The sequence below is a fragment of the Mangrovibacterium marinum genome (assembly GCF_003046625.1).
GTDB classification, from domain to species: Bacteria; Bacteroidota; Bacteroidia; order Bacteroidales; family Prolixibacteraceae; genus Mangrovibacterium; species Mangrovibacterium marinum.
This window is the reverse complement of record NZ_QAAD01000028.1, coordinates 1-45,892: the sequence shown is the minus strand read 5'-3', so window position 1 is coordinate 45,892 and position 45,892 is coordinate 1. Positions and strand designations below refer to the sequence as shown.

Sequence of the window (45,892 nt, the reverse complement as noted above, 5' to 3'; positions counted from 1 at the left end):
TGCAGCACGGTTACTCCGGGAAACACCCACATGGTGGTGCTGACCATGTAGTAGGTATCATCAACCCGAATGACATCGGGATCGGGAAAATCGGCCGGAATTACCGGATTGGTGTAGGTACCGTCGCCATTGTCGCTATGCAGTTTTTGAGCGACTAATAACTGAGAGCCGATGAGAAATAGGAATAAGAATAGTCCGAATCGTAAGCTTAGGAATTTCATTTTATTTGGTTTAATGTAGGATTTTGAGAGTTGAGCCAAATGTTCCTTAAAATTACCTTCTGCCTCTCATTTCGAATTTCAAATGCAGCCAAAGAATTTCTGATCTTAGATAATTTCGGCGGGATTGACTTGTTGTCGAGTCCGTAAACAAACACAGATACAGAAAAGGGCTTAGCTCTCAGTGAAATTCCTGCAAACCGGAGTAAGGTCTGCAGGAATTTAAGGTGATTCTAATTAACAGATAACAATCACCTGTCTTTAATCGATGTTTGTATTTGCAGTTGTCTCTTCATTTGGATAAACCAAATAAGCTTTACTCGGATCTGATACGATATAATCAATCGGATCTGGATTTAGCGTGGAGAACTTGTTGTTTTTCCGCCATCTTGCCAGTTCCAGTTCTCTCAGCTTTTCATCCGAAAACTCGACATAGGATTCGTGCATTATAGCCCGCATTACCTGATCGTAACTATTGCAAGGATAGTTTGCAGTAGGGTAAGCTGGCATATCGACACTCGCTCTGGCTCGGATTTCATTCAAATATTCGATTGCTTTGGCCTGGGTGCCGATTTCGTTTTCGCATTCTGCGAGTTTAATCAAAACCTCGGCATAACGCATATTCCTGTAATTGATATTAGACGTGTAATAGCCACCCGGGTCTAACTTGTACATCGGTGAGTATTTTTTCCAACTTGCCTTAACTGTAGCACCGTTAAATTGAGAAGAGTTTCCGTTTTGCATCTCATCAGTAAGTACAATTGGACTTTCAGCGGGTCCGAAAGTATCACCCGAAAAATAAACCGTTGCATGCAAACGCGGATCTTCCTTTGCATCCCCCTTATAGGGTCGTTCAAAATCGTTCAACAACTTGTCCGCCGGAATGCAGTTCCGCCACGCTACCGGACTATAATCCTGGAACATAACATTTGATCGGGCATTGGATGAATTTCCATCCTCACTCCAGGTAAAGCCAGTTCCGGCAAAGCCGATTTCGAAAATAGATTCGTCATTATATTCTGTTTCTTCCATGAAGTTATCAGAATAGTTAGCTACCAGGCTATATGGACCATTCTGATAAATATCCTCCAACACATCGCGAGCATCAGAATATTTCCCCTGGTGCATATAGACACGAGCCAGCAATAACTTCGCAGCTCCTTTGCTCGCACGTCCAGCATCACTTCCGGTATAATTCCAAGCCAAATCACTTTGAATCGTTGTCAAATCTGTCTCCAACAACTGATATACCACTGACTCTTCAGAAAGAGGTTGTGCATCGCCCGGAGACTGAGCAATTTCAGTGTAAACCGGAATCTTCCCCCAATTCACCACCAAATAGTAGTAGGCCCAGGACCGAAGAAATTTCGCTTCCGCAATCCGTTGCTTTTGTACCGCGGCATCTATTTCTTCAATTTGAGGTCCAAACTGAATGACTGCATTTGCCCGGTGGATGATTCGGTAGAGTCCTCTCCAAACCACACTAATCGTGTAGTTTCCATTGTCATAAGTTCCCTCCAGCAACTGACGGTTATGCGTCTCCAATTGACCTCCGCCCGGAACATGCTCATCGGCTCGTCCGTCGCAGAAATACTGCATCATCCTTCCCCAAAGCGCTGCTCCATAAAACTCAGAATAGATTCCGTTCGTTGCAGCCGTGAGTTGGTCGGCATCTTTGTAATACTGATCCACTGTAAATTGATTTGGATTTGTCTGATCCAAAATGCTTTCATCGCAGGACACGGCTAAAAATAAGGTCAGCAAGAAAGCTGTTTTATATGCTATTTTAATTTTCATACTTTTTGAATTTAAGGGTTTAACCGACATTAAAATGACACGTTAATTCCAAATATGAATGTTCTTGGCTGCGGATAAAATCCAAAATCTACACCTTGAAGCAAGGTTGCATTCGTTCCAGAATAAGTTGACGATGCTCCAATCTCAGGGTCGTAACCATTGTATTTTGTAAAAGTGAGTAGATTCTGAGCTGTGAAGTAGAGACGAAGTGACGAAACTGCTCCTTTCGATATCGAGGACATCATGTTCGGAGAGAATGTGTAACCAAGCGTCAGATTCTTCACTCGCAAATAAGATCCGTCTTCCACGAAACGATCCGAAGTTCGAGCATTGTGGTTAGGGTCACCATTAACGGCTCTCGGTATATCCGTATTGGTATTTTCAGGAGTCCAAGCATTTAGCACCGCTTTATCCATGTTGAATAGGCGCATCATGCCTTGCGTCAATACTTTTGTTCCGTTGTAAATTTCATTGCCTTGTACTCCCTGCAACGCAACTGAAATATCAAATCCTTTGTAAGAAGCTAAAATATTGACACCGTATGAAAAATCAGGCAAGTAACTCCCGATATACGTTCGGTCATCATCTGTAATTTTACCATCAGGTTTCCCGGTGAGCTCTCCGTTGGCATCGCGTCCGTTAATATCTTTAAACTTGATATCCCCCGGAGCTGTGCTCTCAGACTGATAAAATCCGCCGGAATCTGCATTTAACGCGTCGATTTCAGGTTGAGATTGGAAAATATCATCAACCACCCAACCGTAAAAACCTTGTATCGGGTAACCTTCTTGCGTCCTGGTAATCGTATAACCACCATAGTCTGAAGTTACACCTCCCATATCGATATTAGGTTGTCCAGTACTCAGTTTCAAAACTTTATTATCAACAAAGCTGATATTTCCGTCTACTGATAAATTGAGTTCTCCGAAGCTTTTATGATATCCTGCATTGAATTCATATCCCCAGTTTTTCATAGAACCAATGTTTGTCGCAGGATTAACGGCATACCCCATTGAAGTCGGCAACGGGTTATTTACGATCAGGTTGTCTGTTTTACGCTCAAAATACTCAGCAGAAAAAGATACCGATCCCTCGAGCAGTTCCAGATCAAAACCAAAGTTTGTCATTTTGGTGATCTCCCATTCCAAGTCCTTGTTGGGCAATTTATCGAAATAGGCACCAGGATTATTCTCGTAGTTGTTGTTGAATACTGCGGTTGTATTGGAAGAAATGGAAGACTGCCATGGATAGGCTCCCACTGCGTTAAAACCTAAGGTTCCGTAACTCGCTTTTAGTTTAAGGTTAGAAATGACATTTACGTTGTCCATAAAACCTTCTTCACTTATAACCCAACCAACAGAGACTCCCGGAAAATAACCCCATTTCTTGCCAGGAGCAAATACTGACGACCCGTCACGACGGATTGAAAAATTAAATAAATACTTGTTGGCAAACGAATAGTTCAATCGGCCGGCGTAAGAAATCAATGCTGTTTCCTCTTTGTAACCATCTACTGTTTGGGCAGTAGAACCGGTTAACTCAGTAAGATCGTTCGTCGCCTGTTTGCCGTAGCCGTTAAGAACAGTTCTCTTGGTTTTCTGCTGTTCAGAAACAAGAACTGCATTGATCAAATGATTACCAAAAGCGTGATTGAAGGTTAGCTGATTCGTAAAAATCGGCGAGAAGTAGGTGAAGCGGTTATCTGTTAACTCATTATCAACCCGCTGATTATATCCCTCGTTGTAAATTGGTAATTTGATGACATTTCGGTCTGAAGTATATTCCATACCAACACTGGAACGAAATTTCAACCAGTCTGTCAGTCTTACCTCTGCAAACACGTTACCCAGCAAATTCACAACATCTGTTTTATCCGATTCAAAAGTCGCAATTCGCAAAGGATTAGCTGCATCACTTCCGTCAACAGTTTCAGGTCCGCCAAAGCCGCCTGTTTTCGTTGGATCATATGCGGGGATATAAGGCACCTGATTGACCATATGCTTTACTATTGTACGCCCACCATCGGTTCTTTGATTGCTTCTTTCACTGTAAGTTGCCTTCACATTCTCTCCCACAGTTATGCGGTCACTAACCTTGCTTTCTGTATTAACTCTGAAGCTGTGTCGGTTATAGTCAGTACCAAGCATAATCCCTTTCTGCGAAAATCTTCCGTATGACGTATACAAACGAATTTTATCATTACCACCTGATATATTGACATTTAGTTGAGAGATCGGAGCTGTGCGAAACATTTCATCCTGCCAGTCGGTTTCTGTTTGGGCAAATGTTTGTGTAGTCCCTTCATATATCGGTTCATTCATCTGGGAGAAACGAGGAGGAGCTGCATCGCCGGCATTAGTTAAGAGTTCTGTTCCAAATTGAAGATATTCATCCCGATTTAAAAGGTCCAGCATATTCCAGGCTTTCTGAATCCCAGTAGAAGCATCCACTGAAACAGTCATTTTATTGTTACGAGCTCCTTGTTTGGTCGTGATAATAATGACTCCATTCGCAGCTCTTGAGCCGTAAATTGCAGCAGACGCCGCATCCTTCAGAACTGTGACAGACTCCATATCTTTAATATCAAAGTTGTTCAAATTACCTACGGGTAAGCCATCAACAACATATAGCGGATCGGCATTAAAGTTAACAGAGCCAATTCCCCTTATACGAACTGTCGGAGAAACTCCAGGACCTCCGTTATTCACAACAGACACACCAGCAACCTCTCCCTGCAAAGCTGATTCAATGGTACTTACCTGCTTTTTTTCGAGTATTTCGTTAGACACTTTTGCAATAGAGCCGGTTAGATTCTGCCGACTTTGTGTTCCGTATCCAATTGCAACAACTTCATCCAAGCCAATTGCTTCTTCTGCCATTACAACGTTGATAACAGTGCGTCCCTGAACACTTACATCCTGAGGTTTCATTCCAACAAAGGAAAAATGAAGTATACCATTACCGTCTACTTGCGGAATATTATAATTTCCTTCCGCATCTGTAATTGTACCATTAGTACTACCTTTTACTACAACAGTTACCCCTGGCAGCGGTACACCGTCATCCCCTGTAACTTTCCCGGACACGCCAATTGTTTGAGAAACGTTTTGCGGGATCGAAGTGGAAGACAGAGCAATAGTCCGATCATTGATTTTATAAATCACGTCGGTCTGACTAAACAGCTGATCCAACACAGCAACAATCGACTGATCTTCAGCAGAGATATTTGTCTTTCGTTCTACATCAACCACCGAGGCATCGTAAATAAAATAATATTGCGACTGCTCTTCAATTTGTTGAAGTACCGTTTTGGTCGTGACATTTCGCAAGTTTAAACTAAACCGCACAGCTTGAGAATGGGCTTTTTCCGCAAAAGCGGAAACCATCCCCACAATTAACAAGAAACACATGATTCTCATAATTCTGAATAGTTTTGATTTCCAAAGCGAACACGCTAAAGAAATCATTCGACAATTCGTTTTTTTCATAAATTTGTCATGATTTGGATTTATAATTCAAGTTTAGTTACCGGCTGTTTTGGACGACTACCGGCAGCGACACAATGGAAAGGAGATGTTGACGCATCTCCTTTTTTATTTTCTGTTTGTTAGGTCATAAGCTGTTATTTTATTTTGAGTTTGATTTACGACTATTTCGACTGAAGAATAATTGTAGAAGTGTTTGAAACAGAGTCTTTCTGTATTGAATAATTAATTTGGCAAGAAAACCGGATGTACTCCATAATTTCCTTTAAGCCTTCAGTCCTGAAATTACCGGTTAGTACAGATCGGTAAACCCCCGGATCTTTAACAACAAAGGCTACGTCGAACCTACGTTCCAATCTTTTAATAACATTGGACATTGGAGCATCCTTAAAGAGAAGTTCTCCTTCCTTCCACGACATATATGTATTAGGCTGAACGTCTTCAATTGCAAGTCTATGGTTCAAGATATCGTATTTGGCCATTTGACCGGGCTTAAGCATGTCAAGTACGCTCCGGTCTTCGCTTCTCAACAGCTCAACCTTCCCCGACTCAAGAACGACCTGAATGTCATCTTCTTCCGGATATGCGCAGACATCAAATTTGGTTCCCAATACCTTTACATCTATCTGTCCGGTTGATACTACAAGAGGCAAGTCTTCATTGCGTTTCACGGCAAGGTAGGCTTGACCATAGATTGTCAAACGCCTGTTATCGAGAGCAAAATGATTGTCGTATTTCAACGTTGTACCCGAGTTCAACCACACAACGGTACTATCCGGGAGTATAACTTTCGAGATTTCTCCTTTCGGAGCAATAACTGAATTCACGACTAACGTTTCATCCCAGGACTTACTATATCGTCCCCAATAGAACATGACAACAGATAACCCGATGAGTAAAGCAATTGAAGCTGCATACTTTAAACGGACTAAACTTATCAGTCGGGGTGCTCTGTTTCTTGACAACTGAACTCTTACCTGTTTATAGGAGGTTTCAACCTTAGCGTCCGACATCTGCCGCTCAGAGGCAATTAACGCCCAAGTCGTTTTTAATCGGGAATATAATTTCTTTTTATCCGGCTCTCTTTCAATTTCCGCGATCAGCTTCTCTTTTTCGGGCGAATCCAGATTCGTGGTAATTAAATCAATCAGGTCCTCAAGCTTATTCATGCATTTCGTTTAACATTAGAATGCACGAAAGCCGCTCCTCCCCCCCCCTCTCTCTCTATTTTTTTTACAACGTAAATAAATAACCGATCAGCGGCAAATAATCTTTCAATGCCTTTCGAAAAACCTTAAGCCCTTTTGTGACATGCTTTTCGACTACTTTTACCGATATATTCAGCTCATCGGCAATTTCCTTGTTCTTTTTAGCATTAATCCGAAGCAGAAATACATTTTTGCATTGTGCCGGCAGCTGGTCTAAGGTTTCTTCAATAATTCGTTCAATCTCCCGAAAAGCATAGACAGAGGTGTCAACTGTAGATAAAATACTGGCATTCAATTCCAGTTCCATGCTATCTGCCGAACCTTCTACAAATAATTTTTTCCTGTACTTTTCGCTACGTAAACGATACAAACAATTATTTCGGGCAACTGTAAACAAGTAGGCTGAGAAATTGGTGTCATCATCCAAGTCATAACGTTTATTCCATAAGGTTAAAAATGTATCCTGAATCACATTTTCAACAAGATCATCGTACGGAATAAATTCGAAAATAAAATAATAAAGACGTGAATAATACCTTTTGAAAATGATTTTAAAAGTATTTTCATCATCGTTCTTAAGACCATTCAAAAGATCAGATTCACGCTCTAACATTTCATTTTGTTTTTCAAACATAGTAAATCGATACAGAATGTGTAAGAGACTTTAAAATTCCCCCTCTGCTAATTACAGCGATTGTCCTTTGGGGAGTTCCATCTAATAAAAGAACTTGTCATAGCATAAAGTTCGAATCCGATACCAAATCCCCTCACCTACTAATTAAAGTCAATTAACAACGACTGTTCCGCCATTACAAGGAATTATCAATTCCAATTCCATATTTTTATTCAATTTGGCGATAGAAACATCACCTTGCAAGTTCATATCATCTGTATATACAGTCAACGCCTCTTCAGCTTCCAGCATCGGAAGCTTTACCTTTAATCTCAGTGTTTCTGGTTGAGCATTAATACCAGCAATATACCATTTGTTACCGTGCCGACGCGCCAGCACCACATATTTACCGGGATAACCGTCAACATACTTCACTTCATCCCAGGTCGTAGGAACTTGTTTCATAAAATCGATCGACCAGGCCGGAGCATCGGTCAAATTGTTTGGCGCTAATGCAAAATGTTGCACTGCACTCTGAAATAACACAGCCGTTGCCAGAGCATACACATCTGATGTCACCCGGTGGCTTCCTTTATTGGGGGTATTGTCAGCATTATAAAACTCATTCAGGGCGCTTCCGCCAAAATCCATACTACCGACGGTATTCCGAATAAAAGGGTGAATACAAGCGTTAAAGGCTTCATGGTCGCAGCTTCCCTGACCAAAGTGAAGGTTCTCACTAGCCAATACCGCCTCGCTTGACGCATAATTCGGGTACATCCGTTCCCATCCGCGGGGCAAAGTGCAACCGTGGAAAATAACCATGATCCCAAAATCATTGGCATCGGTCAAAATATCTTCATACAGTTTCATAGTTTCCTGTTTATCCCCTCCAAAGAAATCGACCTTAATCCCCTTAATGCCTATACTTTTCATCCATGCCATTTCCTGCCGACGAATATTAGTTCGATTCATCATTCCCCTTGGCCCCTGCGGAGCATCATTCCAGTATCCATTAGAGTTGTACCAGAGATACAAACCAACACCTTTGTTTGCTCCATATTGGGCCAGTTCCTTAATTTTATCACGACCAATTTGGGTATCCCAAAGTGCATCCACCAGTACGGTCTGCCAGCCCATGGCCGCGCTAAAATCTATATATTCTTTCTGAACCGGAAAAGTCGTGTTATTGTCCATTTTGATAATCCAACTCCACGCACCTTTTGTGTATTGATATTGTTGAGATGCCATATATTTCAGATGCACAACATCGAAAGGGATCGTTGTTTCAACAATCGGAGCCAAGGTTTCGCCAAGGGTAATTGTCCGCCAAGGCGTTTCACCCGGAAGCTTAATACCTGGCTCCGCTGTTCCGTTGCCGTTGTTCTCGCCTTGTTGCGGAAAGCCAATGCTATACAATCCGCCTTCATGTCCAATCAAACGACTGGCGCAATAGCGACTGTCAACACCTGTTTCTGAAATCAATACCCAACCGTTTTCATTCACTTTAAACAAACAGGGAAAGGTGTAGCCATTTCCCCAGCCGTTTTTACCCATTGCATCATCAACAGTATAGGATGTTTCGTAACTGGGTGATGTTCGTGCGTACCCCCCCATTGGTGCGGCTTGCGGACAAAGAAAAGTTGTGGTTCCTTCGGGAAATGCAAAACCTGTTGCCTCTTCATATACAACGCAAGCAAGTCTGTCTTTCTGCGGATAAATCCGGTATTTAAATGCAATGTCATTGTTGCTGACCCGGAATGTAACATCAAAAGCGATGTTACCGTCTTTGTGAAATGAGAAAACAGCCTCATTAGTTCTGAAATTAACAGTGCTTGTTTTGATATTGTGTAGTTCATAGGCTCCGCTAATTTCACTACGCTTGACATCATCAAGCAAAGTCATTTGGGTTGAAAAATCGCCTACGTTGGTTTTCATTCCGAGCGGAGACGATTCTAAAAAACTTTGTCCGTTTAGTAAAACGCTGTAAGCAGGCGTACCATCGTCACAGAAGACATGCACAACCAAATTACCATCAGGGCTCTTAACTGACTGTTTTTCGGCTTTGACACCAATCGTCAGAAAAACTGTAAAAAAGAGTATTAAGCGAAGATTTTTCGTTTTCATTTTGATCGTATTTTATCATGAATTATTCAGCCCAATCGGCACCTTCCGGAGTTCTGCGCCAGCTGAAATAACTATCCAGAACTTGTAATGACTCCGAACTTGGAACCGGCCCCACATGTGGCGTCGGCCCGAGGTACATAACCTGCGGGTCTTCGGCACTGAAAGACGGCCACTCGGGGACTCCTTCACCGTTAGGATCTCCGTATTTGGCAAAGTTTGTCCAGTAGGTACCCATAGCTTCCGAGATTTCCAGATCAGACTCAGAAGTTTGCGGGTTCGAAGCATCGAGATACTGGAAAACGTAAGCCACATCCTGTCCATGAGGAGAACCATAACCGTACATCGGTGAATCTTGCGGGTAATCAGGATGCTGATCGAAATAGTAATAAAAAACCTTCGACCTTCCGGTTTCTGATTGAAGACGCGCCCAGCTCCATGTCTGCCAACCGAAAGCAGCATCCCGCATCAGATCGTACGCAGTTTTCGGCACTGAGCTTTCTCCTGCCGGATAAGCTTCATCGATTTTTGTACGAACAGGTTTGGAAACGATTTTTGCACCATCCCCCAAGTCAAGGCCATCAACAACAATACCAAAGGGAGACGTCTCCAATACCTCAATGCCGTTTGACTTAGCGTTATATGAAAGCCTTCCTTCCGGAGTAACGGAGACCCAAACTTCAATTTTTTTGTCAGGACTAGCTTTTTTTACGCCGCCGGCCGCCCATACGTTACCCACCCCGATGCTCAACAAAAAGAATAGAACAAATACTCTAATCAATACTTTCATTATAACTGATTTATATTTTTTATGCTGAGAATAGAATTTACATTTCATTCACAGGGGTAAATTTATAAAGAAGCACCCCGTGTACCGGAACTTTGAGTGTAAACGAATCGCTTTGGGTGTCAATGCCTGCAATATCCTTTTGCCGCCATAAATCGCGCACCGTTTGGCGACCTGAGATTCCGAGTTTTTCAAAATCTTTGTACGAAATATCCACGATATCGAGTCCAAAGTTGCAGAAGCCTACGGCATAACTTCCATCCTCCAGGTCTTTCACATAAATACGTAAATCACCGATTGTTTGAAGGCAGGTCGCCTGTTTACCCAACGGGTCCTGATTTACGGCAATTACTTCATCGTTAGTTAACAGATTGAGGGTGAAATCGTCCAGTTTTTCCATGTCGCAGCCAATAAGCAGCGGTGCTGCAAAAAGGCTCCACAAACTCATGTGCATGTATTGCTCGTCAGGTTTCAGCTTACTTGGATGCGAATTTCCCCAGCCCACAGTGCCAATCACCAGCATATCCGGGTCGTTCCAGTTACCCGGTTTAGCATACGGTGCAGCTTTATCCTGCGACAAAGCTATACCGCTCATACTCGACCAGGTGTCCGTAATATCATTGGTTGTTCGCCAACAGTTGCCCTGAACAGAACCGCCCCATTTCCAGACATCGGACATCCCGTATTGGCACAAACTGTAAACAATATCGCGCGGCTGCTCTGCCAGGTAATCACCCATTATTTCGAATGGTTTTTTAGCGGTTTCCAAATCCTCTCCTCCTTTATAGGACAAAGAAGACACTTTATAAGGGTCATTATCCTGCATACCATCAATTACGCCCCCGTAACTGCACCAATCGTACTTCAGATAGTCGAAACCCCATTTGGCGTAGATCTCGGCATCTTGTTGTTCGTAGCCGTAGGTACCAGCACAACCACCACACGACCAAGGGCCCGGGCTGGAATACAAGCCTATTTTCAAGCCTAAACTGTGTACATAATCGGCTAGCGCTTTCATGTCGTCAAACCGGGCATTTGGCACAATATTCCCGTCTTTGTCGCGTAAATCGCCCCGCAATGACGGATCTTTGGAGTCGCGGTTGTTTTGCCAGAAGTCGTCGATATTGATATAAGTCCAACCGTGATTGACCAGTCCGCTTTTGACCATAGCGTCGGCAGCACGTTTTATTTTTTCAGCTGAAACTTCGCCGGCAAAACAGTTCCAACTATTCCAGCCCATTGGCGGGGTTAGTGCAATCTTATTGCCACACTCAATCCGCAGTTTTTTCACATCCTTGCCCTTGGCATTCTCTGCTCCGAGTGTAACTTTAAAAGTTCCGGGCTCACACAACTTACCGGTAATAACGCCGCTTTTCGGATCAATTTCCAGCCCGGCAGGTAATCCGGTTGCCGAAAAAATCATCGGGCGGTCGCCGGTTGCCGGTACACGGAACTCAAAAGGCGAGTTCGGACGGACACCAAATACACGGGCACCATTGATTCTGGGTTCGGCCGGGGCAGGAGGCGTCAAAATATATGGCTCGCTGGATACCGGATTATATGTTTTGAAAGTGCTTACACCATCGGTTTTAAACTTGGCATCTGCCCAATCGGCGTGGTCGTAATAATTACCGTTTCCGCCGTCGGTTACCACCAGTTCCACCTTCTTTACGCCGTTAAGTGGAACGGAACAGGCCCTGGCTTCATCGCCCAAACGCATTACCCCACTCGACCATAGTTTCTTACCATCGCCGTAAACCACAAATTCAGAGGCAGGTTGATGTCCGATGACTTCGTCATCCATACCAACTTTTGCGGTAAACTCAATGGCTTTCCCTTCCAATAAAATGGTCAACGAACTTTCGGCGTGTGTCCCGAAACCCCGGTCATATGTTTTACCGGCAATCGTAAACACCTTGCCATCAACTGTTTTATTCGAGGCTGGAACCCCGTAACCTTGGGTCGCCGTGCTCAAATCCAGCTCGTCGAGCCATACAGTTTGAGCCAGCGCCGAGCTGATTGCTATTATGTAACAAGTAAAAAATAACGCTATCGCTTTATACATCTTATAGTCATTTCCCATGTGTATTTTGTTGTTTTTTATTTTAATTCCCTAGTTTACAAACTTCCACCAGTCGAAGTTGAACAGGTCGCCATCGTCGCCTTTAAATACGAAGTAAACATCGTGCGCCCCTTCTGTTTGTTTCACCTTGATCGATTGGGTTATCCAACCGCTTTCGTCACCCTTTACATCGAGTGTTCCCAACAGTTCTCCGTCTTTTTCGTCAACACGGATTTCAATGCTGCCACCAGCCAAAGCTGCAACACCAGCTTCAAACTTTTTGGCCCCTTTACCAAAATCGACATTGCGTACCCGAATGTAATCCCCATTATTAATTTCAGTTACATAAACACCACCTAAAATAGTGCCGTCAATTGTTTTCACGCCCTCTGTCCAGTTAATGGTTTCGGCTTCAGTCCGTTTAAACGGGTTGAGGGTACCAACCGGTTCAATCCCTTTTTTCTGCCACCAAGGTTGCTCCGGGATAGTTCCGTCGGGGTTATATGTGAACTCATCCACACAGATTGAACGCCGTTCGTGGTGTTTATCGGTGAGCAGAGAGTTCAGTTCGTAATTGAAGCCAAAGACATAAGACTTCCCTTTATATTCGATAATGCCCGGATGGTTTCCCGAAGACTTTTCGTTGGGGCGCATAATGTAACCTTTGAATTCCCATGGGCCGGTAGGGCTATCGCTCATGGCGTAACCAATCCCTTCGGGACAACAAGTTGAAGCATAAGCCAGGTAATAATGCCCATCCCGTTTGTAAATCCAAGGGCCCTCCTGATAATGATACGGGTCTTTCTCCCCTTCTACCTTGACAAACTCAGGACTGGTTTCAACCTTACCGGAATAAGAAATCATGTCCTCGTTGAGTTTTACATACCACACCTGTGGGTTTCCCCAGTACAGGTAGGCCTGTCCGTCATCGTCGATAAAAACACTGGGGTCAATATCCTGCCAAATATGATCAGATTCAATTAAGCGTTTTCCCAGCGGATCCTTAAACGGGCCATAAGGACTGTCGGCCACCAATACACCGATTCCGCTTCCCTGCACCGGGCAATACAGGTAGAATTTTCCGTTCCGTTCAATACATTGCGGCGCCCAGGCTCCATTGTCCTGTCGTCCCCAAGTGAAGTCTTTCAGTGTGGCAATTACCCCGTGATCCGTCCAGTTTACCATGTCGGTTGAGGTGTAGCAACGCCAGTCTTTCATTCTAAATCCGCCCATGCCTTCGGGCGTAGAATCTTCGTCGTGCGAGGTGTAAAGATAAACCGTGTCGTTATAGACCATGGGGGCCGGATCGGCCGTAAATACGGTCTGAATTATTGGGTTTTGGGCAAATCCGGCCGAAGTCACCATAATTCCCCCTAGTATTGCAACTATTTTTAATGGGTTTTTCATCCTTTATTCTTATCTAATATTTTGAAGTCAGAGACTTACAATTGTTTTCCTCCCTTTGTAAGTGATCGTTTTGTCGTATTTTTCGACAGCTACATCCCCTGCACCTTTGTTTTCCGAGACTTTTACAATATTGAACGTTCGTTCGGCCAGCATTCCCGGGTATGAGCCTTTCCTATCTTCGATTGTCAAGGTTTTGTCGGTATCATTCCACCTAAAAGTAATGGCAGAATACACACCTTTTTCGTAATCATAACCGTCGTTTTCATCTTCGTATAGAGTAAAGGTACCATCAGCCCCTTCATAGATGCGAATTTCCAGGTTGTCTCCGTTTTGTTCTGCAGCATATTGCACTTTGGGCCCAACCGGTAATATCGAACCGGCTTTTACATAGAGCGGAATAATGTCCAGTGGGGTTTCTTTTATCACCGTTTGTCCGCCCTTCAGCTTTTCGCCTGTCCAGAAATCGTACCAGCCAGACGCTTTAGGCAGGTAAACCGTCTTTTCGCGAGTCATCGGCTCTGTAACCGGGGCTACGAGAATCGATTTTCCGAATAAGTACTCAAAGGTTTGGGCAACAGCTACCGAATCGTCTCGAAAATCCATGACCAACGGGCGCATTAATGTGGAACCGTTCTCGGTTACTTGCCAAGCCTCAGAATAAATGTAGGGTAGCATTTGATAGCGCAGATTCAACATCTTACGCATGTCGTCCTCCACCACTTGTCCGTACTTCCACGGTTCGGTTTCGCTCATGTAACCGTGAATGCGAAAGACGGGGTTGAACGCTCCCCACTGGAACCAGCGGATGAGTAACTCGTGATATTTTTCATCAGTATATTGCGATGGGCCAGGGCGGAAGAAACCGCCGATATCGGTTGTCCAATACGGAAATCCGGTAATGGTATAATTTAGGCCAGCGACAATCTGTCGTCGGTAGCTGTCCCAATTGCCGCCAATATCGCCCGACCAGTTGATGACACCGTAACGTTGCTGCCCCAGGAATGCCGAACGGGTGAGAATGCAAACCCGTTTGTCGGAAGTAGCTTCGCGCTGCCCTTCGTAAACGGCCTTGCTCACCATTAACGGGTAAGCCAAGCGGTAAAAATCGCCCAATCCGGCATAGGTTGTTTCGCCTTTCAACGCATCGTTTTCCGGTTCAACAGCATCCATCCACCACGAATCAACACCGTTGTCGAACATGTTATTTTTTAAGGTATTCCAATAGGCTTTTCGGGTTTCCGGGTTGAAATAGTCCAGCCATTTCGTATTCGGGATAAAGCGTTTTTCAGCCACATAAGCCTTCCCTATTTCCGAATTCTGATCGGGGTTCGACCAAATAGAAATATTGAAATGAGCATGTAAATCATGCAATTGTTGGATGAAACCGGAGGGGTTTGGGTAATTCGATTCGTCGAACTGCGGTACGCCCCAGCCATTTTTACCCCAATACTGCCAATCCTGAACGATAACATCCATCGGAAGTTTTCGGTTTCGGAACTCCTGTACCGTTCCAATTAACTGGTTAGATGACGAATATCGTTCGCGGCATTGCCAGAAACCATAGGCCCATTTAGGTAACATGGGGGCATTGCCCGATAAATTCCGATAAGTGGAAATCACCTTGGCTGCCGACGGGCCGTAAAACACCACGTAGTCGAGCTTTTTGGTAACCGGCGACCGGAATGTGGTGGTATTATCCACCAGTTTCCATGACAGTTTTGGTTGATTATCGGCTTTGCAAATCAATTGCACCTGGTGTTCACCTGCAGACAGCTTAACTAAAGTTCCTGCCGTTGGCGGCAGCCACATGTTACTTTCATCCACGCAGGGCTTTCCGTCGATGGTCACAAAATGGCGGTTACCCATATTGCCCAAATCAAGAAAGACCGAATACTCCCCGTCCTTTTCAACCTGAAACGTTCCGGTATAAAGCGATTGGTTTTGCGAAACTTTTTGCGTACCCGAAGTCGTGGTCACCTCAACCAGTTGGTTTTCTTCGCCTGCTTTTTGTTGTTTGGTCAATTCGACAAAATTTTCTGTTGGGTTGAAGTCCGTTAAGCCGTATTGGTGCCAAAGTAAGCCATAGCCTTTGCTGGAGTAGATGAACGGCAAGGCAATCTGCGTATTCACCTGTGTCAGTCTCCGGGTGACGCCCTTCAAATTAAAATTGCCATCCTGAAACTGGCCCAAACCAAAAATTGACTCATCGTCGGGTGACTCGAAACTTTGCTCTGCTACATAACAGGCTTGCCCCTCAATACTAGAGGCATCAAGCTTCCGCTGGCCGCCCACCTCGTTGAGGAACACGCTTCCCGACGAATCGGCATAGGATAATTTTCCGTTGCTTTTATCAACAATTACCTGCATGTTTTTAAGAATCACCTTTAAGGTTGAAGCACTCTCTTCCACCTTAAAAGCAGGAACAGGCTGTTCGCGAACAAAAATCAGTTCGGGTAAGGCGTCCAGTGTATCTTTCGTAAAAGTCACCCTTACAGCGTTATCTGCAACCGGGTAAATGGCCAGCGTGCCGTCCGACACCGATAGCGTTAAACCGTCCTTCCCTTTATGAAATCCTCGTGCAGCTACTGCTTCCCGACTACTCACAAGCAACAAGCTGAAGATGAGTAAATAAATACTCGTCAATTTTGTTCGCGTGCTCATTCTATTCTTGTTCATTTACAATTTCTTTTGTTTCAAATTACAATACTTTATAAACGCCAATCACCACGTAGGGCTCTTCATTGGCTTTCAGCTCTGGAATCTCCAGTGTTCCTATAAAAATGGCATGGTTCAAATAGTCGTATGAACTTGCCGAAGGAGCTTCGAGCTCAATCACCGATTTCACATAAAAGCCGCCTTCTTCCCCTTTTGCAGGAGTGTGCATTAACGCCTTGTTTGCAACCCGAATAAGAATGCCATCGTCTGTTTTCAGCAGGTAACATGCATTGAGTTCGGTATCGCCGTCAGGGCGCACTAGTTGCCAGTCTTCGCCATAAGGTAAAACTTCGCCCTTTATTTTTGGCCCGCTAAACGTGCCGCCGGTAATCGGAATCATACGCCGCGTACCCCGTTTGCTCTCCCCAACATTCAACACATTGCCGATTCTTACCTTTGCTTTCCACATCAGTTCGGTTTTGAAATCGAGGTAAATACTATCGCCATTTTCCGGGCTGGCACTCTGTGCAAAACCACTCCAGGATATGAACAGTAGCAGCAGCATGATGAGCACTGTACCGAGCCTATTTCGTTGAAATACAAAGTTCATACGGTTCTTTTTCTCTGGTAATACTTTATAGTTTAACCACGACCTCGTCACCCGAATATGTCACGGCTTTATCCGGCTGGCTCACAATTTCATTTCCTTTTGTTTTGTCTTTCGAAGCAAGCACTATGTTGAAAGTCCGTTCGGTCAACATTCCAGGAAATTCGCCATTGCGTCTGCCAATCGTCAGAGTTTTGTCGGCGTCGTTCCATTTAAACGTAATGGTTGAATACACCCCTTTTTCGTAGTTGTAATTATCGTTTTCGTCTTCGTACAGCGTGAACTCGCCATCTGCACCTTCGTAAATACGGATCTCCAGATTATCCCATTTTTTCTCAGTAGCGTATTGCACTTTGGGTCCGATAGGCAGAATAGCTCCGGCTTTAACATACACGGGCGTTGTATTGATGGTTGTTTCTTTGGCAATTTCCTGTCCGCCATCGAACTTTTCGTTGGTCCAGAAATCATACCAAGCCGTACCTTCCGGCAAATAAACAGGCGACGATTTTACTTCGGTGAAATCAACCGCCGGGAAGCCTTCTTTCGTTTTGGCGTTCCCTTTGTTCCAGCCGCTTGCTTCGTCAACTTTTACTATTTTCTCTGGTGTGTACTGTGCATTCATTACCGGCGCTACAAGCAAGGACTGGCCAAACATGTATTCACTGTTCATGTCCCACACTTTTTTGTCGGCCGGAAAATCCATCACCAAGGCGCGCATAAAGCTGGAATTATTGCTGGCAACATCCCACGAAGTGGTATAAATGTACGGCAGCAGAGAGTAGCGCAAATTGATGGCATTCGCAATGGCATCGTAAACCGGCTCGCCTTGTTTGCCAAAGTAGTAGATTTCACGTTTCATATCTGTTCCGTGTGAACGCATCATCGGGGTAAATACGCCGTATTGCAACCAGCGCACATATAATTCCTGGAACAGCGGATTTTTGGCTGCTGTTCCATCGCTCCACGACTTGTTGTAAGCCCCGGCAAAGAACCCGCCGATATCGGAATTGAAGTTCGGATTTCCGGTTAAGGTGAAGTTCAAACCGGCAGGAATTTGGCTGCGGAATGAGTCCCAGGATGAACCCAGGTCGCCCGACCAAACATTACAACCATAGCGTTGTTGACCGGCAAAACCGGAACGGGTTAAAATGAATACGCGCTTATCTGAAGATACTTGTCTCTGGTGGTCGTATACGCCTCCAACCGTTTCCAACGGAAAGGCATTACGTACTTTGCGGAAAGACCCCAGATAGGTTTTGTTATCAAAATCCTTTGGTTTGAAATCGAGGTGGTCAGGTTCTGTGGAGTCCATCCACCAACCATCAATACCTAACGAGAAAAGCCCTTTGTCTAGGTATTCCCAGTAAATGTCCCGTGCTTCCGGGTTAAATGCATCATACACCTGAACGCCCGAAGGATAATTCATGTCAGGCGGCCAGATATCTTTCCCTGATTGCGGCCAGGTTTGAAAATCCATCAGCATGTTCTTTTCTTTCAATTCTTTGTATTGTGGTGTTTCCGGGCCAAAAGATGCCCAGATTGAAATAATCAGGTGTGCATTCAGATTATGAACGTCATCAACAAATTTTTGCGGTTCCGGGAAGCCCGGGTTCAGAAACGACATGCCGTTCCAATGGTAGTTGTCGCCCCAGTATTGCCAGTCCTGAATAATACCATCCAATGGAACACCCAGCTCGCGGTATTTTTCAACCACACCCACCGTTTCATCCTGTGTTTTATAACGTTCGCGGCTTTGCCAGAAACCATAGGTCCAGAGCGGGAACATAGGCACTTTGCCGGTCAGGTCGCGCATTTCGGCAACCACGCCATCGGCATTTTTACCATACATGAAATAATAATCGATGCAATCGCCAACTTCCGAAGCAAATTCGGTACCGGCTTCATTATCGGTAAAATCGGTAGGTGAATAGTTGTCCCAGAACAGTCCGTAGCCTTTTACCGATTGGAAGAAAGTTGAAAAGTCACAGGTGTTATTCTGTACCATATGAACTTTCTGGTTACGTTGCGACATTTTCCCGTTTTGCAGAATTCCCAGCCCATAAATTGCTTCATTGGGGTCGAGGGTGAAGGATTGCTTAACCGAATAAGTCTCGTTTCCGGCATCGTTAAACCGGGTGAAAGCTGTGCTTCCGGCCTTTTCTGTCAGCAAGGCATCACCGTTTGCCGACAAGTACGACACCGCACCTGTTCGGGTATTGACTTTCACCGTCAACACATCGCTAAGCAGCGATATCGTGCTATCCGATTCAGTTACGTTAAGCGGGACAGTTTCGGCTTCTTTCACCACCGAAAGGCTCTTTTTTTCAACCGTTTCACCGGGAAGCGATTTGATTATCCGAACAATTCCGGGTGTATAAAACCTGACTTCCACGACCGTGGAATCGATGGTCGTTTTTATCCCTGAGGCCGTTTTTTCATACGACTGCGATTTGCAACTCACGCTTAAAATGAGCACACAAGTCAGCAGGTAATAGATTGATTTCATTGATATAAGATTTGATTTAATTTTTCTGTGACCGTGGAATTTAGTCATTTTGGAGCGGGACACCCACCCGTCCCTGTTTCCGTTTCTTAGATTGATTCTACAAACCGGGATCTCTACTCAAATTTCCACCAATCGAAGTTGAATAATTCGCGACCGGCAGTGATGTTATGCCCGTTAAAACACAGGTAAACATCATGTTTCCCGGTCACCGGAGAAGTGAGTTCTGACGTAAACAATTGAAACTTCTCCCACCCCCCGGTGCGGGGAAGGTCGATGGATGCCACAAGCGGACCTGCTACACTATCGAGGCGGACTTCCAGGATACCTCCGTCAACCCCTGCAGCCAATGAGGCAGAAAAAGATTTGGCTTGTTTATTCCCAAAATTAACCTCTCTTACTTTCAGGTATCCCTTCAAGCGGGCATCCGAAACATAAACGCCAACTTGGTCATTCTGAGCAATAGCACATTTCTCCGACCAGGCCATAGTTTCCGCTTCAACACGCTGATAAGGATTGAGCTCCCCCACCGGCTGCGGGCCTTCCGATGACATATTCACCGAAGGAATGGTACCATCAGCATTGTAGGCAAATTGCTCCACGCATGCTGCTCTTCCGTAACTTCCGCCTCCCGGAAGCAGCCCGGTATGATAGAAGATATAGGAATTGCCCTTGTAATCGATAATCCCGCCATGATTGGTAAAACTGTTGGTTTTCTGATTTTCCATAATTTTGCCTTGGTATTTCCAGGGGCCAACCGGGCTTTCGCTCATCGAATATGAAAGGCTCTCGCCGCCTTTACCCATGCCGGCATACATCATGTAATAGTTACTGTTTCGCTTATAAAACCAGGGACCTTCAACATACATGTCCTTATTTTCAATGCCCAACTTGCGGTTTTCCCTGTTACCCCCAAACGTTTCCACTGTAGTTGGAACAGATTCGATATCGCCCGAGTACGAAACCATGTCTTCATTTAGCTTGACATAAAACAAACCTCCATTTCCCCAATAAAGGTAGGCCTGTCCGTCGTCGTCAATCCAAACAGTCGGGTCGATATTTGACCAGCTACCATTGCTAATCAGCGGTTTTCCAAGCGCATCTTTAAATGGTCCGGTTGGCGAATCAGACACCGCAACGCCAACAGCCATGTTGTTTTCGACGGTTTGGGCACAGATGTACCAGTAAAACTTTCCGTTGCGCTCAATACACTGAGCCGCCCAAGCCCGGTCACGCGCCCACTCGAATGACTCCAATGTTATCGGGACACCGTGATCCGTCCAGTTAACCATATCAGTTGATGACAGCACCCGCCACTTGGTCATGTAATAAAAGTCGAAGCCGGGAATGTCGTCCCCGGTGTAAACGTACATGGTATCATGGTAAACCATCGGCGCCGGATCGGGCGCAAAATGAGCCTGTACAATCGGGTTTTGCGCTTGGATACTACTGCCGAAAAAGGCGGCAATTCCAAAAGTCAAAATCAATTTCGGAGAATCAACCAACTTTGTAAAAAAGCAGTCTATTTTATTTTTTGTTTGTTTTTTCATCGTCATTTTCGTGTTTTATAGTTCGGTTAAGTTTGCTGTTTTAGCTTATTTTTTCATTTTCCACCAATCGAAGTTGAATAAATCGTTTGTGCTGCCTTTGAATACGAAATACACATCATGCACCCCTTTCGCTTTTTTGATTGAACATGACTGTGTTTCCCAATTTTGATTGCCGCCGGTATTTTTCACATCCAATGTTCCCAACAGCTCACCGTCTTTCGCGTCAATACGGATTTCGATTTTTGCTCCCGGAGTCGCTGCGGCAACACTTGCTTCAAATTTCGTTGCACCTTTTTCGAAATCGACACTACTCACTTTGATGTAGTCGCCGTTGTCAATTTTAGTTACATAAACCCCGACCTCATCGGAACCGAGTGTTTTCTGCCCTTCAGACCAGCCAATGGTTTCGGCCTCTACCCTTGCGTAAGGGTTTAAATTTGAAGCGCTCTCCGTAACACCTTCTTTGGTTGGTGTAATCAACGGGATGGAACCATCGGCATTAAACTCAAAAGGCTCAATACAGACCGAGCGTCTGAACCCGGTACCATCGGGTAATCCGGCATTGTGGTAGAACAAGTATGACTTTCCTTTAAAATCAATATATCCGGGGTGATTGGTAAATGCACCTTTATTTTGAATGACGTGCATGATGGTGTCGCCGTAAACCCATGGACCGGTTGGTCCGTTGCTTATTGAATAGGCCAAATGCTCGGACACGCCTCCTGCCGGATAAAGCATGTAATATTTGCTGTTGCGTTTGAAAAACCAAGGGCCTTCTTCGTAGGCGGCAGTGCGGTTTTGAATTTTCTTTGAGCGATAACCAAAGGTTTCATCATTGAGAGGCTCCTGTACAATGCCTACTTCTTTGTCGTAAGAAACCATGTCCTCGTTCAGTTTTACATACCAAAGGTTCGGGTTTCCCCAGTATAGGTAAGCTTGTCCATCATCGTCGATAAACACTGTCGGGTCAATGTAGCCGTAACCAATCAGCAAGGGTTCTCCGATGGCATCTTTAAACGGGCCGGTTGGACTGTCCGATACCGCCACGCCAATCGCATTTCCACCTCCCTTTTGATTTACCGGGACATAGAAATAATACTTCCCGTTACGGTATACACATTGACCGGCCCAGGCATCACCCCTGGACCAGCTAAAGTCTTTGTAATGTAAAATTGCACCATGATCCGTCCAGTTTACCATGTCTGTTGACGAATAGCAGCGCCAATCGTTCATGGTGAAAAAGTTGTTTACCGTCGAATCTTCGTCGTGTGTGGTATAAAGATAAACCGTGCCGTCGTGAACCATCGGCGCCGGGTCGGCTGTGTGATAAGTTTGAATGATTGGGTTCTGGGCATATCCCAGAACCCGTATCATCACCGACAAAGAGATAACCAGTATTAGCTTTGTTTTCGTTTTCTGCATTGTTGAATCGGTTGGAATTAGTTTGTTTCAGGTCTCATCCCCGACATTACTTGGCCCAGGCTTGTCCTTCGGGGGTACGCCGCCATTCGAAATAGGTATCAAGCACTTTCAATGACTGCTCACTTGGAACCGGCCCAATATGCGGTGTTGGGCCCAGGTACATTACCTTCGGGTTTTGATCGCTAAAAGCCGGCCATTCGGGTACACCTTCACCGTTCGGGGTGCCGTATTTGGCAAAGTTTGTCCAATAAGTTCCCATTGCTTCCGATATTTCCTTGTCCGAAGCCGAAGTATTCGGGTCTGCGTTGTTCAAATGCTGGAACACATAGGCAACTTCTTGCCCATGGGGAGAACCGAATCCATACATAGGCGAACCTTCCGGAAAATCCGGGTGCTGGTCAAAATAATAGTAATAGACCTTCGATTTTCCGGCTTCGGATTGAAGGCGTGCCCACGCCCAGGTTTGCCATCCAAAAGCGGCATCGCGCATTAAATCGCGCGCTGTTTTGGGTACTGAGTTCTCACCTGCCGGATAAGCAGCTATCAATGTATCAGCAAACTGACCGTAACGCGCTTTCACTCCTTCGATATATTGTTCCGGCGTTCTTTCCCTTGAAAAGCTTGCCCCTTCGTCGGAATTGTAACCAATAAGCACCGGAATATCGTTGTAGTTGCCGTTCTGATACATGGTGTGCTGGTCTCCCGGAATGACATAACCGTCAACTATGGGCCATCCGCCGGGCATTGTCCATCCCGCCGGGATAAATTTTTCGGCATCCATCTGACGCAATTCCGCAATCGACGAAGCTCCAAATTGCTTTGCATATTCAATACCATCTGCTTCTGCCTGTTCCAGGGTTTTCATATTTTCTCCCGGGTACGTGGTCGGACGGGTTGGCCCAAATGAACCGCCGCTTTCGGAAATTGCCCCTTGAAACAAACCTTTTGCCAGCGGCGAGGCGCACAACATGCTGACAGAAATTCCACCGGCTGATTCACCGAAAATAGTTACTTTGTCGGGGTCGCCTCCAAACTGGGCAATATTCTGCTTAATCCACTTCAAGCCTGCGATCTGATCAAGCAAACCGTAGTTACCGGATACATGATCGGGACTCTCAGCAGTCAAATCCGGATGAGCAAGAAAACCCAACTGACCAACGCGGTAGGCAATGCTAACCAGTACCACCCCTTTTGAAGCCAGTTTGGCACCGTCGTACATGGGATCGCAGGTTGAGCCAAAACTAAAGCCTCCACCGTAAATCCAAACTAAAACCGGGATTTTGTCTTTCGTCGATTTTGCGGGGGTCCAAACATTCAGGTACAGACAGTCTTCGCTTTTGCCCGACTGAGGATTTCCACCCTGCATAGGAGCTGGTGCATAATCGATAGTTTGCTTCACCCCTTCCCATTGTTGAACCGGCTGAGGGGCTTTCCAGCGCAATTCCCCAACCGGAGGGGCGGCAAAAGGGATTCCTTTGAAGATGGTCATACTATCGGTAACGGTACCCTGTATCCAGCCACCTTCAACTTTTATCTGCCCGGGTTGAGCATTTGAACAAGCGCTGAAAACAACTATCATCGCTGCTACTATGAAAAAAGCTATATTCTTCATGTCTGTTTATTGAATTGTGAGTTTCATGGTTTTCAAATCATTTACATCAGAACTGGTTCCGTACAGAATTTCGTATTCGCCGGAGGTAACAGCCATCTCTCTGCTGTTCCAGTCGTAAAATTCAAAGGAAGATGAAGGCAGGTCAATCACCGCTTTCACGGTTTTTCCTTTCCCTACTTCAACCCGTTTAAAACCTTTTAAGGTTTTCAAAGGACCTTCCAGGTCATTCACCTTCCGAACGTAAACCTGCACGATTTCAATCCCGTCGCGTTGGCCTGAATTGGTAACAGGTACCGTTAGTTGAACTGAATTGTCCGTTCCGATAGTTGTTTTACTCAAAGTTGCATCACCAATCTTAAATGTGGTGTAACTCAGTCCAAAACCAAAAGGAAACAAATAATCGGTCGTGTAACGGTAGGTGCGGCCTTTCATGGAATAATCTTCGAAATCGCCCAGCTTATCCGAGTTCTTATAAAAGGTGACGGGCAGTTTCCCGGCCGGATTATAGTCGCCAAATAACACATCGGCAACAGCTTGTCCGCCCGACTCGCCGCCATACCACGCTTGCAGAATAGCATCGCAGCTTTGGGTTTCGGGAGACAGAGCAATGGCCGAACCCGAACAATTCACAAAAATGACGGTTTTACCGGCTTCTTTCAGTGCTTTTAAGCAGTTACGCTGAACCGACGGCAACTCGATATTGGTACGGTCGCCCCCTTTAAAGCCGGGGTAATTGACCGGCATTTCCTCGCCTTCGAGCTTACCGGAAAGCCCGCCAACAAACACCACCACATCTGTACCTTTCAGTTTGCTGATTAGATTGGTATAGTCAACGTCTACTTCCTTTCCAAAGTCGAATTCAATATTCGCCTGCCAATCATTTTTCTGGGCGTAGCGGATTTGAATTTTATAGTTCTTTCCGGCTTCAACCTGGCAAGGAATTCTCGCAGGAAGTGTTCTCCAGTTGTTGTATTTAGCAAGCGTGTCCCCATTTACCACCAGTTCGAAATAGCCTGTGGCACCGCCTTTAAACACAATTTCTTCGGTCACTTTAGGCACAAATTCAGTTTCGTAAAGCGCAGAAAAACCTTCAAGCTTAACGCCCGATGCAAATTCGTGCTGACCGGCTGTGGTCATTTTTATCGGGTCGGTAATTTGCTGTGTGGCAACAATATCGCCTTCCCAGTCGGGGGTGTTCCAAAAGGAGGCTTTCACCCCTGCTTTGCCATCAAATGAAAACTGTCCAAAATAACTGTCTGTCACTTTATCTTCGACCAAATCGCAACCTTTATCATAAACGATTTTCTTTTCCGAAATTTTCGTTTTAATGCCGTCCAGAATGGAAATGGTACGGACCGGCGTTCCGTTGTAGTTTCCCCACAACATTGGCTTATCGTTGGCATTAGGTCCAATTATGGCAATCCGCTTTTCATTTTTGGACAAGGGTAATACGTTATTTTTATTTTGAAGAAGTGTCATCGTTTCACGGGCCATATTGAGTGCCAGTTGCTGATGTTCCTTATTATTTAAAACCGATGCCGGAATTTGTGCCCATGGAACAATGGAATCAGGGTCGAAGTCGCCCAAATCGAAACGGCCGACAAGTAAGCGCATCACACTTTTGTCGATATCCTCTTCTTTTATCAAACCACGCTCAACAGCTTCAGGAAGCTGCATGAAGGGGTAGTTTTGCCAGACACATTCCACATCGGTACCAGCCAGAACAGCCTTGGAAGCCGCATGGACAGCATCGGACGAAACTTTGTGACTGGTAAAAAAATCGGTAATGGCGCCACAATCAGACACCACCATATATTTGTAGCCCCAATCGTCGCGAAGGATGCGTTGCAGCAAACGGGTGTTACCGCAGCAAGGCTCGTCGTCCAAACGCTGGTAGGCGCACATCACCTGCCGTACATCGGCATCCTGCACCAACGCTTTAAAAGCAGGGAGGTAAGTTTCGTTCAGCTCGCGCGGGTCAACATTGTTCAGGTTCAGCTCGTGGCGGCTCCACTCCGGCCCCGAATGCACGGCGTAGTGTTTGGCGCAGGCCAGCAACTTGCGGTATTTGGCATCTTCGGGTCCCTGCAAGCCTTTTACCACCTGAATACCCATGCGGGAAGTCAGGTAGGGGTCTTCGCCATAGGTTTCCTGACCGCGTCCCCAGCGCGGATCACGGAAAATATTCACATTCGGCGTCCAAACCGAAAGGCTCAAAAAACGCTTGTTCTCGTTGCCCGATTGTATCCATTGGTTGTATTTGGCACGGGCTTCATCCGAAACGGCATTGTAAATTTGGTATAATAGTGCATCGTCAAACGAGGCCGCCATGCCGATTGGCTCGGGGAAAACGGTTACGTTGTTATTATTGGCATATCCGTGAAGTGCTTCGCTCCACCAATTAAATTTTTTAATTCCCAAACGTGATATTGCGTCCGATTGGTCGCACATCAGGGTGGCCTTTTCTTCAATGGTCAGTCTCGATATTAAATCTTTTGACCGCTCCTCCGAACTCAGGTCGGGGTTTTGATAGGGGTATTGCTGGGCGCGCAAAGTGCCCATAAAACATAGAAACAGTGCCATAAGCAAAGCACTTCTATAATTCCAATATTTAACTATATTCATAAACATTCAGTAAAAGTTAGTTAATCGGTTTTAAACTAGCTGCAAATCCTCCCCTACGGAGCATTTTCACTACTATTTCAGAATTGTTGTCGACAACCAAGTAGCGTGTCGAAAACTCTGTATCGTATTCTCCATCGGCAATCAACGTAAGCCGGTATTTTCCCCCTTTGGGTAGAAAATTGAATTTCAACGCCTTGTTTTTATCCCTGCGTATTTCAGAATTGATGCCTCCCACATACCAAATGGCTCCTTTGCGGCGGGCCAAAATAACGTCTTTTCCCGGCAACCCATCCAAAAATTTGGTGTCGTCCCAGGCATTGGGAACTTCACGCAGGAAATTTTTAGCGGCATCAGGCAGATTGTAATACCCCTCGGGACGGTCAGCCCAATGTTGTATTCCTGACTCAAACAGCACACTCAAGGCCAACTCATGCCCATACGATGTGATGTGTGGGTACTGCGAGTTAGTGAAAGTCACAGGCGTATAATCCATGGAGCCCACCACGTTACGGGTAAATGGCAAGATGGCGTTATGCTCGGGCGCGGTGCTTGTAAACTCAGAACCATTGTTGTACCACTCGGCACCACGTACACCTTCGTACGTCATCAGATGCGGATAGGTACGCGCCCAACCACGAGGAACCAAACAGCCGTGGAAGTAAACCATGATTTCAAATTTGGCGGCATCCTCCAAAATATCGATGTAGTAGTTAATCATGTCCTGTTTTTCGCTTTCGAAAAAGTCGACTTTCACTCCATAGATTCCCAATTTCTTCAATTTGGCAAATTCTTCCATTCGGTTTTCGTGGGTCAACATGCGATCCTTGGGCGTGGCATTCACCCAAGTGTGTTCGCCGCCCGAGTTGTACCAGATCAGCGGTTTCACTCCAACGGAATGAATGTATTTCAGTGCATCTTCGAGATTGCCGCCATCGGTCATCGCATCCCATTCCCAATCGAGCAAAGTGTAGGGCCAGCCCATCGACGCGGCCAAATCGGCAAAGGCGCAAACAGTTTTGTAGCTGCGGGTTCCGTGGTTGTCGGACCAATAGTTCCAAGACGCTTTTCCGGGTTGAACCCAATCGGTTTTAGCTACGGTTGAAGGTGCCGAAACATCGTCGACCAACGTCGATTCAACAATGTCGGCCAATGTTCCCACAATGATGACACGCCAAGGCGATTTCCATGGAAGCATGATGGTTGGCTGTGTTTCGCCTTTTTCGCGGCCGTTCCATTTGTCGGGGAAAGTGAGTTTGTATTTGGTCTTTTCACCGAAGTTGGTGAGTTTGGTTCCGCAATAGCTGCGATCCAAATCGGCTTCATGAATCAGGTACCAACAAGCTTTATCGGGCGTATTGAAAAGCGCCGGGTACCCCCAGTCATTCTGCTCATTGCCGTTTGTTTGGGCACTGTAAAGCCCTTCGTTGGCCGGGTTGAATTTGGTGAGCCAGCGCACAGTGCTGTCGGGAATAGCATAAGCAGTGAATTCATCTTTCACTACAAAAGTTCCTTCTTTTTCAGGAAACTCATAGCGAAAAGTTATGCCATCGTTGTACGCCCTGACTATGAGGTTCATTTTCGCTTTTGAAGGATTTTCGAACGACACCACCACTTCGTTGGCTTGATTGCTACACTGACTGCGCTTGCCGTGAATAGCGATATATCGTTCGTTCACCAATCTTGACTTTCCAACTTTCAGAAATTTCAATTCACTCGAAAAATCCTGATCGCTGCGCGAAAGCCCCAGCGTAATCTTCGGAATGACAAGGACTGTGCGACCACTGTCCATGTAATTAACCCGGAGAATCCATCCCCCTAATTCTTCCTGCTCGTGCAACTCAACCTGAATGCAGTTGTTCGGAGAAGAAACTCTCACCGGTCGGGCCGCTACCGAAAAGAAACCGGAAGTACACGTAAAAAAAAACAGAAACAGCAGAATATTACGAAGTTTCCGTCGCACTATAAGTCTCCCAAAAAACTTGCCTTGCTCACAAATTATTTGCTTGGTCTCGGTTGCATCAGTCATCATCCACCTCCGGTTAATGATTGACGACAACCGGGCGTATCAGTTCAAGCATTTTCTCAGCATAGCGGCGTCCAAGCTCCCGATAAGCAGCTGCTGTAAAATGGAGTTTATCTGGAATTACAGCCAGGCCTTTCGACGAGACCACATAAGCATTGGGAATAACTGAGGGCAAGTTGTCAATAATTTCATTCATGCTCGCACAGGCTCCTCCCTGGTCGGCATTAACGGTTTCACCAGCCAGCAATGGTACTGCATCGTAACTGAGGCCCAAGTCAGCACAAAGGTTTTCATATACTTTCTTCACCTTAACAGGCCATTGATGGTCGCCCGTATTTGATTCTCCCTGGTGAAGCAAAATTCCTTTAATAACACCTGCTTTTTGTGCCTCCTTTGCCATTTCAACCAACCGCCCGTAAGGATTATCATCATATTGCTTAATCCATGAAACCATCCACGAAGGGGCCGTTGCGATATACTCAGCACAACTATCCTTATCGAACAATTCGATTTTACATCCCCCTACTGCAACGTTTATCACGCCGATGCGAATGTCGTCGGGCAAACTGTCGACTAACATGCGGCCAAAGTAGTCAGCCGGAGTCAGGCCAGTATTACATCGGCATAACGGAGGGACAGCGGTATACCATTGACCTTTTTCTCTATTCAGCTCCGGACAATCCAAAGTGGCCATTACCCGAAACCGCTCACTCACATGGATGGTGTCCTGTGCTTCAATCCGAGCATTTCCTTCCATATTGGACTGACCGAAACAAAGGAAAATATAGAATTTAGGGTCGGGCATCTGCTGCGAACCCAACATACAATCCGATTTAAAAAGTAATTGAGAAAACTGCCAGAGATTGTCTTTCCATACATTGAAGTCGTGGTAACCTCCCGGAATTACCTGGTAAATATGCGGAACCTCATTTGCCTCTAGGTAATCGTGTGTACGTTTGCTAAAGTTGATTAGGCCGTCCTGATCTCCACACGAGATCCAAAGTAATTTCAGTTGCTGTTTCGCTTTTTCCGGATCAGGAACAAGCAACTCGGGGGTTTTCGTGTTTGGAGCCGACGAAAATCCACCCACCCAGGCAAATTCATCGAGGTTCCCCAGCCCAAAGTTCAGCGATTGACCACCTCCCATCGATAATCCAGCAATGCCACGATGATCACGATCCGCCAATACAGGGTAATTCTTTTCAACAAAAGGGATCAGATCATTCAATAAGTCTTTTTCGAAGGCGGCAAAAGCAGCCACTTTGTCCGGGGCCATAATATTCCCGATTGCACGGTCATCTTTCATCGCTCTCCCATTGGGAAGCACTACAATCATCGGTGCTAACTTATCTTCGGCATAAAGATTATCGAGAATAACCTGCGGTTGTCCCTGGTTGAACCATTCTTTCTCGTCGCCACCAATACCATGCAATAAATACAAGACCGGATATTTATTGCTGGAGGAGTAGCCAGGAGGTGTGTATATTAAAGCTCGTCGATTGGTGCCTACTGTTTCCGAGTGATAAACAAGTGTATCAATTTTCCCATGCGGAATATTCGGTCGGGACACATCAAATCCCGAAGGCGTGGACTCCGTGTACTTCTGTGCATTCACAATAAAAGAAAAGATCATGAATGCCACAAAAAAAGTTTGTTTCATTTGCCATCAGTTTAGTTTAGAAACGACAAATTACACCAATCGCCTACGAGACGCTTTCAGTTTTGAATATTTAATTTACAATTACAGATACCACACAGCAAGTTTTGAACTGCTCCGTAATTTATTTGTTTGGGGTGTTCCATTTGTATGTTTTGCTACATTCAATATTCAACGTTTGATTACCGCATTGCATACGAAAACCTCCTTGTTCCAGTGTCCAATTACCATCTGCACCAACAAATGCTAAATCACTGACTTTAATGGACAAGGTAACAGTTTGGGTTTCGCCAGGCTGCAGTTCTACTTTTTTAAATGCTCTTAATCTACGGCTCTCCGGTGTAAGCGATGCCACTAGATCACGACTGAAAAGCATAACTGCTTCTTTTCCTGATTTCGTACCGCTATTGGTTATATCCACAGAAAAATGTAATTCGTCCTCAGCTGTAAATGAGTCCATATTAGTTTTGAAATTACTGTATTCGAATGTTGTGTAGCTAAGTCCGTAGCCAAAAGGCCATTGCACAGAGATAACTGCATCATAGTCATACGCTCCCTCCATTTTGTCTATTTCTTCGCTTACCCTGTAATCATAGGTGGTAAGTTCGGCTTGATTGCGCGGGTATGTGTATGGCATTTTGGCACTCGGATTGACACTGCCGTCCAAAATATTGGCCAACGCATCGCCACCAAAATTACCTGGCAACAAAATGTTTATGATTCCACTTGCCAGCGGCTCGATATCGTTGATAATACGAGGCCTACCTTCATTGAGTATTAGCACAATTGGTTTTCCTGTAGTGGCCAAGGCTTTTATAAGTTTACGTTGATTTGGAGAAATGGCGAGATCGTTGAGGTTACCGGGCGTTTCGCAATAAGAGTTTTCACCAATACAAGCAATGATGATATCTACATTGCGTGCTGCGGCAACAGCTTTATCAATCTCCGGCTCATTTTCTTCCGTATAACTACCTTCCGGTTTATAGGTTACTCCTTGTTCCAAGCGTACATTGTCCGCACCAAATTTGTTGCATATCGCCTCGTAGATGGTATTATACTCACCGGCAAACCTATCGGTAAGATGTCCTTGCCATGAATAGCTCCATCCACCGTTCAGACAGCGCATCGAATTGGCATTTGGGCCAGTGACAAGGAGTTTTTTGCCTTTTGTTAGGGGTAATATGTTATTCTCATTTTTAAGCAGAATCATCGACTCTTCAGCAGCATGGCGTGCTAATTGCTTGTGTTCATTACTACCAAAAAGCGGATAATCTTCAGTCATAGTATTAGGGCAATTGAAGAGATCCAAGCGGAGTTTTAATCTGAGAATCCGGCGTACAGCATCATCAATGCGGCTCATGGGTACCTTATTTTCTTCCACCAGTTCTTTGAGCAGTGTACAGAAATGAAGATCGTAAGGCTCCATCGCCATGTCGATCCCTGCATTAATAGCTATTTGGATAGCCTCTTTCTTATTGGCAGCGATGTGTTCCCGTGTGTAAAGATTGTCAATATCTGCCCAATCAGTTAACAGCATTCCGTCCCATTTTAAGTCTTCTTTCAACCATTTGGTCAGCAAGTCATAGTTGGCATGAACCGGCACTCCGTTAATAGATCCGCTATTGACCATGATGGTTAATGCCCCGGCTTCAACACATGCTTTAAAAGGTGCAAAACATTTTTCACGCAGGTCGGCATCGGATATGTAAGCTGGCGTTCGATCTTTACCAGTACGCGACATGCTGTACCCCATATAATGTTTTACTGAAGTCGCGATACGATCCGCGGGGATATGATTCGGATCGTTGCCCTGGAAGCCTCGAACGGCAGTACTCCCCATGATTGAGTTAACCAGACAATCTTCGCCGTAATTTTCCCAAACACGTGGCCATCTCGGGTCACGTGCCATGTCCACAGTCGGGGAATAAGTCCACGGACAGTTGGCTGCACGGGTTTCATAAGCAGTAACCTGGGCCGATTTGTATGCCAATTCGGTATTGAACGAAGCCCCAATATTAATATTTTGCGGGAATAAAGTACCCCCCAATGTGTAGGTGGTGCCATGATTCTGATCTAATCCATAGATACAGGGAATACCGATTTCTTTCATCGATACATCCTGTATTTTACCGATAATCTCTTGCCATTTCTCACGACTTTGTGCAACAGGACCGGGGGCATTTAAAAGAGAACCAACTTTGAATTCAGCAATGGCCTTGTGAAGTTTGGCATCATCAAGTTTGAATTCATCATTAACGAATTCACCTAATACGTCAATGCTAAGTTCGGTCATTTGACCTATTTTTTCATCAAGAGTCATTTTTTTAATGATGTCACTCACCTGCTGCTCTATCTTAGGATCTTCAGCCACTGCTGAAGGAGGGGTTACCTGCGTAGTGCAGGCAACCATAATAGTTGATGAAAAAATTAGTAATACTTTTTTCAGTGTCATAATCCAATGATTAATTTTTTAGTTCATATTACTGTACGGTTACCAGATCGACATAATAGCCGTGCCCTACGCATAGAAATCCGCTTTCAGCCTGAATTTTATCCAGAACCTCTTGTGTTAACGGTACTTCCTTCACTCCGTCTGTTGAGAACTCGATTACAGAAGTGTCGGGCAGGTCATTCCACCAGCCGGTCGTGGTGCGTAACTGATGATATGCTGCTTCAGCGGCTACTGAATAGTGAATACTCAGGACAGCACCGGCTTTTAACGAGGCAAACACATCACTGCCAATCAGGTTGAAGGTTTTGTTCGGACTACTGTCGGGAAGATCCCACGACACGTAATGGTGTCCTTGCCAAAGTACAGTTGTTGACGAAACAGTGACTGTCTGTTCGGTAACCACTTTCTTATCAAGATAGAATTGTAAGTCTGCACCGCCTTGGGTAACACCTGTCAGTTGGTAATCCCCGTCATCCAATTGCGGACAGGTAATGGCGATTTCTGTGCCCGACTGCCGGATGAACTCCGTGATAGTCTGTCCGGCAAAGGTCAGTGAAGCAATCTGGTCGAGATTGATACCGGTCATCACCCATTCTCGATTCGAGTTGGTTCGATCGGCCCCTGAAGTGATAAGCGCCGTGTAGGTTACTTTGACGGTGTTGCCGCCATACTCGTTGTTTTCATTGTCTACCAGTATCACGCGATGCTCACCTTCGGCCAGGTCGGCGGGCACTTCATATTCGATGTAGGAATTGTCTTCTGAAGCGACGTAAACGATATTGGTGATGCTTATTCCATCAATAATAATACTCGTTACGTTGTCGAGATTGTTGCCATAAAGACGGGCGCTTATACCCGGCGCGATAATACGCTCAAAGCCTACTTCTGTCGCCCAAGGGTCTTCCGCTAAGGGATTTACCTGTACAATACCCTCGCGATAGGTCGATTTACCGGCTTCGGTTGAAACGATTACCTTAAAATTGTATGTACCTGCTTTGAGGTTGATATCGAGTGAGGTTCCGGTTTGTACTTCAACTCCGTCGATCTGCCATGAAATGGCGGTATAGTCGGCCGGAGTGACTGTCAGTTCCATTGTGAGGTTGGCGTCCCGGCTAATATTGGCGACAACAGGCAGTTCGCCGTTTACGCGGTCCGGGAAAATGGGGTCGAGTATCCGGGGGTCGTCACTGGCGGTAGCTGTTGAGAACGGATCTTCGTCGTTGCATGCTGTGAATGTAAAACTCATCGCAAGTACCGCAACCAGTATAAAATATATTGTTTTCATATTTCTTCTATTTACATCTTTATCGTTATTCCGTAATTGTTTTATTCCACCATACAGGTGTGTTCCAGCTGTTATTGCCACCCATCCGGGCCAATGCCTCATCATAACTTGCTTTGTTGTATGACGATTCAAGTACCGGGTAGCTGAGGCGTACCGGAATTTCTGAACCTCCGGTGAGGAACTGGCCGAAGCCGTAATCAGCAGGAGATTTAAGTGCGGGATAACCTGAGCGGCGCACGTTGGCCCAGCATTCGGCCGGGTTGGTGAGATGAAGAATCCACGCTTGGGTGTTAATCGCTTTCTTTCTCTGCTCGTCGGTGTAGCCTATACTTATATTCGGGATGAATGCATTGAATTCATCGTCGGATATAGCCTCACAATTATAATTATCGGTCAGAAAATCCATAGATGCTCTTACGCCTTGGATATACAGGTCATTAACAGAGCTAGCCCCAACATTCCATCCTTTTAATTTGGCTTCTGCAAACAGAAATTTCACTTCAGCTGAAGTTATCACAACCCCCGGACTACTGCCTTTGAGGAAATTATTAGCCAGTTTTGGCTCGGTCTCGCGGGCTACACTCGAATTGACTGAAGGATTGGTTTTGGCCAGCTCTTTCAATATATCGCTGTCGTAGCCGGAAGGCCATGGTTCCCAGGAGAAAGCTCCCGGATCACGGGGATTCGTTTGGACGCCTTTGGCGATTATCTCGTCAGTTAAGTCAACACGGTTGGCCGGACTTGTGGCACTCATAAGCCCGTCGTAATAGAAGCGGGCGATTCTGAAAGTACGGGGGTCGCCGGTGTTGTAAAGTTGATTGTATAAGGTAGAACAAAGATAGCTGGGATTATTGGCCGGGTCGTTACCGAAGAGCAACTGCGACAAAGCATTACCCCGATAATCTGAATAGGCTTCCTGCCCAAAGCTGAACGAAATATCCATGTATTTGATAAGTGCGTCGTCGCCGGCATTCTCCAGGATGCCGCCATCGGCTTGAAGCGCTTTTTCAAATTCTTCCTGAGCCTTCTCCGGTGCTACATTGGAGATTCGCATGGCAAAGCGCAGGCGAAGTGAATTGCCCAGTTTCTTCCATTTTGCAATGTCTCCGTTGTAAATAACGTCGCCCGTAATTCTGTCTTTGGCGGCGTCAAGGTTTTCAACAGCGCTATTCAACTCCAGGAAGAAATCATTGTATATTTCTTCCTGCGTGTCATAACGGGGATTGAACTTTCCTTCGAGAAAACCCTTGCCAGCTTCGCTGTAAGGTACATCACCATAAATGTCTGTGATAACAGACATGAGATAGACTCTGTATATACGCAAGGCTGAATTAATATTCACCTTTAGGCTGTCGTTGGCGGTATGGTATTCAGCGTCCGTGATGTTCTTGATGGCCATTGGATAAAACGACGTCCAGATGCGGCTCATCTCGCTATTGTCTTGCGTGTGACGTCCGCCATAATTTGTAGTATTCCAACATCCCATGAGCTGTTGATTGAACGCGTAGAGATAGTTTCGGTAAATCTCAACCATTCCCAGGTCGCCATACGTTTGCAGCTGTGCCGTAGTGAGCTGGGCATTGGGGTCAACAGAGGAAGCCTTCGAGGGGTCGGTGTTCATATTTTCCATGTACTGATCCGTGCAACCGGCAAAGAACAGGACAGAGGTCACCAACATTATTGCTATATAGGATAGATTGTATTTCATTGTATTATATTCTTTGTGAATGAATTAAACTTGAAATTCGTTTAGAATTTAATATTGACGTTGAACCCGTAGCTTCTGCGCGATGGTAATGAGCCATACTCCATACCCATACCAGTCGTGTTATTGTAGTTGGAATCCGGATCGATGTTCGGAATGTTTTTCCAGATGATAAATGGGTTGCGTGCAACAAATGAGAGGTTGAGACCTTCTACAACATTTTTCAACAGGGATTTCGGAACATTGTAGCTCAGTGTTAATTCGCGTAGTTTTACATACGAGTTGTCAAAGACAAACATTGACGGTGCATTGCGGCTTACACTCATCCAGTAATCCTCAGGGTTGATGTAGATGTCGTTGGGACGATAAGTGCCATCGCCATTGTCAATTACCCCGGGAGCGACAAATCCTCCGGTGGGGGTCCAGCTGGCAGAGCCTTTGGCGATGCCGGCAGCTTGACGTTGTTCTTCAGAGCGGTACCATCCCTCACGTCCGGCAAGTGTTTCTTTGCTCTTGCCCGATTCATAAGCGGCACGGGCAGACATGGAGTAGAGGTCGGCTCCTACTTTTACGTCGAAGATTGCTGAAAGCGACAGTCTTTTGTATGTCAAGGTCGTAGTTGCACCTCCGGTCCAGTCCCAGGAAGCATTACCCAACACATGATTGCTCTTGTCGTATTGAGGCAAACCAGTCTGCGGGTCGATGAGTACTTCTCCTTTATCATTGTACTTAAAATCAGGTCCTACAATCGAACCAAAATTCTCGCCGACCTTGGCTGCCACCTGAACATCGAGCCAGGCAGCTTTTTCCAATTCGAACATATCCATATCGTCGACAAGCTTTTTTACTTTGTTGCTGTTTTTCGAGAAGTTCAGGTTTACATCCCATGAGAAGTCTTTGGTTTCAATGGGACGTGTATTGAGTGCTATTTCGATACCTTTATTCTCAATTTCGCCGGCATTAATCAGTCGGTAGTTGTAGCCCGATGTCCAGGAACCGGCCATGCCCATAATCTGGTTTTTGCTGGTCTGTGTATAGTAGGTAAAATCAACGCCAACCCGGTTTTTTAGAAATTTTGTATCCAGACCGATTTCAAAAGAGTTGGTCTTTGTCGGTTTCAAGTCCTTGTTTGGAATGGTGTTGTTGTCGATATAGCCGATGGTGTAGCCGGGATAAGTAAATTTGGATTTGGTGTACACCAGCCCTAACTGGTAGGGGTTTGTATCGCTACCTACCTGGGCCCACGACATGCGGAGTTTTCCGTAAGGCATGAATTTTTTTACCTGAGCCAGTTCGGAGAACACGAAGCTACCCGAAAAAGAAGGATAAACATAGATGTTGTTGCTGGTAGGAAGCGTCGATGACTGGTCGCCGCGCAGCGTGGCATCGAAATAGAGCATGTGTTTCCAACCCAGATTGACAGCGCCATATACCGAGTTGATTTGCTTGCGGTAACTGTTCAGTTCGATGCTGGTTTCGTTGAAGCTCATCAAGGCTACTACGTCGCGAATTTGCATATCCTGAGCTGTGATAACCGTGGTTTGGTTGTTCACTTTGTACACGTTCCCGCCGAGGGTCGCATTTAGATCGAAATTTCCCCAGCTTTTGTTGTAAAGGGCGAGCAGCTCAAAATTGTACATACGGTTCCTGAACGAACTGCTTTGAAGACGTCCCGCTTCAAAACCGGGAGTGGTGGGGGCTTTAAAGTCTTCGAAAGTAAACCAGTTGAGTTCTGCTCCCGCTGTTCCTTGCAACTTCAGATGCTTATTGATATTCCAAATCGCCTTTCCGCTGAATCGGAACTGATCTTTCTTCGAGTCGTTGCTATTCTTATAGACATCCCAATAAGGATTCACGTTGTAGGGATCCATGCCGTTCCAGTTGGCGTACTCGCCATTTTCATCCTGGTAGGTTTTTAGCCACCGTTGGTCGTAGGTGGTAGCCAGTGTCATCAGGTTTTTACCAATGTTCGACTTGCTGTCGCCCAGTGCAGGACGATTTTTTACCGCCTCACGCGTATAGTTAGCATTGAAATCAAAATCCACCTTATCCAGCGAAGTATTGGCACGCAGGTTAAAGATGTCTCGGCTCATATGGGTTTCCGGAACAATATCTTTGTTCCGCATGTCGGTATAAGTGAAGCGCACGCCGGTATTACCGTTGTTTGTGCTGATGATGGCGGTATTACTGGCTGTAAGACCTGTGCGGAAAAAGCCGGAGGTATTGTCGGGTATGATGAGGTATGGCCGCTCTGCGCCGTCATAGTATTTCAGGGAATTGGTTCCGTCAGCTTTCGCACCCCAACTTTTATTGGTATTGGATACGGCATCGATGCTGTAGGTTCCGTTGCTGCCCATGCCATAGGTTTGTTGTATGTTGTTCCATTTGGCAAGTTGTGTATCGAAGGTCACCGTTCCGTTGTATTCCACATCGAAACTGTTTTTGCCGTTGGCTTTTTTGGTGGTGATCAGGATGACACCATGGCTGGCGCGGCTACCGTAAAGAGCGGAAGCGGCCGGACCTTTGAGCACCGATATGTTTTCGATATCATCGGGGTTGATGCCTGAAATACCATCGCCAAGGTCGAAACCACCGGATGTACCTGCACTACCGTAATTGGTGTTGTCGAGGGGAACACCATCTATAACATACAAGGGCTGGTTATTTCCAGTCATCTCGGTGTTTCCGCGAAGCAGTACACGGGTAGAGCCCGATGGCCCGCCTGCGGTTTGACTGACCACCAGCCCGGGCACACGACCGGCCATTGAATTGATGACATTGGTTTCCTTGGCTTTTGTCAGGGCGTCGCCGTTTACTTCGGCCACGTTGTACCCCAACGCTTTGCGTTCTCTCTTGATTCCCAGTGCTGTAACGACAACGTCGCTAACCATTTTGTTGTCTTCTTCCAGGACAATGTCCAGCGGAAGCTGATCAACCGCTACTTCCTGGGTTTTATAACCGATATAACTGATAACAAGAATGGCTCCGGGACGGACATTCAGGCTGAATTTGCCTTCTTCATTGGTTATGGTCCCGTTGCGGAGATCTCCTTTCTCAACAACAGTTGCTCCAATGATGGAGGCAGAGGCATCCCTCACTGTTCCCGTAACTTTGAGTTCTTGTTGTTCTGTTGCGGAATCATTTAAACCAGCCGCTTTCATTTGGAACACGCTTCCGAAAAGGCAGGCAGATAGTAGTCCGCAAAACAATATGTATTTGTAAGCTTTTATTTTCATCGAATTTATAGTTAAGATTAATATATTTTCACCCAGTCAATATACATGTTCACTTTTTCACCGTCTTTTAAAGCGGTGATTTCGTTTATGTTGGTGATGCCTGTAAAAGAACCACCTACAGCAAGGTTAAACAGAATGAAGAAGTTGTCATGGAAATACGCAGAACGTCCGCTGGTTGTGCTAATGTCGAACGAATGAAATTCGATATTATCAACCGATACTGTCAGACTATTTTCGCTCCAGTCCAAGGTGTAGACATGGTATTGGCCGTCCTGTAAACTGTGGGGGAAGTTTGAAGCCTGGTATTCTTGCTGATGTCCTGTTCCGGCATCGGTTCCGTAGTGGATGGCTGTGTTCAGGAATGTTTCGGTGGTAGCTCCGGCAATTCCGTTACGTTCGCCCATTTCCATAATATCAATTTCTCCGCATTGCGGCCAGGGCTTTCCGTTGTCTCCCATCATCCAGAACGCGGGCCAAAGGCCGTTGCCTGTTTTGGGAAGCTTAATGCTTGCCTCTATTTTTCTATATTTGAAGTTCTTTTTTCCTTCGGTGTTTACACGTCCGGAGTAGATTTTATTGCCTTTGCGTTCGGCTGTTAAAATCAGCACCGATTTACCTTGGTCGGTACCCACCGAAACATGTGCTGCATCGTAGGCTTGCAGTTCCTGGTTTACCCAGCCTGCTTCGTGCACTTCTTTCGTCCAGATGTTTCCGTTAAAGGTTTCAAAATCGTCTTTGAAAAAAAAGCTCTCTTGTTTTCCTGCATCCACCTCGTCGTTTGACGAGCAGGATTGTTGCATCAAACACATTAGTAGTAGAAAGACTGTTGTTCTTTTCATATTAAAATGTTTAGGTTAAACTTGTTTTTTGGCTGTTTTGAGTACGGCCGCAAACAAACATTTCCCGAAGTCGAACCCGGAAGAAGGTTTATGTCTTTTGGACGGCCTTTTTGCTCAAAAGAGCGGTGTGAAAATGCTAATTGCAGGTAAAAACGATGGGCAGATAGCTGACAAATAAGGTTTGATTACAGACAATTTCTATCAAGCGCGACACACGGGGCTTTCAGAGACCGTTATACCTGTGGCGGGAAAATTAAATTTCCGGCGTTGTGATGAGTAAAAAGCGCCAATAAGGTCAGTTGTCGTCCGTTTGACCGAAAAAGCTCCGGTCTAAAATCAGTTATGAAGCTGAATCGGTTTGATTGTATTTGCTGGGTTGTACACCAAATTGTTTCTTGAACAACGAACTAAAATATTTTGTATTGACAAATCCGGTGTCGGTAGCAACTTCGGTCACGTTTCTGCCTTCCTTCAATAGTTCAGCTGCTTTCTGAAGCCGGATGATGCGTATAAACTCTTGTGGGCCTTTTCCGGTCAGCGATTTAAGGCGACTGTAAAAGAGCGTCCGGCTCATGGCCATTTCCTGGCACAGCGTGTTAATATTGAAATCAACGTTACTCATGTTCCCGATGACAAGTTGAGTCGCTCGTATAATAAATTGACGATCGCTTTCCGGCAGCATATCCGAAGCCGGTTCATCTGTTTGATTGTCGTTGGTTTTTGCTGATAAGTCCGGGTTGTCGTTATTGTTCAGGCTTCCTTTTTCTGCTTCAACTTGTAAAAGAGCTTGTCGCATGAAGAAATCCCGTTGCCTGTTTCGGTTGGCTATCAGACTCTGTACTTTCAGTTTTAGGATCTCGGTACTGAAAGGCTTGGGAATATAGTCGTCTGCACCTTTCTTCAGTCCTTCAACAGTGGCATCATGATTAACTTTCGCGGTAAGCAAAATGAAAGGTATGCCCGCGGTGTCCGGATTTTCTTTGACCAGCCTGCAAAGTTCATCCCCTTGTATGCCCGGCATCATGACGTCGGATAGTATCAGGTCAGGATATTCGTTTGAGAGATATGTGAGAGCCTCCTGAGCATCAGAAACGTCAACCACCCGGTAGTCGTACTCGAAAGTTTTACGCAGGTAGTAGCGCAGCGCTTCGTGATCTTCGACGATAAGCAGCGTATCTTTTCCTGTTTGCCGGTTGATGTTCCTGGTCTTGCTCACTTCTTGTTTGGCAATGTCGGCGGTTCCGGAGAACAAAACTTCCCGTGGAGTAACAGTCTGCTTTGATACAGCTTTGGGGACGGCATAGGTTCTTGGCAGCGTTACCGTAAAGGTGCTCCCTTTATTTTCCTCGGATTGAAAGCTGATCTTTCCGTGCAGTATTTTTATTATCCTGCGTGCCTGTAAGAGGCCGAAGCCTGTTCCGCCTTCGTTCGATTTTCGCGTATTCTCGGCTCTGTAAACATCGGTAAACAGGTGTTTTTTTGCCTTTTTCGGAATACCAATGCCGCTGTCTTTGATTTCTATAATGGCTTTTCGTTTCGTGTAAAGTAAACTGATGCGGACATCACCCTGCGGCATCGTATACTTGCAGGCATTGGAAACAAGATTGTCCAGCAGTATTTCGACGATATGCATATCTGCCATAACGTAAACGTCTTCATCGGGCAACGAGAGACTTAAGTGCAATTGTTTTTTGTCGCACAACGGCTGAAAACCGGCAATCTCTTCGGCAAGGACGTCGTTGAGGTTTAAGGGGCTTAATACAGGCTGTTGCTTGTGGGTATCTACCTTTTCAAATTCGAGTAGCTGCGTGATGAGCGTATAGAGCTTGTTCGTGTTGCTGTGCGCCAGTTCCAGGAGGTAAAGGGCTTTGTCCGAGAGTCCCTTTTCCTTATAAAGGTCGTCCAAAGGCGCCATAACAAGCGTTACAGGAGTCCTGATGTCATGTGCCGTATCAATGAAGAACCTTATTTTGTCCTCATCGTAGCGTTTCTGAAGCTGATTGCTCTTGTAGCGCCAGATAAAGGAAATGACGATACCCGCGACGGCAATGTAAACTGCCCATGCCCACCACGAATTCCACCAGGGTTGAGCGACTTTTAATACAAGTGTTTTTTCAGATATAATCTTCCCGTTATTCCGTCGTAAGCTGCGTACTTTGAGGAGATAAGAGCCCGGAGATACATTGGTGTACCTCACCACTCCATTGGGCGATAAGTTACTCCATGATTTCTCGTATCCTTCCAGAATATACTGGTAGGCAATGTCTCGCTGAAAGCGGTAATTGATCGACTCAAAAGTGACTGAGAATGAGTTGTGTTTGTAGTCAAGTTGAATCGTGCCATTAGCCAGCATGTCGTAGATAGCAGGACGTAAACGCTTTTCTTCCTCAGCGGGGAGATAGTCTATGGTCAAGCCGGTAAATCTCAATTGGGCCTGATAGTTTGTCATGCTTATCGCGTCGGGCGTAACTAAGACAACGCCGTTCGTGCTGCCATAGGCAAATTTCCCGTCTGTCAGCCGGGCGAAAGAGGATTTGTTATATTCTTTGTCGATGTCGCCCACGTAATTGAGGTTCGAAACCTGGAAGTTTTCGATTAGCGCAAGCCCTTTTCCCGTACTTATCCACAGACGTCCTTTGGCATCTTGTTGCAGGCTGTATACGTCGTTGGATGGCAGCCCTTCCTGCGTGATGAATATCCTTGACTCCCGGCTTCGCATATCATACAGGTTTAGCCCACCCCCTTCGGTCCCCAGCCAGACCGTGCTGTCGCCGTTAAAAAGCATGGATATGATATAGGCACTGACATTTTGTTCATGATATTCCTGGGAGGTAGCGTAGCGTTGGATTTCCCCGGTGCGTTTATTCACCAGGCAGAACCCATTCACTGTGGCGGCGGCTATTTGGTCATTGTTTACCTCCTCTATGGATTGAATCCACTTAATATCGTATGTTCGTTCGGGGCGTCCCTGCTTATCCATCATCAGCAGTTGTCCGTCCAGGCCACCCACCCATAAGTTCCCTTCTGTATCTTGTTTAAGCGAAAAAACATAGTTTGTTGTAAGTCCTCCCTGCTGTTTGGTAAGATGGCGGACGACCTGTTTCCGGTTGTTCAAAAGGTAGATGCCGTCGCCGTAAGTTCCGGCCCACACGGAGCCATTTTCTCCTTTGCACAAGGCAACGACCACCACACCCTTTAACTCGTGACTCCACCGATGCGAAGATTTATCGCGGATGCTGATTCCGAAGTCGGTGGCAAACCATAGGTTTCCATTGGTATCTTCTTCGATATCATTGACATTGTTATTTGCCAGTGATTGCGGATTTCCTCTTTGGTGGCTTAATATCGTAATCGGGTATTTCAACAGAATGGCAACAGATACGCCCCCGGTGTAACTTCCTATCCAGATGTTTCCCTGGTGATCTTTGGTGACGGCATAAATCCCGTTACCCGGTAAGAAAATGTCGGTACTGTCCTCTGTACTCATCAGCAGATGGTACTTTTTTGAGTCTCGGTCGACTGCATACACACCTCCTCCATCTATTCCTACCAACAAGGTATTCTCATCATAGCTCGTAATTGTTCTTATCGGGTATAGAAAACCGGAACTTTGTTCTTTCAGAGGGAGCAGGGCCGAAGTTTTCAAATCCATCACCCACAGACCATTATTGAAAGTGCCTATCCAGAGTTCATTGTCGGTTAGGTTGTGAAAGAGCGTCTGTGCATCCTTTCCTTTTATCAGCCAATGTGCTTGGTCTAAATGCGCGTACGAAAGTTGTAACACCCCGGTGGATGTACCAACAAAAAGCGATTCGCCTGTAGATATGATGTCATTTACATATTGTCCGCTTAGGACCGGAGTGATCGGTTTATCAGCTTCTTTCTTATACAGCCCTTTGCTAAGTCCCAACCATAATGTTCCGTTCTGATCCAGGCACAACTTGTTTAAAATGATTTCTTCGTTGATAAACTCGGACAAATACATGTACTGTTCAAAATTGTCATCCTGAATCGAATAACGATAGATTCTCCCGGTGTTGTCGTATGCCCATAGTCCGTAATGTTTATCATACAGCAAACGAAGTGTACGCCCGCCCATATCACCGTAGTAAAAGTTGCCCGATAACGTATAGCTTTTTATGGTATTGCCGTTATAGCGATCGATTCCTGCTTTTGTGGCAATCCACATTGCGCTGTTCTGATCTTCAACAATTGAAAATACGCGTTGACTGCTGAGCCCCTCCGAATAGCCAATATGCTTGATGTCGAATATATTGTTGGTTAATTCGGCCTTGACGACAATGACCGCCATTGACAATAATATTATTATTGTTAGTTTCAACAGTTTTGTCATAATTACGTTTCACAAATGCATGATAATGGGAAACTGTTTAATATTAGATAAACAGGCACAAACAATTGACTATCAAATTGGCAAATGAAATAAAAATCCATATCCCACATATAGTCAAACACATAAAACACCAAAAGAATGTATTTTACCGACCTAACCGATACCCAATATGATGTAATATTAGCCATTTTAAAGGATAAAGGAAAACGGAACTATTCTTTGATAGAAATATTTAACGGCATCTTCTATGTGCTTAAAACCAGTTGTCAATGGAGGATGGTTCCGAAGTGTTTCCCAAAATGGGAACTCATATATTGCGCCCCATGTACTTTGAGACAAATGTCCGATCGTTGGCTATTCTCCCAGACCTTCACAAAAACCTCATGAACCAAATCTTCAGCATCTGATTCCGATTTTATGATAGAATAAACAAATTTGTTCAATTTTGCCTAAAAGAAAGAGTATACTCCGTCAAAAGCACGCATATCTCCATTGACAAGATCTTCGATGCATCGTTTCTCGATTTTTCCCTTTCCCACATGATTCAAAGTTGATTGAATTCTAAAGATGTTTCAAAAATATAAAAGATTCCCTTCTTGTCAATTCTAACAAAGAAAGAACTCTCAACATCACATTAAAAGGGCAACAAATAAAAAATCAAAGAATAGCATCGTTGCACTTAACTAGCCGTAAAGTATTTTTATTGCATATCCACTTCTTTAAGAAATATACGGATATGACACGACTGAATATAGAAAAATCAGATCTAAATGCTTAACTTTCGAATTTCGAACGCATATAAGAACCAATATTTATTTGCATCCAGAAATTATTGTAACTAAATTAGACAAATTTTGAAGCGTTCTTTAAATGTGAACAATACGGTAAACTAAAGAATTCACAAGACTATAAATATCTGATATATAAATACATTACGAATCAAGTTCAAATCTTGTCATACCTACCCTATTTCTGTCATACCCATTCTCATCGCTAATCCCTTCATATCTGCCGATATTTTCGAATCGACAATTCGCGCATAAATTTGAGTAGTCTTTATAGAGGTATGCCCTAACATCTTTGAAACAGTTTCCAATGGAACGCCATTCGACAACGTCACCGATGTAGCAAATGTATGTCGAGCCACGTGCATTGATAGGTTCTTGTTTATTCCACAGATCGTCGCTAATTCTTTTAGATACTCATTCATTTTCTGATTTGAATGTATCGGAAGCAATCTTCTCTTATTTTCACTCTCTGGGAAGCTTTTATACTTGATTATTATTGCTTTGGCTTTGGGCAATAGCGGAACTCGGCACCGAATATCTGTTTTTGTCCGATCAATGACGATCCATTCTTCCCCATCGTTTCCAATATGAATGTGTTCTTCACTTAGCCTCACAAGCTCTGCATAGGCCAATCCGGTATAACAAGCGAAAACAAAGGCATCACGAATGATTTCCATTCTTACCGTTAAGAATTTCTTTCTCTCCAAGTGATGCAGTTCCTGAAGCGTCAGATAATCCCGATGAGTTTCGTTACGCTTCACTTTGAAAGAATGGATCATTCCGAAAAGTTGTGGAGCTTCATTTTTTAGGCATAAATTTTAGAGATTCGATACAGGAAGAAAGCGGTATCATTTACCCCTCTCAAACACGCCCTGAAA

Annotated in this window: 25 protein-coding genes and 2 pseudogenes; 1 reads left to right on the top strand and 26 read right to left on the bottom strand. The window is 45.2% G+C overall.

Annotation, left to right across the window (positions count from 1 at the left end):
* The 24 genes and pseudogenes from C8N47_RS17085 to C8N47_RS16965 form a co-directional block, all read right to left on the bottom strand.
* Nucleotides 1–221, bottom strand: a pseudogene (locus C8N47_RS17085) (family 43 glycosylhydrolase); the annotation flags it as partial.
* Between the two features lie 258 nt (nucleotides 222–479).
* Nucleotides 480–2,015, bottom strand: coding sequence for a RagB/SusD family nutrient uptake outer membrane protein (locus tag C8N47_RS17080; RefSeq protein ID WP_170111435.1), 1,536 nt, complete (start codon nucleotides 2,013–2,015; stop codon nucleotides 480–482).
* Between the two features lie 29 nt (nucleotides 2,016–2,044).
* Nucleotides 2,045–5,503, bottom strand: a complete 3,459-nt coding sequence (locus tag C8N47_RS17075; RefSeq protein WP_107823788.1) for a TonB-dependent receptor — start codon at nucleotides 5,501–5,503, stop codon at nucleotides 2,045–2,047.
* A gap of 161 nt (nucleotides 5,504–5,664) precedes the next feature.
* Nucleotides 5,665–6,669 (bottom strand): FecR family protein, encoded by a 1,005-nt coding sequence (locus C8N47_RS17070; protein WP_107823787.1) that lies wholly within the window; start codon nucleotides 6,667–6,669, stop codon nucleotides 5,665–5,667.
* A gap of 64 nt (nucleotides 6,670–6,733) precedes the next feature.
* Nucleotides 6,734–7,342, bottom strand: a complete 609-nt coding sequence (locus C8N47_RS17065; protein ID WP_107823786.1) for an RNA polymerase sigma-70 factor — start codon at nucleotides 7,340–7,342, stop codon at nucleotides 6,734–6,736.
* A 150-nt stretch (nucleotides 7,343–7,492) separates the two neighbouring features.
* Nucleotides 7,493–9,448, bottom strand: a complete 1,956-nt coding sequence (locus C8N47_RS17060; RefSeq protein ID WP_107823785.1) for a glycoside hydrolase family 97 protein — start codon at nucleotides 9,446–9,448, stop codon at nucleotides 7,493–7,495.
* A 22-nt stretch (nucleotides 9,449–9,470) separates the two neighbouring features.
* The gene (locus tag C8N47_RS17055) at nucleotides 9,471–10,235 is read right to left on the bottom strand and encodes a carboxylesterase family protein (protein ID WP_245915750.1); all 765 of its coding nucleotides are present in this window, start codon (nucleotides 10,233–10,235) and stop codon (nucleotides 9,471–9,473) included.
* A 37-nt stretch (nucleotides 10,236–10,272) separates the two neighbouring features.
* On the bottom strand, nucleotides 10,273–12,315 hold the full coding sequence (locus tag C8N47_RS17050; protein WP_107823783.1) for an NPCBM/NEW2 domain-containing protein: 2,043 nt from the start codon (nucleotides 12,313–12,315) through the stop codon (nucleotides 10,273–10,275).
* 30 nt (nucleotides 12,316–12,345) lie between these two features.
* On the bottom strand, nucleotides 12,346–13,701 hold the full coding sequence (locus C8N47_RS17045; RefSeq protein WP_107823782.1) for a glycoside hydrolase family 43 protein: 1,356 nt from the start codon (nucleotides 13,699–13,701) through the stop codon (nucleotides 12,346–12,348).
* Nucleotides 13,702–13,728: 27 nt separating this feature from the next.
* Nucleotides 13,729–16,377, bottom strand: a complete 2,649-nt coding sequence (locus C8N47_RS17040; protein WP_245915749.1) for a glycoside hydrolase family 31 protein — start codon at nucleotides 16,375–16,377, stop codon at nucleotides 13,729–13,731.
* Between the two features lie 22 nt (nucleotides 16,378–16,399).
* On the bottom strand, nucleotides 16,400–16,966 hold the full coding sequence (locus C8N47_RS17035) for a DUF3237 family protein (protein WP_107823780.1): 567 nt from the start codon (nucleotides 16,964–16,966) through the stop codon (nucleotides 16,400–16,402).
* Nucleotides 16,967–16,991: 25 nt separating this feature from the next.
* The gene (locus C8N47_RS17030; protein ID WP_107823779.1) at nucleotides 16,992–19,469 is read right to left on the bottom strand and encodes a glycoside hydrolase family 31 protein; all 2,478 of its coding nucleotides are present in this window, start codon (nucleotides 19,467–19,469) and stop codon (nucleotides 16,992–16,994) included.
* Nucleotides 19,470–19,582: 113 nt separating this feature from the next.
* Complete coding sequence (locus C8N47_RS17025) at nucleotides 19,583–21,016, bottom strand: glycoside hydrolase family 43 protein (RefSeq protein ID WP_107823778.1); 1,434 nt, start codon at nucleotides 21,014–21,016, stop codon at nucleotides 19,583–19,585.
* A 45-nt stretch (nucleotides 21,017–21,061) separates the two neighbouring features.
* Nucleotides 21,062–22,438: a glycoside hydrolase family 43 protein gene (locus tag C8N47_RS17020; RefSeq protein ID WP_107823777.1), complete on the bottom strand. Its 1,377-nt coding sequence runs from the start codon at nucleotides 22,436–22,438 to the stop codon at nucleotides 21,062–21,064.
* Nucleotides 22,439–22,484: 46 nt separating this feature from the next.
* A complete protein-coding gene (locus C8N47_RS17015) occupies nucleotides 22,485–24,050 on the bottom strand; it encodes a carboxylesterase/lipase family protein (RefSeq protein WP_107823776.1) in 1,566 nt (521 codons plus the stop codon).
* 6 nt (nucleotides 24,051–24,056) lie between these two features.
* On the bottom strand, nucleotides 24,057–26,633 hold the full coding sequence (gene xyl3A / locus C8N47_RS17010; protein WP_245915748.1) for a xylan 1,4-beta-xylosidase: 2,577 nt from the start codon (nucleotides 26,631–26,633) through the stop codon (nucleotides 24,057–24,059).
* 58 nt (nucleotides 26,634–26,691) lie between these two features.
* On the bottom strand, nucleotides 26,692–28,551 hold the full coding sequence (locus tag C8N47_RS17005) for a glycoside hydrolase family 97 protein (RefSeq protein ID WP_245915747.1): 1,860 nt from the start codon (nucleotides 28,549–28,551) through the stop codon (nucleotides 26,692–26,694).
* 163 nt (nucleotides 28,552–28,714) lie between these two features.
* Entirely contained in the window at nucleotides 28,715–30,358 is a 1,644-nt protein-coding gene (locus C8N47_RS18950) for a sialate O-acetylesterase (RefSeq protein WP_245915746.1), read from the bottom strand.
* A 121-nt stretch (nucleotides 30,359–30,479) separates the two neighbouring features.
* A complete protein-coding gene (locus C8N47_RS16990; protein ID WP_107823775.1) occupies nucleotides 30,480–32,807 on the bottom strand; it encodes a glycoside hydrolase family 3 N-terminal domain-containing protein in 2,328 nt (775 codons plus the stop codon).
* 28 nt (nucleotides 32,808–32,835) lie between these two features.
* Complete coding sequence (locus C8N47_RS16985) at nucleotides 32,836–34,092, bottom strand: hypothetical protein (RefSeq protein WP_107823774.1); 1,257 nt, start codon at nucleotides 34,090–34,092, stop codon at nucleotides 32,836–32,838.
* A gap of 25 nt (nucleotides 34,093–34,117) precedes the next feature.
* Nucleotides 34,118–35,800, bottom strand: a complete 1,683-nt coding sequence (locus C8N47_RS16980) for a SusD/RagB family nutrient-binding outer membrane lipoprotein (protein ID WP_107823773.1) — start codon at nucleotides 35,798–35,800, stop codon at nucleotides 34,118–34,120.
* A 41-nt stretch (nucleotides 35,801–35,841) separates the two neighbouring features.
* Complete coding sequence (locus C8N47_RS16975; protein WP_107823772.1) at nucleotides 35,842–39,033, bottom strand: SusC/RagA family TonB-linked outer membrane protein; 3,192 nt, start codon at nucleotides 39,031–39,033, stop codon at nucleotides 35,842–35,844.
* Between the two features lie 17 nt (nucleotides 39,034–39,050).
* The gene (locus tag C8N47_RS16970; RefSeq protein ID WP_107823771.1) at nucleotides 39,051–39,872 is read right to left on the bottom strand and encodes a glycoside hydrolase family 16 protein; all 822 of its coding nucleotides are present in this window, start codon (nucleotides 39,870–39,872) and stop codon (nucleotides 39,051–39,053) included.
* 340 nt (nucleotides 39,873–40,212) lie between these two features.
* Nucleotides 40,213–44,184, bottom strand: a complete 3,972-nt coding sequence (locus tag C8N47_RS16965; RefSeq protein WP_211316196.1) for a hybrid sensor histidine kinase/response regulator transcription factor — start codon at nucleotides 44,182–44,184, stop codon at nucleotides 40,213–40,215.
* Between the two features lie 180 nt (nucleotides 44,185–44,364).
* Here C8N47_RS16965 and C8N47_RS19145 point away from each other — a divergent pair.
* Nucleotides 44,365–44,532 (top strand): annotated as a pseudogene (locus C8N47_RS19145) (transposase); the annotation flags it as partial.
* Here C8N47_RS19145 and C8N47_RS19140 read toward each other — a convergent pair.
* Together C8N47_RS19140 and C8N47_RS16950 are read right to left on the bottom strand one after the other, a co-directional pair.
* Nucleotides 44,493–44,669 (bottom strand): RNA polymerase sigma factor, encoded by a 177-nt coding sequence (locus C8N47_RS19140; RefSeq protein ID WP_107823768.1) that lies wholly within the window; start codon nucleotides 44,667–44,669, stop codon nucleotides 44,493–44,495. The pseudogene C8N47_RS19145 and the gene C8N47_RS19140 overlap by 40 nt on opposite strands.
* 518 nt (nucleotides 44,670–45,187) lie before the next feature.
* Entirely contained in the window at nucleotides 45,188–45,793 is a 606-nt protein-coding gene (locus C8N47_RS16950; RefSeq protein ID WP_107823767.1) for a site-specific integrase, read from the bottom strand.
* Between the last annotated feature and the right edge of the window lie 99 nt (nucleotides 45,794–45,892).

Coding starts and splice junctions, on each gene's coding strand:
- C8N47_RS17080 (WP_170111435.1), bottom strand. CDS start 2,015: ATGAAAATTAAAATAGCATATAAAACAGCTTTCTTGCTGACCTTATTT.
- C8N47_RS17075 (WP_107823788.1), bottom strand. CDS start 5,503: ATGAAAAAAACGAATTGTCGAATGATTTCTTTAGCGTGTTCGCTTTGG.
- C8N47_RS17070 (WP_107823787.1), bottom strand. CDS start 6,669: ATGAATAAGCTTGAGGACCTGATTGATTTAATTACCACGAATCTGGAT.
- C8N47_RS17065 (WP_107823786.1), bottom strand. CDS start 7,342: ATGTTTGAAAAACAAAATGAAATGTTAGAGCGTGAATCTGATCTTTTG.
- C8N47_RS17060 (WP_107823785.1), bottom strand. CDS start 9,448: ATGAAAACGAAAAATCTTCGCTTAATACTCTTTTTTACAGTTTTTCTG.
- C8N47_RS17055 (WP_245915750.1), bottom strand. CDS start 10,235: ATGAAAGTATTGATTAGAGTATTTGTTCTATTCTTTTTGTTGAGCATC.
- C8N47_RS17050 (WP_107823783.1), bottom strand. CDS start 12,315: ATGGGAAATGACTATAAGATGTATAAAGCGATAGCGTTATTTTTTACT.
- C8N47_RS17045 (WP_107823782.1), bottom strand. CDS start 13,701: ATGAAAAACCCATTAAAAATAGTTGCAATACTAGGGGGAATTATGGTG.
- C8N47_RS17040 (WP_245915749.1), bottom strand. CDS start 16,377: ATGAACAAGAATAGAATGAGCACGCGAACAAAATTGACGAGTATTTAT.
- C8N47_RS17035 (WP_107823780.1), bottom strand. CDS start 16,966: ATGAACTTTGTATTTCAACGAAATAGGCTCGGTACAGTGCTCATCATG.
- C8N47_RS17030 (WP_107823779.1), bottom strand. CDS start 19,469: ATGAAATCAATCTATTACCTGCTGACTTGTGTGCTCATTTTAAGCGTG.
- C8N47_RS17025 (WP_107823778.1), bottom strand. CDS start 21,016: ATGAAAAAACAAACAAAAAATAAAATAGACTGCTTTTTTACAAAGTTG.
- C8N47_RS17020 (WP_107823777.1), bottom strand. CDS start 22,438: ATGCAGAAAACGAAAACAAAGCTAATACTGGTTATCTCTTTGTCGGTG.
- C8N47_RS17015 (WP_107823776.1), bottom strand. CDS start 24,050: ATGAAGAATATAGCTTTTTTCATAGTAGCAGCGATGATAGTTGTTTTC.
- xyl3A (WP_245915748.1), bottom strand. CDS start 26,633: ATGGCACTGTTTCTATGTTTTATGGGCACTTTGCGCGCCCAGCAATAC.
- C8N47_RS18950 (WP_245915746.1), bottom strand. CDS start 30,358: ATGAAACAAACTTTTTTTGTGGCATTCATGATCTTTTCTTTTATTGTG.
- C8N47_RS16990 (WP_107823775.1), bottom strand. CDS start 32,807: ATGACACTGAAAAAAGTATTACTAATTTTTTCATCAACTATTATGGTT.
- C8N47_RS16985 (WP_107823774.1), bottom strand. CDS start 34,092: ATGAAAACAATATATTTTATACTGGTTGCGGTACTTGCGATGAGTTTT.
- C8N47_RS16980 (WP_107823773.1), bottom strand. CDS start 35,800: ATGAAATACAATCTATCCTATATAGCAATAATGTTGGTGACCTCTGTC.
- C8N47_RS16975 (WP_107823772.1), bottom strand. CDS start 39,033: ATGAAAATAAAAGCTTACAAATACATATTGTTTTGCGGACTACTATCT.
- C8N47_RS16970 (WP_107823771.1), bottom strand. CDS start 39,872: ATGAAAAGAACAACAGTCTTTCTACTACTAATGTGTTTGATGCAACAA.
- C8N47_RS16965 (WP_211316196.1), bottom strand. CDS start 44,184: ATGGCGGTCATTGTCGTCAAGGCCGAATTAACCAACAATATATTCGAC.
- C8N47_RS16950 (WP_107823767.1), bottom strand. CDS start 45,793: ATGATCCATTCTTTCAAAGTGAAGCGTAACGAAACTCATCGGGATTAT.